Raw genomic sequence first — 57671 nt, 5'->3', positions numbered from 1 at the left:
AAGCAACTCGACGGCTTCTACAAGACGGATTTTGATGCCTTAAAACAAACCTTTCCCATTTGGTTATCTAGCCTTGCCAGCTTACATAAAGTGCTGCCCATGGAGCAGCAAATGTTTGATTTAGTCATTATTGATGAAGCCACTCAAGCCAATATTGCCGCATGTTTACCGGCCTTGCAGCGAGCAAAAGCGGCACTGGTGGTGGGAGATAGCAAACAACTGCGCCATTTCTCTTTTTTATCCCGCGCAAAACAAACCCAAATCCAGACTCAACTCGGACTCGCCCCGGATTGCCGCGGCCTAATGAGCTACCGTGATGCCAGTATGCTCGACTTAGCGTCACAGTCCCTTGCGAGCCAATCCCAAGTGGTATTTTTAAATGAGCATTTTCGGAGTAAACCTGAGCTGATCCAATTTAGTAATCAGCAGTTTTATCAAGGCATGCTGAAGATTATGCAGCACAGACCTTGCACAAGTTCAGGGCACTTACACAGAGTCCACGTGACTGGCAGCCGTGATAGTAAGGGAATTAACGCCATAGAAGCGGAAGTATTAATTCAAAAACTGTCTCAACTGATTGATGAACAAGATAATGCATTAGTGCCCGCCAGCATTGGTGTACTCTCCTGTTTTCGCAATCAGACGGAGTATTTATCCCAGCAAATCCTCACGCGCTTTAGCGCACAACAACTCGAGCGTCACCAATTACGGATTGCCACACCCTTTGGATTTCAAGGTGAGGAACGCGATATTATGCTGCTGTCGTTTAGCATTACGGCCAACGACAGCCGCGCCGCCGTGTATTTAAATCGCGAAGATATGTTCAATGTCGCCATCACCCGCGCTAAACAAATGCAGTGGCTATTTTTATCGGTACAAGCGCATGAACTCCCCAACAATAATTTACTGGCAACTTACTTAGCATCGGCGGGTCAATTTCAAGCGGCACACAATTATGTCGATGCCCTCGATAGCTTCGGCCAGTCAGTGACACAGGCGATTGAAGCAAAAGGCATAACAGTCTGGCGCGCCTATCATATGGCAGGGCTAGAACTGGATATTTTATGTCGCTATGGTAACCAATATTTAGCAATAGATTTAATCGGTTACCCAGGACCTTGGGCGGACTTTTTCGATATTGAACTGTATAAACTCTTACAGCGCGCGGGGATTAAACTTATCCCCGTCAGCTACGGGCTATGGTGCCAACAACGAGAACTTTGTATCCAACATATTTGTCAGCAATTGGGTATTACCCAAACAAGTTAATGCAGTAAATAACAGCCTTAATCATGCTGTTGATAAATCGCTTTTATCTTGCTTCGCAACCAAGTGATTTTGGGGTTGTGGCTGTTTCTCTTATGCCAAATCAAGGTAAAAGGGATCGCGAGTTTATCAAGATATTCGCCACTTATCGGAATAGGGCGACTGACTAAGTCAGGGTGTAATTGGCGAGCATATTGTTCGCAATATTGTGGCGCAATTGCCATCATGTTGTGGTGAGGCTCTGCCGCGACAAACAGTGACTGCTCAAAACTGGCCAAGGTCAGCACAATATTACGGCTTAACCCAAGCTCAATAAGCACATCATCTAAGGCCCAAGTTTCGCTCTTTTCCCACAAGATATTGATATGCGAATATTTAAGAAAGGTGTCTATATTCCACTCTTCCTGCAAGGCGGGATGATCGCGGCGCAAATACACCTGAGGAAGATCGGTAAATAAAACCTCAAAATCGATAAAATAGGGTAATAAATCAAGGGATTCCTTGGAACGTGGATGACTTTCTCGGCCGGTAAAACCCATATCAGCTTCACCACGCACAATCGCTTCGAGTGAATCGTAATCCCAATTTCGTACCTTCACCTTTGCATCAGGGTATTGAGTATAAATGGCCTGAGTCAGCTCATTAAGCATGATAAGCAACAAAGGCGACTCAAGCATCAACTCGAAGGTGAGCCCTTTGGTCATCTCGTCACCGCGCTTAGCCATCAGTTGCTTACCCATTTGCAACCATTCCGATAACTCCTGCTCCATACCGTGAGCCAATGGCGTTAACTGAAATCCCTGCGGCGTTTTGACAAATAAGGGATCGTCAAACCAATCCCGTAATTTGGCCAGCGACTTACTCACAGTGGATGGCGTGACATTGAGCTTTTTGGCAGTCTTAGAGACACTCCGCTCCTGTAATAAAAGCTGCAAAATAAACAATAAGTTAAGATCAAGCCGACTCAGGGATTTGGTCATTAAGTACAATTTCCGGCAATTTAGGAACCGCTAAGATCAGTGTAATGCTCACCAGCGCACCGACAGCGAGGATCACTAATAATATATTAATCGCACTCACTTCGAGCAGACCCATCACCCAAATATATAAAGCTGAAGTACACACTTGGGCAATTCCCAGTAATGAGCTGGCAACTCCAGCACGAGTAACAAATGGACTCAGCGCCTGACTCATGGTGACCCCAAATCCAATCGAAAAGCCGGAACAAACAAAAGCAAAACCTAACAGGTTGAATGACTGACTAACCCCGCCCAATTGAGTCAAGATAAACACCAATGCCGCTGCGGCAAATGATGTCTGAGAGAACAAGATTAACGATTTTTCTTTAAACAGGTTAAGCAAAAAGGGCGTCGAAAATGAGGCTAACATACTCACCAATGCCATCATTGCCATGGTATTGGAATATTGCCCACGGTCAAACCCCATCTGCCCCATGATCAACATGGGAGAGACATTTACATAGCTTAAAATCGTGGTCACGCCTAAAGTCGTTATCACCACGCGACTGAGAAAAAACCGCTGTTTAAAGGATTCTTTATATCCACCCGACTCAACTGTGGTGTGAAATTGCGGTTTAGGATAGGTTTCGTGCAATACAAAAATACACAGGGTTAATACCATTAATCCCATCCCCGCCATAGTGTTAAATAGGCTAGGCCATGGAAATTTAAGCATAATTAAATGGCCTATCACAGGCGCGATCACAGGGATAATGCAAGTCACGCCATTGACCATAGAGAGCACTTTTGCTCGGCGCTTATCGTCTAATACATCACGCAAAATCGCAAAAGCCACAACATAGCAAGAACCCGCACCAATGCCTTGTGCAAAGCGTGCCATTAAAAAGAGATCACTGGTTTGCGCACTACCGGCAAAGTAAGAGGCAATAGCAAACAAAAATGCGCCAAACAAGGTAATGGGTTTACGCCCAATCCTATCGGCTAAGCTCCCCGCAAACAGCATAGTGGTTGCCATTCCCGCAAGATACACAGAAAAAGCAATATGCAGCTGCACCTCACTCGCCCCTAAATCCTGCGCAATTTGCGGCAAACCGACCAAGTACATATCTATCCCTGTCGGGTACAAAAGCACTAGACAAAAACTGCACAATAGATATCGAAACATATACCTCACCCCATTAGCCATCTCACACATAAGTTGCGCCTAGCCTAGTTTCACTCGCGCAGATCTGTGAGTGGCATTTTCGACAACAGGTATTTCCATTGACGACTTATGGGAGGACATAACACCACGAACGTGAAATAAAAGTTGGTAAAAGAAGATAGAGGAGGACAGGGGTAGAAAAATATCCCCAGCGGTTTGCGACCACAGGGGATATGTCGGTGAATGATCAGTCTACTATTCTATGAGACCAACACTCATTGCTGAGGTTCTGGCGGTGCAGGCAGAACTTGGATCATTAAACTGCTATCGTCTTGCAGATATTGCTGCGCCAATTTATTAAGTTCTGCAACTGTCATCTGCTGCGCTAACGCTTGCCTTTGTTTAAAGGCAGCAAAACGACCGGGATGACTCTGGGCGGTTGAGGTGAGATCTAACCAAAAACCATTGGTTTGCGGCGCCGCTTGCATCCACTCAAGCACTGGTTGGCGGGCTCGATTAAGTAAGTCCTCACTGATCCCCGAAGGCGCTTTAACTTGCTTAACTGCGGCGGTGAAATACTCGGCAACCGTTGGCAACATGGCTTGAGTCGTCACGCTAAACAAACCTAAGTAACCATAACCGCTGGCATTGAAATCGTTGTAAGAAAAGGCCGATGGCGAATAACTCGCACCCGCTTTCTCCCTCACGTTTTCCGTTAATAGAATGCTTAGCACTTGCTCCAGCAGACCCAATCCCGCGTGTTGACTCAAGTGAGTCATGTCCGTTGTAGGCCACACCATGGCAAGTGCCGCCATATCCAGTTGACCATAATGCGTTAATGTTTTCTGAACAGGCACTTTCGGAAACACAGGTACTATCGACTGAGCATTAGCAATAGGGCTACGCTTAATGGCGCCAAGCGTTTCAGCCACAGCAGCAATGGCACTCGCTTCGTCAAAATCGCCCACAATAGCGAGTTCAATCGCCCCTTGCTCGACGGCCGAATGGAAACTCGGCGCTAATTCTCCAAAGTGACGTTTGAGAATTTCTTCAGGCTCACCATAACCATAGCGTTTATCACCATTATGGGAGATACGGGCAAACTGATTAGAAAACTCAGATTGTGGGTTGCTATGAATACTTTGTTGCTCGGCAATCACTTGTTCACGAAACAATTGCTCAGCCTGCTTATCCATACCAGGCTCAATTAAATAAGCCGTCATTAAGCCAAGCTGCGTGCGAAGCTCTGCGGCATTAGTGCTAATCTCGCCGCCAAAACTTTGCTCACGCAGGCCTAAGTTGATGGAAATATCTTGCCCAGCAAAAATATCCTGCAGACTGTCATAATCATGGGCCTTGAGCCCACCCTGCACAAACGCACTGTTAAACAGATAAGACAAACCATCCAACTCAGGGAATGGCACTTCACCAAAGCCAATGTTTAGGCTGACCAATGTGGTGCCTTTGTTAAAGTTGGTAGGCTTAAGATTAAGCCGCACGCCATTGGCAAATTGCAGTTGGCGAATCCCCGTTTCCTTATCGCGACTGTCGGCCACTAACTTGCCTTGCTCACCAAACTGAGTATAAGCAAACTCATCAATCGCCTTGATTGCTGGTGCGCTCACCGCTTGTTTACGGCTTTTCTCGTAGCTGGCGATAAGCTGTTTTTCAGCATTTTCAATGGGCTTATTGCTCGTCAGATACAAATACGGCGTAGCGTTCCATGTTTGATTAAACACTTGGCTTAGCTTTTGCGGTGTCACTGTTGGCATTATTTTTTCAAAAAATGCGAGCTGCCAATCAGGTTCGACAGGGACGCGATTGCCCGCCACCGAATACACTAGACTCTCGGCAATATTCACACTGTGAATGGTACTGCTACCCGCGACACTTAGCTGATATCCCTTATGCATACGTTTGATTTGCTGGTCAATTTCCTGCTGGCTAAAACCAAACTCTTTTGCTTGACGCAGGGTTTTCTCCAAGAGTGCGATTCCCTCTTGCCAGTTATTTTCCTGCGTACCTAGGCTCATTTGTGTGCCATAGGCAATATCAAACTGCGGCCCAACCTGCAGGTTTACACCATATAAACCTTGGCTATGCAGTAATTGCGACTCCATACGGCGATACAAGATGCCGTGGGCAAGCTCGAGCAACATTTCCTGCTCCCGCACAGCAGGGCTATCGGTAATCGCTGAGATGGGTTTTAGCATGCCAAGGGAAACTGACGTTGACAGACTTTGATCAAAAAATGCCGCCGCATCGACACTTTGGCGCTCTGCGACAGTACCAATAGCTTGTTCCTTGGTTTTAGCGGCCAAAGGCTCGGCTTTCCAACTGGCAAACTGTTGTTTTATCTTTTGTTCTACCGCGGCGACCTCGATATCACCCACCACAATTAAAGTAGTACGTGAGGGCATATAAAAACGCTGATATAAAGACAGCAACGCCTCGCGATTGGCATTACTGATACTGTTCGCCTCACCCACGGGGAAGCGCTTTGACAGCAATGTGTTTGGCATTAAAAACTGTAATTGGTTACGGTAATTCTCAAGATCCGCACCGCTACGTTCACGCAGCTCAGACAACACTACCGCTTTTTCACGTTCAATTAGCGCTGGATCGAGTAATAGATTACTGCCAATTTCTCTCATTAAAAACAAAGCAGTATCGATTTTATCTTGGCTATTACTTGGCAGGTTAAATTGATAGACCGTCTGCTGAAACTCAGTCACAGCATTGGTATCGGCGCCAAAACTCAGGCCAAGGCGCTGCAATGTCGGCATCATCTCCCCCGCCGCCAATCCGGTCGAGCCATTAAAGGCCATATGCTCAAGAAAGTGCACTAATCCTTGCTCGGTATCAGACTCGACCAAAGAGCCTACATCCACCCGCATCCGCACTATGACCGCCTGCTCCGGCGTCTTATTGCTCACCAATAAATAACGCATACCATTGGCAAGTTCACCGGTATGGATCCGCTCACTCATAGGCAAGCCTGTCGTTCCCATCCACAGCGGATCTTCACTCGCCTGCAGTGGCAACGCCATACTCAAAAGCGCCAGCAGTAACCACTGACGCACAAAACTAATTACCTTGAAATTGTTCATTAAAATTCGCACTTTGCCCCCAAAATCAAACAAGAAACCTAGGAAGCGCTCACCTATGTTTCAGATAAAATAAGCTTTCACTATAGTACCTAAAGCACTTTAAGTCACAAAATCAATACCTTATGCCGTACTAAAAATAGTTTATCGCCTTGATATATAGTCAGAATATGCCGAAAAATAATGAGCGAGGAAGGAAGCTGAAACAGCTGTGGATTTAATGGTTACTGTGGAATGGTATGCATATATTTGCGAGATATTGAGTGCTTAATTGGCGAAGCCTTTTCGCCAATCTAGTAATAGAGCAATATCTTGATTGAAAATCTGAGTTGAACCCTCACAATTTTGGCTTTAAAAATCACACCAAAGTTTAGATATTTCGGCTCATGGCCTCGTGAAAAAACCACTTCACAGGTAAGCCATTAATGCAAAAGCCCTACGAATATTCGCAGGGCTTTTGTTTTATCACGCAGTTGAATCTTAAAACTGTTGAAACCAACGTTGGATCTGTTGTGGATCTTTGCTTTGCGTTAAGGACAGCATCAGTAAAATGCGGGCTTTTTGCGGGTTAAGATTACCTGCTGCGATAAAGCCATATTTAGCATCGTCTATCTCGGCATCAAGCGTGGTTGCGCCTGTGGGCACTCGGCTAGAGCGAACGACTAAGGTGCCTTTTTGACTCGCTTTAGCTAAAACATCGAATATAGAGTGGTAGATATTACCGTTACCCACACCGGCACTGACTATGCCATCAAAACCCGCTTCAACCATGGCTTTGACAGGTAAATCGCTGGCATTAGCATAGTTGTAGACAATCCCTACCTGTGGCAACTTGTCGAGTTTGCTGACATCAAAAGGCGTTTGCGTAGTATGTTGACGCTCAGTATTACCCATGTACTCAATCTTGCTGTTATGGATAACGCCAAGCGGGCCAAAGTTAGGCGCGGCAAAAGTGTGTACACCTGTAGTGTTAGTCTTAGTCACATCGCGGGCATTCAATACGGTATCGTTCATCACCACTAACACGCCTCGACCTTTAGATTCGAGGTTAGCGGCGGTCGCGACTGCGTTATACAGATTCATCGGGCCATCGGCACTCATGGCGGTTGATGGACGCATTGCCCCAACCAGTACTACAGGCTTATCGCTCTTGATGGTGAGATTTAAAAAATACGCTGTTTCCTCTAAGGTATCAGTACCATGGGTGATGACAATACCGTCGACATCTTTATCAGCCAATAACAGATTGATGCGCTTGGCTAAGGCTAGCCAAACTTTATCGTTCATATCCTGCGAACCGATTTTAACCAGTTGCTCACCTTGAATATCGGCAAGTTGTTTCATTTCAGGCACGGCCGCAATTAAGCTACTAATGCCCACTTCACCAGCCTGATAGTTAGACTCAGTAGCCGATTGTCCGACTCCCGCAATAGTGCCACCCGTGGCAATAATACGTACCTGTGGAAGCGCCTGCGCCGCGGAGGAGAGAAATAACCCTAAAGTGACCGAGAGCAAAAGCTTACGCATTGGAAAATTCATGCTTACATCCTTTGATTAATAATAAACGCCCACAGTGTGCACTATTGTCTAAGCCTCACTGTGATAGCTCTCACTAAAATGAAATAACAGATTTAGCGTTATCTAATTGATTATTTAAACTTTAAGGAAAACACCATGCATTTATTATTGAGTAGATTTAACTAATCAATGATTATTCGCTATTAACGCAGTGACAATTAAATATCGTATGGTTTATTTAAATTTAAAAACACTTGAATAAATATGTCGCCGATTGGTTAACGAATAACAAATCTATAGCTAATTTGCATCAAAAAGTAATGGCTCACACTAGTGATCCGAGTTGAGAGACTTATCTAAGAAACAAAAGAAATACACTATTTCAAACAGTTAAGTGATCACCATCCTAATCCTGTTATTGCCAAAGCGTTAAGATCTACTTCGATAGTCAAGGAGACGATTCTCCTTCATGTTTTCGATGAGTTATTCTTGATGTGTTACGTATACTTATTGTACATATCCACAACTCAATACTCGGAGATATATCTTACTATTAATTGGATTTAATAGGATCGAAATGAAAGATACTAATAGCGTACGGATCGAAGAAGATTTATTGGGCACAAAAGAAGTTTCCAATGAATTTTATTATGGCATACATACATTGCGTGCCATCGAAAACTTTAAGCTGAGTAATCAAAAAATTTCCGATGTACCTGAATTAGTCCGTGGCATGATGCTAACAAAAAAAGCCGCTGCCATGGCTAACAGTGAATTAGGCGCTGTAAGTCCTGAAATCGCTGACAAAATTATTGAAGCGTGCGATCTGATACTCACAACGGGTCGATTTGTTGATCAATTTCCGGTCGATGTTTATCAAGGAGGAGCAGGTACTTCGGTCAACATGAATACCAATGAGGTATTAGCCAACGTTGCACTGGAAATCATGGGGCTTGAAAAAGGCCGTTACGATGTCATCAATCCTAATGACCATGTCAATAAATGCCAATCGACTAACGATGCCTATCCAACAGGTTTCCGTATTGCGGTCATCAACAGTACCGATATTCTGTTAGATGCATTAACCGACCTTATCAGCGCTTTCGACACTAAAGCCACAGAGTTTAAAACCGTCTTAAAAATGGGCCGCACTCAATTGCAAGATGCCGTGCCTATGACCTTAGGCCAAGAGTTTCATGCCTTTGCTGTTACATTGCGAGAAGAAATTAAGTCCATCAAGCGTTGCCAAGAGCTGTTGTTAGAAGTGAACTTAGGCGCAACCGCCATTGGTACAGGGCTCAATACGCCTGTCGGTTATTCTGCATTAGCCATTAAGTATCTGGCAGACATTACTGGCCGCGCCTATGTGCCAGCGGAAGATTTAATCGAAGCGACATCCGATTGTGGTGCCTACGTTATGCTGCACAGTGCAATTAAGCGTATGGCGATTAAAATGTCCAAGATTTGTAACGACCTACGCTTACTTTCATCGGGTCCACGTACAGGTCTGAAGGAGATTAATCTTCCTGAGCTGCAAGCGGGTTCCTCCATCATGCCAGCCAAGGTTAACCCTGTGATCCCTGAGGTCGTCAATCAGGTTGCCTTTAAGATTGTCGGCAATGATATCACTATCACTATGGCCGCCGAAGCAGGCCAATTACAGCTTAACGTAATGGAACCTGTGATTGGACAGGCGATGTTTGAGTCGCTCAGTTTGATGGGCAATGCCTGTATCTCTCTACGTGAAAAATGCGTTGAAGGTATCACAGCAAATCCAGAGATCTGCATGGCCCATGTGATGAACTCTATCGGGATAGTGACCTACCTTAACCCAATCATCGGCCACCATGAAGGTGACATCATAGGCAAGATTTGCGCCCAAACGGGTAAAAATGTCCGTGAAGTGGTACTCGAACGCGGTTTGTTAACGGTTGAAGAACTCGATGACATTCTCTCGGTTGAAAACCTGATGAATCCTAAATATCAGGCTAAACGCAACACCAGCAAAGCCAAAGTGTAACTCAGTGGGGCTGGGGAGCCTTCCCCAGCCCACAACTCGATGATTCAAGAATAAGCCTGCGCAGAGTGAATATGCGCAGGCTATTGAAATTAAAAATAAAATAGAGTTAACACTATGATTATATTAGAGATAATTATCGTCCTCGGGGCTATTTACCTTGGTGCAAGGATGGGTAGCATGGGAGTCGGCTTCGCTGGCGGTGTCGGGGTACTGATACTGACCGCGGGGATGGGACTCAAACCGGGCAATATCCCGATTGACGTGATCCTCATCATTATGTCAGTTATCACCGCAATCGCGGCCATGCAAGTGTCTGGAGGGATGGATTATTTAGTCTCACTGGCAGAAAAATTATTACGTAAGCATCCAAAACAAATCACCTTTCTGGCCCCTGTCGTCACCTATTTCATGACACTTTTTGCGGGTACAGGCCACACAGCATTCTCCACCTTACCTGTTATTGCCGAAGTCGCAAAAGAGCAAGGCATTCGCCCCTCTCGTCCCTTATCTATTGCCGTTGTCGCATCTCAAGTCGCCATTACCGCCTCACCGATTTCAGCGGCTGTCGTGTTCTTCTCAGGCATCTTAGAGCCGTTTGGCGTAGATTATTTAGTACTGTTAGCCGTTTGTATTCCCTCAACTTTCCTCGCCTGCATGGTCGGCGCCGTTGTTGCCAACTTAATGGGTAAAGAACTGGCCGATGATCCTGTCTATCAAGAACGCTTAGCCAAAGGTTTAGTCAAAACACGCGGTACAACTCAAATCGAGATTAAAGCCGGCGCGAAACGATCTGTGATGATTTTCTTACTGGCGATTGCGGCTGTCATGGCCTATGCCACTGCGATATCTGACAAAGTCGGTTTGATTGTTGACCCTGTATTGCCACGCGACGCCGCCATTATGGTGCTGATGCTCACGGCAGCTGCCGCCATTACGATTTTCTGTAAGTTAGACGCGAGCGAAATATCCAATGCGGCCACCTTCAAGTCAGGCATGTCAGCCTGTGTCTGTGTATTAGGTGTGGCTTGGTTAGGCGATACCTTAGTGTCGAATCATATCGAGGAAATCAAAGATCTTGCCGGCACCTTACTGCAAAGTCAGCCTTGGTTATTATCGGTAACCTTATTCTTTGCCTCCATGCTGCTCTACTCCCAAGGCGCGACAACGAAGGCGCTGATGCCCGCAGCCTTAGCGATTGGCGTAAGTCCATTGACAGCCGTAGCCTCTTTCGCCGCCGTCAGCGCGCTGTTTGTATTACCGACTTACCCCACGCTACTGGCTGCGGTCGAGATGGATGATACCGGCTCGACTCGGATTGGTAAGGCGGTATTTAACCATCCGTTCCTGGTCCCTGGCGTTGTGACGATTGCCACCAGTGTGGCATTGGCCTTCCTGTTTGGCGGCATGATGCTGTAGCTCAATTTTACCCTAAGTGCTCTCAGGGCTAATGCCTACAAATGGATTAACCCTCTTCTTTTAATCTGTATCTATAGACTTTGTTTTGGCGTGATGCAGGTACATTCACGCCATAGCAAATCGAGTAAGAGGTGAATTAATGTCAGCAAAAACGCGTGTTCCTACCGCCATTAACGGCGGACCATTTGGCCAAGCTTGGTCGGCTAAAGCAGACTGCTTACAAAGTGTGACAGGACTTATATTAGGTATTTTCCTCTTATTTCATATGCATTTCGAGGCGAGCATTTTATTTGGTAAAGAAACCTTCTTTCACATGGTGCAATTCTTAGAAGGCAGTATGTTTAGCTCGACGGGTCATGGCTTCCCCATAGTGACCCAGATCATTTCAGTCATTATGCTCGTGATTGTTGCAATACATGCCGCCACCGCATTACGTCGTTTTCCAGTGCAATTAGGCCAATGGCGAGCGATGCGTGGCTTCATGTCGACTATCAAGCATAGAGATACCCAAGCATGGTTCTGGCAGATGATCACTGGTTTCTTACTGTTTTTCTTAGTGTCAGCCCATCTTGCCACTATGATTTTAAACCCTGATATTGGCCCTCACCTTTCGGCCGAACGGGTTTACCATGATAACGCTTGGCTCTTATACGTGGTGTTTTTACCTATCGTGTTATTCCACGGCATCGTTGGTTTATACCGAGTGATATTAAAGTGGGGTGTGAGTAGTAACCGTCCACTTATCCGCACTATAGCGCAAATATTGATCGTCTATTTATTGTGTTTAGGCACATTAAGCCTAGTGACCTATATCAATATTGGTATCGAATTAGTTTTGCCAGTACAACCGTTTATTCCTCAGTAATGGGCATGACGCTATCGGCGCACCTGGCCTGTATAGCAAGACAAACAACATACGGATCCTCCTCTGATACATAGTTGCAGCGCATCTATGCCCGAGGAGCGCAATGATAAATCCATGAAATGTTATCTAAATTATTAGATAAGGATCTGATTTGAAAATCATTTATACAGACTCATTAGTCATTGGCGCAGGATTGGCAGGCCTTAGAGTCGCGATTGCCACCAAAGAGCGAGGCCTAGATACCTTAGTGCTATCGTTAATTCCCGCAAAACGTTCACATTCGGCCGCCGCACAGGGCGGAATGCAAGCCAGCCTAGGCAATACCGTTAAAGGCATGGGCGATAACGAAGACATTCACTTTCAAGACACAGTCAAAGGTTCTGACTGGGGCTGCGATCAAGACGTCGCACGCATGTTTGCCCACGTTGCACCAAAAGCGATCCGCGAACTCACCAACTGGGGCGTACCTTGGTCGAGAATATCCGCCGGCCCACGTGAAGTCATCATGAACGCGCAAAGGGTAACGCTCAATGAGGCTGAAGAAGCTCACGGCCTGATCAATGCCCGCGATTTTGGTGGCACAAAAAAATGGCGTACTTGTTACACCGCAGACGGCACTGGCCACTCTTTACTGTACGCGGTCGATAACCAAGCTATCTCCATGGGCATTCCAGTACATGAACGGATTGAAGCCCTGTCGCTGATCCATGACGGTAAGCGTTGCCATGGAGTCATTGCCCGCTGTTTAGTCACAGGTGAATTGCGCGCTTATGTGGCCAAATCCACCACCATCGCCACTGGCGGTTATGGCAAGATTTATGAAATATCGACCAATGCCACCATCTGCGAAGGCATAGGCCAAGCGTTAGCACTCGATACTGGTGTCGCCACCTTAGGCAATATGGAAGCGGTGCAGTTTCACCCTACCGCCATAGTGCCCGCGGGGATCCTTACCACTGAAGGGTGTCGTGGTGATGGCGGTATCCTGCGCGATAAAGACGGCCACCGCTTTATGCCAGATTACGAACCAGAGAAAAAAGAACTCGCTTCGCGCGATGTGGTTTCCCGCCGCATGACAGAGCACATGCGCAAAGGCAATGGCGTCGAAAGCCCTTATGGCCCACATCTGTGGCTGGATATTACGCAGCTGGGCCGTGAGCATATCGAAACCAACCTGCGCGAAGTGAAAGAGATTTGTGATTACTTCCTCGGTATCGATCCTTGCAAAGATTGGATCCCCGTCAGGCCAACTCAGCATTACTCTATGGGCGGCGTGCGCACCAATGCCACTGGCGAGAGTCCACAACTCAAAGGACTGTTCAGTGTCGGAGAAGCGGCCTGTTGGGACATGCATGGTTTTAACCGTTTAGGCGGTAATTCGGTGGCAGAAACTGTGGTTGGCGGCATGATCATCGGTAAATATGTGGCTGATTTTTGTGAGAATAACAACTTAGAAATTGATACTGCGCTGACTCAAAAATTCATTGATAAATTGCAGCAAGAAATTGATGGACTGGTCGAAGGCAACGGTACAGAAAATCCCTTCCAAATAAAGAAAGAAATGCAACGCATCATGATGAACTACGTCGGGATCTTCCGTAATGGACCCGAATTAGATAAAGCCATCAAAGGCTTGAAAGACTTACTGCTGCGGGCAAAAAATCTTGGCCTTAAATGTAAAAAACGTCACGCTAATCCTGAGTTAGTCGAAGCGCTGCGCGTCACCCGTATGTTAAAAGTAGCCCTAACCGTCGCCTGTGGCGCAGAGGCTCGCACTGAAAGCCGCGGCGCCCATTCACGGGAAGATTACCCACAACGCAACGATAAAGATTGGCTCAACCGCACACTGGCAACTTGGCCTGATGCCGAATCACTGGAACCAGTACTGCGTTATGAAGCGCTAGATGTGATGAAAATGGAGCTACCACCGGGATACCGTGGCTACGGTAACGATAATACTATCGCCCATCCAGATACCGAAAAACGCGTACAAGAAATCAATCAAGTGCTCGCGAGCTTAGGTGATGATCCCGATAGAAACACACTGCAGCGAGCCCTGATGCCATACGAGCTGCCAAGCCACCTGCAGGCTCCTAATGAACGCCTCAGCGATACCTTAGCGATCACTCCAGCCCAACCGGTAGGAAACAAACCACTATGAGCCGTCAAATCAGCTTTAATATCTTTCGCTACGATCCGCAAGATGGCCAAGACAAGCCAAAGATGGAACGTTATCAGTTGACTGAAACACCGGGCATGACAGTGTTTATCGCCTTAAATCAACTACGTGAGCTACAAGACCCGTCACTGCAGTTTGACTTTGTCTGCCGCGCGGGCATCTGTGGCAGTTGCGCCATGGTGATCAATGGTTTCCCCACGCTTGCCTGTCGCACGTTAACGGCAAATTATCCCAATGGCGAAATCACCCTCATGCCGCTACCTGGCTTCGAGCTGATTGGCGACTTATCGGTGAACACGGGTAAATTTATGCGCGAATTAGCCGAACGCTTAAAACTGTGGCTGCATCCTAGACCCGATGATCAGGACATTCATCGCCTCGAAAATCCAATGGCACCTGAAGAAGCCGCGCGGATCTATGAGCTAGAACGCTGCGTCGAATGTGGCGTTTGCGTGTCGGCCTGCGCCACCAAACAAATGCGTGACACCTTTGTTGGTGCGGTTGGCATGATGAAAATCGCCCGCTTTGAAATGGATAGCAGAGACAGCCGCAGCGCGGATGATTTCTACCATGTGATTGGCAATCAAGATGGCGTATTTGGCTGTATGACGCTACTCGGCTGCCAAGATAACTGCCCCAAAGATTTGCCACACATGCAGCAAATCGCTTACCTGCGCCGCAAAATGGCCGCGACCATACTCTAATCCTCCCTCTAACATCCCGCTGTTTTGGCGGGATGGATAGGATTGCACCTTTCCAAAACCAGCTGACACGTTTTATCTGTCAGCTGCTGAGTTACGAAGCCTAATTTTCTTAGTTAGGCGCCTCCCCAGCACTATCACAAGTGCAGCTCCTTACTACTAGCGATACAGCTCAATCGGCAACAAAATCCATTAGCGTAACGCGAGTAGTTGTTATGTAAGGAAACATAAATGAAACCGTCTAAACTTACATCAGCCATACTTGTGCTGAGCTTTGCCACACCTATCTTTGCCGTTCAAGCCAATAATACAGCAGAAACCAATGACGAATTACGCACTGAGTTACAACAAATTCAGCAGAGACTCGCCATGCTCGAAGCTCAAGAAAATGAGCCATCAGTGCCATCGGATACCCAGTTTAATTTTTATGGTTCTTTACGCCCAACCTTCGGCCTGACCCACACTAACTCGGACGATGTGTGGGATGTAGGCGATGCAAACTCGCGGATTGGTTTTGCTGCAGAGCACCAACTCGGTAATGGCTTAGTCGGTTTTGCGAAAGGGGAATTTAAGGTCGATATCAAAGATGACGGTGACTTTGGCGATGCGCGCAAAGCCTATGTCGGATTAAAGGGATTTTTTGGTAGCGTTGCCATAGGTAAACAAGCCGTCACGCAGGAAATGATTTCCGATCCCGTTGATATATTTAACCGCTCAGGAACGCCTCTAGCTTATGACAGTGCGAGCCCATTCAGGCTCAATAATCTCGTGACCTATCGTAAAGAGTTTGGCGACCTGTTATTTTCGGCCGATGCGCAATTCGACGGCAATAAAGGCAGTGGCGGCAGTGACTTCGTTAACACGGGTATCCGTTATAAAACCGACTTCATCTACATTGCCGCGGCTTTTTATAATAAAGAGTTAGAGGACAACAAGGATGAAAATACATTCGGTGTAACCCTAGCGAAAAATTTCAATTCTTTGTTCCTCGCCGCAGCCTATCAAAACATTGAAAAAGACAGCGTCGATGGCACTACATTGGATGGTTCAACACTGGATGTAGTTGCAAGCTATCCCATCACTGACAGCTATAAAATCAAGCTAGGCGTGTCCAGATATGACGATGGCGACAATGACATCACCTCTGCGAAATACAATGCCTATAACACTACACTGGAATGGCATAAAACACCGAAATTCAGCACCTTCATCGAATATCAAAAAACAGATTTTGAATACCGCGAAACCAATGACCAGATCATGCTAGGCATGCGTTATAACTTCGATTATACGTTCTAAGTTTCTATCTCAAACGTATCGTTGTGTGAGCAAGCGAGGTGAAAGATTTAGCAACCTCGCCCACGGCCTCAAAGCACAAAACTTAAAAGCATAAAGACAAGAAACAACAAAGCCACGACTCGCGTGGCTTAAATGGATTCATTCTAATTTTGTCTTTACACTTTTAGAAAGTTCCGGGCTAGAACGGAATATCGTCATCCCAGCCATCATCCAAATCTGGAGTGAAGTTTTGCTGTGGTTGTGGCGCAGGGCGCTGTGCCGGTGCTGCAGGCGCTTGATAAGCTGGCGCTGGAGCGGCTTGCGGCTTAGGCGCATAACCACCTTGTTGTGGTTGTTGAGCCTGCGGCTGACCATAACCTTGCTGCTGGGCAGGTGCTGGCGGAGCATATTGTTGCTGAGCTGGCGCTTGGTAAGCAGGTGCAGCTTGAGGCGCTGGCGCATATTGATTTTGCGCAGGCGCGGCTTGTTGTGGTGCAGATTGATAACCTGCGTTTTGTGGCATGCCGCCGCCCATTGGCGCGCCTTGTGCTTGTCCACCTTGACCACGGCTACCTAACATTTGCATGCTACCGCTTTGGTCGATAACCACTTCAGTGCTGTAACGGTCTTGACCACTTTGGTCTTTCCACTTACGAGTTTGCAGTTTACCTTCAAGGTAAACCTGTGAACCTTTACGCAGGTATTCACCTGTAATTTCAGCTAATTTGCCGAACAGAACCACACGGTGCCATTCAGTACGCTCTTGCTGTTGACCCTGTTGGTCTTTCCACGATTCGCTAGTCGCTACTGTGATGTTTGCGACTGCATTACCGTTTGGCATATAACGCACTTCTGGATCTTGTCCCAAATTGCCAACCAAAATTACCTTGTTAACACCACGACTGGCCATTGAAATCTCCTGCGATTCTTTAAATAATCTATTAATTCAGTATGTTGTTTATCTTTATTGCCATAGAGGAAAATCAGCTTCCCCAAATACCACACGGCAGACCAGATATTATTGAGCAGAGCCTAACACAGCTCGTGCTTCTCTTAAATCGAAATGCTCATCTACCTTTAAGTAAGCCACTTTCTCGTCCAGCACGACTATGGCTTCAACAACGCCCATTAATTGGGATAACTGGGTTGCCATATCGCGCGCTTGCGCCTTGTCTTTCACTTCGGCTTCTAAGGTGTAACTCTTTAACAGCACAGGATTTTGCATGCCTAATGTCAGGAATAACCAAATAGACATTAAGATCACGGCAACAATAAATACCCCGACTGCGCCCACGAGCTGGAAAGCACCACCACCGAGCATACCACCACAAAAAGCCCCTAAAAATTGGCTAGTAGAATACACGCCCATGGCCGAACCTTTTTCGCCGACGGGGCAAAATTTGGCAATCAAACTTGGCAGTGAGGCTTCTAAATAGTTAAACCCTGTAAAGAAGAGCACCACGGCAAAACTCAATACCCAAAGATTGCTCGCAAATGCGGCCATCGACAGCAATGCCACTATCATGATCACGAGAGCAATTTGGAACATCGCCTTAGTATTTTTGCGTTTAACCCCTATGATGATTAACGGCACCATCAAAATAAATGCGCCCACAAAAGCGGGGAAATACAGCATCCAATGTTTTTCTTTCACTAGACCCGCATCCACCAGATCCAGCGGTAGTGCCACAAATACTGCGGTGAGCACTAAATGCAGGATAAAAATCCCAGCGTTAAGCCTAAATAATTGCGGCTCGAGGAACATACGTTTGAGCTTAGCGGGCGTTGCGAGAGTGTCTCCCTTCGGCGCCTGAGTGATGGGATTAGGCACTAAAAACTGGATCAACAGCATACCGACAATAGCAAATACCGCCGTTAACCAAAACAATCCAGTCAACCCAAGATGTTGCGCAACGATAGGTCCCATTAGCAAAGACAGGGCAAAAGATAACCCGATACACATACCAATAATCGCCATCACCTTAGTGCGCTGCTCGTCGCGGGTTAAATCCGCGGCAAGCGCCAGCACGGCAGCGGCAATCGCGCCCATACCCTGTACTGCTCGACCAAAGACAACGCCATAAATCGTATCTGCGTTAGCAGCGATAACACTGCCAATAGCAAACAACACTAAGCCACCAAGAATAATCGGCTTGCGACCATATTTGTCAGATAAAATCCCCATAGGGATTTGCAGCACGGCTTGAGTCAGGCCATAGGCGCCGATAGCAATACCCACCCACAGAGGCGAAAAGCCTTCGAGATGCTGACCATAAAGTGCAAAGACGGGCATGATCATAAACAAGCCCATCATGCGCAAACCAAATACACTGGCTAAAGAAAACGCGACTTTTTTCTCAGTACCCGAAAGTCCGTTGTTACCCATGATTTTGCCCTGGATTGAAGTCTTTTAAGGGGCGCATGTTACCACACCCAAAAGGATTTGCTCAAAAGGAAATAGTGGCCTAAACCACTGACTATACACTTAGCTTTTATCCCGTTTATCACGGACCTATATTGACTGTGTCTGAGTTAACATCTTTATTTTTAACGCTCATGCACAGGGGAATGAGTCTAACATAGTGTTCACAATTGTCCTGTGAGTCAGTACGCAACAACAGTATTAATCTTAGTTAATCCATTCCATCCACAACATCCCGCAAAGCAGGTCGACTTAAAGCCAGTGCCAGCCCTAGGATTGGTGCAGATCACAGAATCAACTAAACTCAGCGGCGGAACTGTGCGATACTTGTGCTCATTTTTTTAAGCATATGGCATTAGAGCGATAGATGGATAAGATTGAAATACGCGGCGCACGCACCCACAATCTCAAGAATATCAACCTGACTATCCCAAGGGATAAACTGATTGTCATCACGGGCTTATCGGGATCTGGCAAATCCTCCCTCGCTTTCGATACTTTATATGCCGAGGGCCAGCGACGTTATGTCGAGTCCCTATCTGCCTATGCTCGCCAATTTTTGAGTTTAATGGAAAAGCCCGATGTGGACCATATCGAAGGCTTAAGCCCGGCGATATCCATAGAGCAAAAATCCACCTCCCATAACCCACGTTCAACCGTGGGCACGATTACCGAAATTTACGATTACCTGCGCTTGATGTTTGCCCGCGTGGGTGAGCCGCGTTGTCCGACACACAATCAACCCTTGGCGGCACAAACCGTCAGCCAGATGGTCGATAAAGTGTTGGAAATGCCCCAAGACAGCCGCTTGATGCTGCTTGCACCTGTGGTCAACGCCCGTAAGGGTGAACACGTTAAATTGCTCGAAGGTCTATCGGCGCAGGGTTATATCCGCGCGCGTATCGACGGTGAAGTGTGTGACTTAACCGATCCGCCAACCTTAGACTTACACGTTAAACACACGATTGAAGTGGTCGTCGACCGTTTTAAAGTGCGTGACGATATCAAGCAACGCTTAGCGGAATCCTTCGAAACTGCGCTAGAACTCTCCGGCGGTATCGCGACCGTTGCCAGCATGGAAGACGACACGGGTACTGGTAAATCCAAAGGCGAAGAACTGATCTTCTCGGCCAACTTCGCCTGCCCGCACTGCGGTTATTCGATGGCGGAATTAGAGCCAAGGATCTTCTCCTTTAACAATCCAGCCGGCGCGTGCCAAACCTGTGATGGTTTAGGGGTACAACAATTTTTCGATCCTGAGCGCGTGATCACCAATACCGAGCTTTCACTGGCGGGCGGTGCGATTCGCGGCTGGGATAGACGCAACTTCTACTATTTCCAAATGCTTAGCTCACTCGCCGAACACTATAAGTTCGATGTCGAAGTGCCCTACGAGCAGCTTAGCGAAAAAGTCCGCAAAATCGTACTTTACGGCTCAGGTAAAGAAAGTATTGCCTTTAAATACATTAATGACCGCGGTGATGTGGTGGTGCGTAATCACCCCTTCGAAGGCATTCTAAACAACATGGACAGGCGCTATCGCGAAACCGAAAGTAACTCGGTACGTGACGAATTAGCCAAGTTTATCAATACCCAAGCTTGTCAAAGCTGTGGTGGCTCGCGCTTACGCGAAGAAGCACGTAACGTGTTTTTAGGTGATATCAACCTGCCACAACTCACCACTTGGTCGATTGGCGAAGCCTTGGACTACTTCGAGAAAGTCGAATTTAGCGGCCAAAAGGCGCAGATTGCCGAGAAGATTTTAAAGGAAATCCGCGATCGCTTAGGCTTCCTCGTCAACGTGGGTCTCAATTATTTGAGCCTATCGCGCTCGGCAGAAACCCTCTCCGGCGGTGAAGCCCAACGTATTCGACTCGCCAGCCAAATCGGTGCAGGGCTCGTCGGCGTGATGTATGTGCTCGACGAACCCTCAATTGGTCTGCATCAAAGGGATAACGAACGTCTGCTGCAGACGCTTATCCACCTGCGGGATTTGGGCAACACTGTGATTGTGGTTGAGCATGACGAAGATGCGATCCGTATGGCGGATCACGTGATCGATATCGGCCCTGGCGCTGGCGTACACGGCGGCGAAGTGATTTGTGACGGTCCAATTGAGAAAATCATCGCCTGTGAAGAGTCAGTTACCGGACAATATATTTCCGGTAAGCGCAGCATTCATATCGATACGCCGCGCATTCCCTTCGACAAAAACCAAGTCATTCAATTGTTTGGCGCCCGCGGCAACAACTTGCGTAATGTAGATTTAACCATTCCCATTGGCCTATTCACTTGTGTGACGGGCGTATCGGGTTCGGGTAAATCGACCTTAATCAACGATACCTTCTTCAAAATCGCCCATAGAATGCTCAACGGGGCGACGGTGGATGAGCCATCACCCTATGACCGTATCGAAGGGATGGAACTGTGCGACAAAGTGGTCGATATCGACCAAAGTCCGATTGGTCGCACACCGCGTTCGAATCCGGCCACTTATACCGGCATCTTCACCCCAATTCGCGAAATTTTTGCCGGAACCCAAGAGTCACGCACTCGCGGTTATCAAGTCGGCCGCTTCTCCTTTAACGTTAAAGGTGGACGCTGTGAGGCCTGCCAAGGCGATGGCTTGATCAAGGTCGAAATGCACTTCCTCCCCGATGTGTATGTGCCCTGCGATTCCTGTAAAGGTAAGCGCTACAACCGCGAAACCTTAGAAGTACGCTATAAAGGCAAGAATATTCACGAAGTACTGCAGATGACAGTGGAAGATGCGCGTCAATTCTTCGATGCCGTACCTGCCATTGCCCGTAAGCTACAAACCTTGATGGATGTGGGTTTGTCCTATGTGCGTCTCGGCCAAAGTGCGACAACACTTTCGGGTGGCGAAGCCCAAAGGGTGAAACTTGCCAAAGAGTTGTCTAAGCGTGACACGGGCCAAACCTTGTATATCTTGGATGAACCGACCACGGGCTTACATTTTGCCGATATTCAATTGCTGCTCGACGTGTTGCATCGTCTCAAATCCCACGGCAACACGATTGTGGTGATTGAGCATAATCTGGATGTGATCAAAACCGCAGACTGGATTATCGACTTAGGCCCAGAAGGTGGCGGTGGTGGTGGTATGATTTTAGCCACAGGCACGCCGGAAGAAGTCGCCGAGCATCCAACCTCCCACACGGCACGCTTCTTAAAGCCACTGCTAAAACGGGATATCGAGCTGGCAAAGGCCAATAAAGCTAAGGCTTAACATTCGGCTCACGTCGCCGTTGGTCTGAATAATAAAAGCGCAGTCGCCCTAAGCACTGCGCTTTTTTTCGCTCAGCAATCCAATATGCTTAAGCTATCGCATACATATAGATCTCATTGAATTAGAATCGGATTTAGGCAAAGATGATATTCATCTTCTGGCGAAGGCTTCAGCGATAAGGAATGTCCATGCGTGATAGCACTCAGTCCCCAGTGACTCACCTTATATTACCGAGGCAATATCAATCACTTTTAAGTAAAAACCTAAGCGACATAAACCTCAGTGACGTAAACCTAAGTGCATCGACTCTATTCAACCACAGTCGTATCGGTCAGCTGCTCGCCAAGTTCAAGATCACGCACCTTATAAGACATCAATCCCAAAGACTTGGCTTATTAGCACTGGCCTGCGTTGTTGCGACTACCCTCACTGGCTGCGCTAACTCAGCCGAAACCTGTGCACGCACTGAGCTAAAACTCACTTGGGCCGAGCCCACAGAGTTACAAGCGACAGTCACAAGATTAAGCTCAGATGAATTCGAAGGCCGCAAAACCCAAACCCAAGGTGCGGCAAAAAGTCGTGACTATATAAAGCAGCAATTTCAGGGGCTAGGTTTACAGCCTTGGGGTGCGGACTTTATCGTGCCCTTTGAATATCAAACCTTCTTCACCCAAGAAACTGGTGCCAACGTGGTCGCCACCGCGATGGCGGCAGAACCGACGAATCGATGGCGCATTATTGTCGCCCACTATGATCACTTAGGCATGAGCGGCAGTAAGATTTACCACGGCGCCGATGATAACGCCTCGGGCGTCGCTGCTATGCTCGCCATTGCCAAACATTGGCAACAGCAATTTGCCCTACAACCCAATACCTTGCCTAAGGTGAACCTGATGTTTGTGGCAACCGATGCCGAAGAACCTGGGCTCTATGGCAGTATCGCCTTGGTTGAACAACTCAAAACCCGCTTGCCAGAGGCGACATTTGAATTAATGATTAACCTCGACATGGTGAGTCACCCCGGCAGGCCCTATGCGATTTACCTCGAAGGCAGTCGAAACTTCACTCAGTTCAATCAATTTAAACCCCTACTGAATCAACAGAACCGACTTTGCATTAAACTCACGCACCCTAAACCCGTTGGTCGAAGCATACAAAGTACCGATTGGCTGCGGGCGTCGGATCATTACCCCTTCCACAAAGCGAATATCCCTTGGCTGTATTTTGGTGTGCCGACCCATCCCCAATATCACACACCAGAGGATACCGTCGCGACAATCGACATCACTTTTCTTGCGGCAGTGACAGAGTCAGCATTCGAGTTACTTCAATTAAATGTTGAATATTTAAAGAATTAATGGGAAGTGGCGCGTTTCTTGCTCAGTTTTAGCGAAAAAAATGCAGAAAACAGGTTAAATAGCGTGACTCTGATTGGTAAAGTGGCCGCCATGCTGCTATAATCCGTCGTTCGCGGGAAATCGACACGGGGTTGATTTTCTGTCTGTGAAACTTTAGCGCCATTTCGCGCGCGCATCCACAAGGCTACAACCCAATGTCATCCGATGAAAGAACTTTCCGTGAACTCGGCCTATCCGAGAATTTGTTGCGTGCTCTTGACGAGCTAGGTTATGAAAAACCAACGCCAATCCAATCAGCCAGTATCGATCCACTTATGGCTGGCAAAGATATTTTAGGTCAAGCGCAAACAGGTACAGGTAAAACTGGCGCCTTCGCGTTACCACTATTAAACAAAGTTACCAGCCAAACTACACCGCAAATTTTAGTATTAGCACCAACACGTGAATTAGCCGTGCAGGTTGCCGAAGCGTTCAGTAGCTATGCCAAATTTATGAAGAATTTCCACGTTCTTCCTATTTATGGCGGCCAAAGCATGCAACAACAGTTGAATGCCCTGAAACGTGGCCCACAAGTTATCGTTGGTACGCCTGGTCGTGTTATGGACCATATGCGTCGCGGCACCTTGAAACTCGATTCATTACAAGCCTTAGTGCTCGATGAAGCCGATGAAATGTTAAAAATGGGCTTCATCGATGATATCGAATGGATCCTTGAGCACACGCCAAGCGAACGCCAACTGGCGTTATTCTCTGCCACTATGCCAGAGCAAATTAAGCGTGTTGCTAACCAGCACTTACGTAATCCTGTACATGTTCGTATCGAATCAAGCCAAACGACGGTTGAGTCAATCGAACAGCGTTTCGTACAAGTATCACAACACAACAAACTTGAAGCCTTAGTACGTGTATTAGAAGTTGAAAACACTGAAGGTGTGATCATATTCGTACGTACTCGTAACTCATGTGTTGAGTTAGCTGAGAAGTTAGAAGCCCGCGGTTATGCTTCATCACCACTACACGGTGACATGAACCAGCAAGCCCGTGAGCGTGCAGTTGACCAACTGAAACGTGGCAAGTTAGACATTCTGATCGCGACTGACGTTGCGGCCCGTGGTCTTGACGTTGAGCGTATCGGTCACGTTGTGAACTACGATATTCCGTATGATGCCGAAGCTTATGTACACCGTATTGGCCGTACAGGCCGTGCTGGCCGTACTGGTATGGCGATCCTGTTTGTAACGAGCCGTGAAATGCGCATGCTGCGCACTATCGAACGCTCAACTAACAGCCGCATTTCACCAATGAAAATCCCAAGCCCAGAGACTGTTGCAGAACGTCGTCTGTCTCGCTTAGGTGAGCAATTGGCTGAAACAATCAACGGCGATTTAGATTTCATGAAAGAAGCTGTTGCTCAATTATGCCAACAGTTAGAAGTCGATACCGATCTGCTAGCCGCTGCATTATTACAGCAAGTTCAGCAAGAACGTCCTTTGCAATTGCCAGCCATTCAAGAACGTGTTCGTGATGAACGCAGTGAGCGCACTGAACGTAGCGACCGCGGAAGTGATCGTAATGACCGTGGTGGTGAGCGTGGTGAACGCAGAAGTCGCGAACCGCGTCCAATGCCAGCCAGCTTAGGCTCAGCTGAAGCGTTGAAAGACAACCCAGATTTAAAAATGTGCCGTTACGTGATCGACGTAGGTCGTGAGAATGGTGTAGGTGTGGGTAACATCGTTGGCGCTATCGCGAACGAAGCTAACATCGACAGCCGTTACATTGGCGCAATCCAACTTTACGATGCAGTGACCACTGTTGACCTGCCAGACGGCATGCCAAAAGACGTGTTACTGCACCTACGTAAAGTACGTGTTTGTGGCAAGCCATTGAACATCCGCGAAGCTGGCGATCAAGTATTTGTTGATTCAGGCCGTAGTGCTCGTTCAGACCGTCCTGCTGGTGACCGTAAACCACGTGGCGATCGTCCAACAGGTGACCGCCCAGCGGGTGATCGTAAGCCTCGCGCTGCGTCTACTGGTGACAAGCCATTTGCTGACCGCAAACCTCGTGCAGACAAACCTGCCGGTGAGCGTAAGCCACGTAAACCACGTGAAGACTAATCTAGCTTAAGCTAGAGACTAAAAAAGGAGCCTAGGCTCCTTTTTTGTTGTCTTAACATCGCACTAGCTCAAAGCACACTGGCCAGTTGATATTTCAAGCTGATATAGTCAGTGCAAGAACGCCTAGTTTAAGGATATAAAATGGATTTTTTAGCACTGATAACTTCCCCATTTACCTCGGCACTGCCTGAACTCGCTAAGTCATACCACAAAGATAAAACATTATTAATCATGGTACTTGTCGGTTGCACTCTGTTTGCGGGCTTTATTGGAATGTTAGTCGCAATGGCAAATTAACTTGCAGTTAAGCCAACATGTCTATTAGTGTCGACTTAGTCTTTAGCAACGCATCTAGTGTATTTCGATGAAAAAAGCCTTTAACGCCGGCCTGTTATCCGCCTTTGTCGCCCCCGGCAGCGGCCATTTTTACCTAAAACATAAACGCTCGGCACTGGTATTTTTTAGCTTAGCGGTCGTGAGTCTTGTGCTGTTGCTCATGCAAATCTATCAAGTGGCACAAGTGATCGCATTAGATATTCAAAACGGCACCTTACCGCTTGATATCGGCGTGATTTCTGCCGAAATCACCCAACAAACCCAGACCACAATTGCCAATGCCAATGAGCTGCTCTATGGCTTTTTGCTCTGCTGGTTAGTGGCATTACTCGACAGTATTCGGCTTGGGCTTAAACAAGATAAGCTGGATACACAAAGTAACCGCTAAATATCTTTTGACTCTTAGCGAGGCCGTAGCGACAAAAGCAATTTTGATATTGACCGAATATTTTTAATCAATTGAAATATTTGATATTAGTTTTTAACTGCTGCGGTAATAACACCATAAACAGTCAAGATGAGTAACGATATGTTAGACAATGAAGAACGCGATTTTATTCTAAACAAAGTGTCACAATCCGTGATTACCATTGCCCGCGAGGTCAATTTTGCCGAACGCTACGCCTCCATGTTGGCGCGCTTTCCTAAACTTCCTGGCGATTTTAATCCTAAGGTGCCGTCCGAGCGTCAACAAGCACTGGTTGCCCAGTTCCCATATCCGATTCGTTTTTATACAAGCGAGGGGGGATATTACAAGCTAAATGTGAAAAAGTTCGCCTACCCGCATATGACGCTTATGATGGAGATGCAGCAGTGGGTAGTTTTTAACTTTAACTTGTGGCGTGAAGATAAGCGCATCGGTGGCGGCTCCTATCAACAGATTGCCGTTGCAGAGAGGTTAGCGCGAGATGAAGAAATTGACTGGGATAACGACTGGCGTACACAACATCAGCCATGGTGCTATAACGAAGATCAATTACAAACGGTGCTAACAGAAAGTTTTGCACTATTTGATGACCTTTGTAAGCAATTACCTAAGTAGTCACAGGAGTTAATTGAGATATATGCGGCTAAACAGGTTAACCGTATAGGCATAAATTATTTAGGCCATGCTTTAATCAGGCTGTGGTAGCAAGAGACTAATAAATCCGCAGCTTGGGCATAGTCGGGAATAGTTTCAGGGCAATAGAGGGCACAGTGACTACCCGCATTGCGCGCAGTTTGCAGATCAAACAGATAATCACCCACATACAAGATATCTGCGGGCGCGAGTTGCCACTGCTGGCAAATAAGATGAATACCTTCGGGATGCGGCTTAGGCTCAGCATCATAGCGTGTTAATACCAGTGCGATATCTATGCCGAGTTTATCGATAGTGATTTGCGCCGCTTCTGGCATATTACGAGTCAAAATAGCCAAGGGCAGTGACTTGGCCCGTAGGCATTCGATAAGCTCCCTCGCGCCATCAATCCAACTGGCCTTGAGTGAACTTTGTCTCTCGTACTCATGGACAATGTCTAACGCTTGAGCACGTGCTTCATCCGTACTAAGACTCTCGACATGGGCCAAGATATCCGTACCAGAATGAATCCCCAACTCCCGCCGCAGCCCTGCAAAATCAGGATTAGAATGCGCTAAGGTGCCGTCGAGATCGAAGATGACGCCACGGATATCCTGAAGTTTTAACTCGCTGAGTCTAGTGATCACTGGCCTTTCCCATGGATAAAATGTATGCGTTAGACAGCCTGCAAACGCTTCGCCTGACGATTACGGTACATAGGCAGTAATTGCACCACCATCACAGAGACAATAATCACGCCAATCCCCAGCAGAGATAAACCATCTAATTCATCAGCGCGGAATACTTCTGGCCACCAGCCAAGACTCACCACTAACGCCGTGGCACTAAAGCTAAATACTGGCGTTAGGGCCAACATGGCACTGACCTGCGCCGTCGGCCAATACTTCATCGACTGGCCAAAACAGCCATAGGCGATCAAGGTATTGGCGGCGCAAAACAGTGCTATCTGCCAATCGAAGCTGTCCATACTGACAAACTGACTAAAGTCGCTAAAGGGAGCCATTACGAAAATACCTAAGCCATAGATCACTAAGAGCACGTTCGCGGGCGACAAACGATTCAGTAAGGATTTTTGCAATAAGGCATAGCTAGTCCACGACAGTGCCGAGAACTGGATGATCATCACCCCAATCCAAACCTGATGATTATTAGCCCCTGAAAAATTTAAATTAGGATGGAAAAACATCAACATACCTAAAGCTAAGGTTGCAAAACAGCTGAGTTGCACCGCATTAAGCCGTTCCTTAAAAAACAACACACCACCAAACGCGAGGAAAAAGGGCGAAGTCTGGAAATTCAGTTGGGCGGCGCCCGGGGCGAGGTAATCGAGTGAATAAACAAAAGACACATAATTGAGCATCAAGAAGATGCCAGCAAGCACTAACCTTAACCAAACTTTGGCATCGAGTGCTGCAAATTGCTTAAGACTACCTGCGCTCCATTGGATCACTATACTGACTAAAAGCGCGACCAGAAAACGAAACCAAGTAAGAGTCACAGGATCGATAAAGGCCGCCGAGAGCTTTAATGCTATAGGTAACATGCCCCAAAATAAAACCGCAACTGAGATGAACAGGAGCCCGAGTTGAGCATGATTATTTGCCTGAGGGGCGTTATGGCTAAGATTCACGGAAGAGTCCAGTAGAAACCGCAAAATGGACAGCCATTCTGGCACTGAGCCAACACAATATCTAGCGGATCATCATGGAAACATTCGCGTTAGATTGGATACTTTAGCTGACACTTATGTGAGGCAAGTTTCAACATCTTACGATAATTGGAATATTGGCCGCACTCTTGATTCAACTGCAGCAGATTTACCCCGAAAGCCAACATTGGCATTTCCCGCGTTGCCAATAACCGAGTATATTTGGCCCATAAAAATGGCTTCTGCCACACACTCTTTAGGCCACTTCTTTTTAAGCTAACGCTTTAAATAGGAAAGTTAATGTTATCTACCGCCACGATCGAACAAGTTAAAACGCATATTAATACCGCAGCCAAAGAATTAGCCGAGCGCCGCGCAGCAGGCACGAGCGGCGATGTACTGATCCCAGAACTAAGGCCAACCAGCTTCGAACAGGCCTTCGCTATTCAACAAGCCGTTGCAGAAATATTTAAAGCAAGCGATAACAATCCTATCGCGGCGTGGAAATGCCTATTACCCACGGCGGAAAAAACCGTCGTAGCGCCTATTTATCAAGCTGATGTATATCAACAATCGACCACTTGCCCGCTCTATCCATCGACTAAAGGCCTGGCCCGAGTAGAACCCGAACTCGCCTTCGAGATTGCTCGCGATTTACCGCCAAGAAGCACGCCTTACACAGAGGCTGAAATCGACGAGGCCTTAGGCTACACACGCTTAGCCTTGGAATTGATCAAAAGCCGCTACCACACACCCAGTGAAGCGACGCATTTTGATGCCCTCGCCGATGGCTTAGTCAATCAAGGACTGTGGTTAGGGCCAGTGCTTAATCCGCAAGAAGGTTTAGAAATGAGCTGTTTTGAACTCAGCGTTGATATTGCCAATGACGAGCACCAGCAAAGCGACACACTGCAAAAATCCGCCATTCATCCTAACGGTTTCCCTAAGGCGGGACTCTACTGGTTAGTTAACTTTTTATCCGCCCAAGGCATTGGCTTAACTCAAGGGCAATATGTGATCACAGGCTCTTACGCTGGCGTCCTTGATCTGCCATTGGCACAGGTCTGCAAATTTGAATACGGCGCGCTTGGACAGTTCGCCGTGACTTTCACAGCTAAGTGATTGCGACTTATAAAGCGACAAGGCACTGATAAATAAGCGAACTCAGTTTCAGCTGGGCTCGCTTATTTTCAATCTCAGTTCTCAGTGCTCAGTTATCTGCATTCACCACAAGCATCATTAACAAAAGCCAAACTAACTTGCCTCAAAATGTACACCTATGTATCATCTAAATTCATCAATAATAAGGATATATAGAATGTCACACGGAAAAATGCTGCCAATTGCCTGTCTTCTTGCCCTCACTTTAGGCACTTCTCTTAGCGTGCATGCCTCAGAAAATAGCTTTGCCAAAGCCTATAGTGACTATCAAGCCGCCGTAGAAAAAGGCGATGCTGCAAATATTGAAGCAAGCGCAAAAACCGCTTATCTACTCGGCGAAGCCCAATATGCCAAAGACAGTGTCGACTTAGCGAATCTCGCCATGAACTGGGCCAGCGCGATAGAAAAGCAAGTTGCACCTTACCCATTTACAGAAAATAATCTGCCAAAAACGGCTAAGGCGAATGAATTGTATCAACTCGCTCTGGCTAACTATAAAGTTCATTATGGCAAAGAAGCGCTTGAGCTTATCGACCCCTTACTGGGGGCTGCACAAACCGCCGTTGAAGCCAAAGATGCGAAAAATGATTTGCTTACTGCTATCGCAATTGCTGAAAAATCCGATAAAAAGAAACTGCTCGCCGATGTAAAAATGGCCGCCTTCAACCGCTTATCAAATACAGATCTATACACCAAAAGTGTAAGACGCTATGCCTTCGATGCCTATGATATTTATAAAGAGATTTTACCAGAGAACGCCATAGACAGAGTCAAGGCAACCTATGTGGTGGGTGCCCTTGAGTATGCAGAAAAGCATGATGACAAGGCGATGCCATTACTTTTAGAAGTCGTTAAGCAGTTTGAAGCCCTTAACTTTAGCCATCCCTATGCCTTAAGTGCCCACGCTTATTTAGTCGAACTCTATGAGCGCCAAGGAAAGCGTGACGAGTCCACCGCCCACTGTATTGCTATCGGCAAAATGCGTCCTTGGGCCGACGCACAGGAACAACAACCTATTTTCCGTATCGTACCTGACTATCCAATGTCCTATGTTAAGCAACGTAAAAGTGGCTGGGTTCAGCTTAAATTTACTGTCGATGAACATGGGTTCGTGAAAAACCCTGAAATTTTAGCCTCTAAGGGTGGTGCTTTATTTGAAAAAGAGAGTATTGAAACCTTAAATAAATGGCGTTACGCACCCAAGTTTGAAAATGGTATAGCCGTGGAGGCACAAACTAGCGTGCAAATGGATTACACCATAAATCGATAGCTCATTACTTCAGCCCGCTATTTCACCTCATAACCTAGCCCGTCGCTCACACTCGATGGGCTTTTTTCATCCTGCTCTGCAAGCTGCCCCAGACTTAACCCCTGCTTAAGTTGGATAAAACAAGCTTGGCAAATACACGAATCAGCAGACGGTAAAATATGGTTGATTGCCCCTAGCGGCAAATCTGATGCTTGCGCTTGCAAGGCGGCCAAAGGTGGAAATGTTTGCAGAGCGCACCAACAGTCCTCAATACCCTTACCTAAAATCACAGCACATTGATTCGCGCCTTGGCACAGAGGGCAAATTTGCGCAGTTTCTAACTTAGGTTCTTCCAATGGCTGAGACACGGTAATCCTTATAGCAAGATAAGTTGTTATAGCGCGGAGATCATAATGTTTTTTTGCAACTCAGGCTGAGTTGTTTCCCACCAAAGCAAAGCTGCTGAGTTATGCAGCATTAATTGCCATTGTTTTCCCAGTGACACGCCTGCTTATGATTTAAAAAGAAGTGTTAATAATGTCCTAGGCATTATAGTGATATTCTCTATGCCACTATCGGTCAGATACAATAAAGTATCCTTTCTGATTTGCTAAAAGATTAAGTACTTGTATTCCAGTGACACGCCATAAACTCATCCCTGAGGGCTCGACGGCGGCATCCTTGCCGCCAACGGTCACTTCCATGCAAGTACTTAATCTCGTTAATTCCCGAGTATACCTGTCGCTAAATTTAACTATGGATGTTTCAATAAAGTTCAATTGGTTGTATTCATCAAGTTATCTAACTTAAATGATATTTGGGTGTATTCATTTGGCTCAGTGAACCGCATTCCTGTGTTATAGCAAGTGTGTTCACAGATGCATACATGGTGACTTGCTTTATGTTGATACTAAGGCTGTGTAAATAAGCCCTATCCCTATCCTATATAGCATTGATGAAGTGAATGGAATGAAGCGTCAATCCTTATTAAGGTGTGAGCAACGCAATAGTGAACCGCCACGTAGCACTTTAAACACTAAACGCAAAGCATAGTAAAAGGCCACTTGTTACGTATCCCCCTTAAACAGTCTGTTCTGTTTGTTTTCCATGGTATGTACAAACCCAAGACACATATGACAACAGAGTCAAACATTTACAACTATTTATGTATGTCCCATAGTCCAAATGAGTTTCAACTCCGTGCAAAATACCGTTTCTATTCGGCCCCCTAACTTTATCATCAATTTCATAGCTCTTTGAGTTAGCCGAAAATTGGTTTTTCACTATTGACTGTTTGAGGAACACTTTAAAAAAAGCACCGGATTTTTGTTCAACGATTCGGTAAATCTTAGATTTTTCGCTATCTTTCCGGCTAAAAATTGAGCTTTCAAATGTTGAATAAAAAATACCGTCCACTTGTGAAAGAAAAAGTGGGATTGATGCAACATAATTTTCTTCTTCATGCAGCTTCAAAGCAGCAGATACGATATGTCTCCTAGACTCTAAATTGTCCAAAAGATCTGTCACAATAGATTCATAAGCATTATTTAAACGCTCGATCATCAGACTATCTAATAGATCGAGATCGTGAAAATACTTCTTATGAAGCATGACTGGTGTATGTTGAGTTGGATACCAACCACTTTCAACTGCTGTTACCCAAAGTGCTTCAATACGAGTGGGAGCATAAAGCAGAGTTTTTTCAATTAATAAATTTATGTCCAAAAATGCCTCATCATCTGCATAAACATAACGCTCGCCTAAGGGCTGGCAACGATGCACGTTGACAGTCCCTCGTTACATGCCTAACGCAAGAACTTACGAATTCTCTTATCAAACGAGCTTTTAAATTTGATTAAGTTGTTGATATGCCATACTTTAATTTCATGAAGTTCACTTTCTTCAGAAATCGAGCCTATACGATAGATTGCAACTCTTGTTGCTCTTTTTCCGTCCAGAGGCTCCCACGAAAGCTCACGACCAAATTCATTTTCAATTTCAGCTTTGCTTTCCAATAAATGGTTCAGACAAGACTCATTTTGTTCAGCGCTACCAAAGTCAATATAGAGCTCTGTACGAACTTTATTACCTTGGCAAAAATTTGCACCGTAGTTAATACCTGAGATACCCGAAGCAAAAGCGTACCAATTTTGAGGCTGACCAGCTTTTGCAGACGTAAACTTATGCTCAACTCTTAACTTATCAATTAGACCTTGGAAATAAGTACGGTACTTCTCTGATTTTTCACTTGTTTTTTCAACAGGCTTACTCTTTTGCCATTCGTTTGGGAAAACAACCGGTTTCAGATTAAACGCAGGTTTAGAATTATCGATTTGTATAACTTCAACAACAACGGCAAAAAATTGAGTTTTACTGTCTGTTCTGTGGTTTAGCCAATCTAAGGCTTGACGGTGCTCTTCACGAATTGTTTCAGCGACCCAAATAACAAACGAAGCATCAAAGCCAGCCGCATATGTCAGCAATTTGCCTAGATGATCGTGATCCGTCTGAGAGAACTGGTTTTCAATAATAACGTACTCAGCGGAACCAAGGTCTTTAGCTAAAATATCGAGGGAAAAATTCCCAACACTTGCTTCTTCTTTGACTAACTCAAGCTCCAAACCGACAGCCTTACCTAACTCATGAATATTTTCCGCTAACCACGGTGTAAAATCCTGAGCCTCATGTGCCCAAATATCTCGTAATGGGACTTTTTTCAATTCACCAAACATATGATTACCTATTACTGACAGGAATATAACTGTGCATTATCTGCATATCGAATAAAACCCAAGCTGTATTGAGCAGGGGATTAGAATGATATGAGTAAATAATTAAAATATACCAATAAGTTAGCATCATCCTCTGAATGTCATCAACATATTTCATCAGGAAAAATAGAGACCTTATTTATCTTGAATTATTTGGCGTGGTTAGATAAAGGATTCAGCTGCTTGCATAAAAGCAAGCATAAATCGATAACTTTTAGATTCGATTTGTAGCAACTTTATAAGTTTTCTATTAAGCCCATATAAAAACGGCTAAGGCTGTGAGTAGAAAAATGTTTTTTTCGTATAAGGGGTGTAATGAGTCAGTGGTATTCGTGTTGAGTGCTCACAGGCTCTTTGCTGATGATATGGATATCACTTGATCTTTCCATTCAATATTGAGATACAGTAAGATGTAACAATTCTTTGTTTATTTTACTAAAACCAGCTTTAAATCAGCTTCTTAGGAAACGTAGAGGGGGTTCGACTCCCTCAATACGTTTTGCACATTCGAGATAGTGAATAAGCCACTTATAGCGAAAATCTCCGTATGCTTTTAAAGCGACAGTTAACACTGATGTCCGAAAGGTGAGTCATGGTGATTTGCGAGACGACCGTCCGCCCCATGGACGGGGCGGTCGAGCATCCACGGATGGACTAGCTGCGTGTCGGTGAGAAAATGCCATGACAAGCCTAAACTCTTGGGCTAATTAATAAAAAAGCCAGCAAAGCTAAATGCTTGCTGGCTTTTCTGTCTAACTTATTCATTCGCTTTATAACATCACACGAGCACTTAATCTCAGCGGCTCAACTATGACTTCTTAGGGAAAATCGGATAGGACTCAGTGCCTAACACTTTGCCATCAACAGTGAGACCATAGTAATCGCTGTCATTGTGGTATTTTTCCTGCGCTTGCTTTACATCACCTTTGCTACGTGGGTCCTGCGGACGCTCGTGGGAGTTGATGTAAGCGGCAACATCCCAAGCCTGTTGGTTCGTCAACTGCATACTCTTACCAAAGGGCATGTTTTCATAAATGAAAAATGCGGCAGTATTGACCCTGTGCATTCCCGCACCCCAGTTATAACTTTGAGGTCCCCACAGCGGCGGCAGTGCATACACACCCGCAATGGCTTGACCTTGCCCATCAACACCATGACAAGTTTGGCAATGGGCGACATACACGGCTTTACCTCGTTCAGGTGAATAGGCTTGTTCGGGTTTTGGGATCTCAGGATAAGCTCGCCCCGGCAAGTTAGCACGTTGCTCAACTGTCATAGCCTTAGCTAATGCCTCTGGTAGTGGGAAGTCATCCCGCTTGGCACCTTTGACTAACTCAGCATCACTGATCTCAGGAACAGGGCCACTGATATTAGCCTCATCCATCAAGCCGCCCATGCCTAACCAATAAGCGTAAGCAGAAAGCGCCACTAACTCAGGGCTACCTGATGCTGGGGCTTTACCATTCATCGAATAGTTAAAACAGCCTTGGATGCGTTCTTCAAAGCTACTAACTTTATTGTCTTTTTTACGATACGCCGGATAAGCAAAATACGCGCCCCAAAGGGGTGATGCATTGGCTTTACGGCCTGCATCCATATGGCAATTGGTACAGTTAAGCTCATTACCCACATACTTATCACGCAGCTGTTGGGTATTCACAAACAGTTGATAACCTAAACGCACTTTGTCACCAAAGGCGCCTTCGGGAATCGCACTCAAAGGTCTAGGGGTAAGATAGGTTTGATCTGCGACCTTAGGGAAAGAAGGCAGCGGAGCTTGCTTATCTGGCCGTTCTTGTACTGGCTCAGTTTCAGCTTGCGCCTGAACGGTTAACGACCCCATCGCGGCCAGTAATAACATTGCGGAATATTTCATGGCCGGCTCCTTATTTTAAATTCGCAAAGTAGTTGGCTAACGCATCAATCTCGGCGACAGTGAGCTTATTCGCGACGCTCCCCATCATGCCATCGACGTCACCTTTACGTGTTCCCGACTGCCATGCCAATAATTGCGTTTTGATATAACTCGCCTGTTGACCTGCTAAGCGAGGAAATAAGCCGCCACCTAATGCAGAAGGACCATGGCAGGTCACGCAGGCTGGTAAACCACGGGACCAATCACCTTGATAGGCTAAACGGGCGGTGTCGTCATTAAAAACAACTTGTTCACCGCGGATAACAGGCTTGACGTCATTGGCAGGCTTAGCTGAAAAATAGCTCGATACTTGCTCAATACCGTCACCTTGGAGCGTCATTGCCATCGGCATCATAGTCGCGTTTTGGCGAACGCCCGCTTGGAAATGCTGCAATTGTGTCGAGATATATTCTTTAGATAATCCCGCTAATCGAGGGCCGAGTGGTTCAATACCCTCACCCGCTGCCCCATGGCAAGACACACATAACTGTGCAGCTTGTGGCATAACGTTCATCAATTGTTTGTCAGAAGGCTCGGCGGCAGCGGCATAGCCGCTACATAGCGTTAAGCCTATGACTAATGTTTTAATCTTCATGTTCTATCCTTGAAGAGAATTAAGCTCTAAAGCATAGGGGTTATTGTTATTTATGTTTGTGCTCACACACTAAACCCATTTTAAAATCAGCCGCTCATTTTTAAAACAGCCAATAAATGAGCCTTAACATTCATTAAGAGTCACTTATTGTTCAATTCAAACGGGATAAATTTACCTTACTCTGTACAAGGTTAAGCTGCAAGCCTTCAAGACTTAATGGCCTGTTCAATAACCAAATCGCGTCGATTCGAAATGATTCAATAACTTATGTATCAAATAGCATAAAAGCAACGTGCCAACGATAGCGATTAAAATACTGCTCACTCGGTATAAAGCACTGAAGATTAAGTCGTTACCTGGGGTCAAATACTGCCCAAACAAAATCCCTAACGTGGTCATAGCACCAAAACCCACGCCAGAGCCATTCGCCTCGCGCACATGGGCTTGGCTAAAAATCATCAGTCCAATCCACAGCAAGGGGACAACTAACATCAATAACCCAGACCAATCATAGAGCAGCAACTGCACGAGTATCCCAAACGACACCCCCAACAGGGTGCCTATGGCGCGCTTACGGGCGTAGTCGAGTGCACCATTCCAATGCATAGGAAACAATAGCAAAAGAGTGGTCGCTTGAGCCGACATCGAATCCCGCAGATCAAATATTTGGAACACCAGAAACGATGCCGTCGCTATGGTCGCGCCGAGCAAGGCTTCGTGGCGCATTCTATGCGGCGCCTTAGGCCCAGGTTTGTAAGCCGCTCTCGGTTCAACATCGGGCCAGAGTGCCGTCATAGCGTAGGCGATAACAACTGAAAGTGCGGTCGCCCAAAAGTTACTGAAAACTAAGTCGTTTAAGTCAACGCCGGGATAGCTTGCAAAGTGCAGCATGATACTGAGACTCAGCACACCGTTGGCACCAAAGAGAAACAAACTGCCGCGGGACATGGCCGCAAAGCGATATAAAAATAATAGGAAAACGATAGGAGTCATCATGCCGGGATGGCTGCCAAAGAAACCGCCGAGTAACCCAACCTCTAACCCAGCCATGGCAGATGAAGCTAATAATTGGCGCATAGCATGGCCATTCATCACTGGCACTAATCCGAGTAGTAGCATAGGTGTCACAGTGAAGAAGACTCCATTGCTCCAACCAAAAATTTTACACAGGGTAAAACCTAAGGTCGCGCCAGTCGCAATCCGTAAACACTGGCGTAAATCGTTGGCCGTCAATGGGCTATGGCGTAGTAACATGCTCGTCGCCTTGTTCTATCGATACATTAAATGAGGATGTTTAGCTGGCTTATGCTGCGTTCACACTTATGTTGCTTTGAAGCGTTCACTCAAGCCACTCGCGGCAAATACAAACCACCGCGAGTCACTCGTGCTCGTCAACACAGATAAGTACTGATGGATATGCCGATAAATATGCTGGTAAATACGCTAGTAAACATTCTAGTAAATAGGCTAGTAAATATAGTGCAGCAGGCTGATTGCTTTAATCTGCACCTTAGCGAGCAAGCGAAAAAGGCTATTCTCGGGCAGCAATTGCACGGTCGCGCGCGCACCGGCTGGTAAGCTGTTCATTGCCATACCATCTAACACTAGATGTAATCTCAATCTTTGGGCATCACGTACCCAACGGTCCGATTCCTGTGGCGCGGCTAAACGGCCATTGGCATCGAATTGCCCTGCACTCACGCCCGCATCAACACTGCTCACCGTCGCCCGATATAAACGCCCAGGTTCGCCATCGAACGCAATCAAAGCGGTCGAAGTAGCATTCACGCCACGCAGGCTCTTCTCGCGAAAATCGGCAATAATATCCACTTTATCCGATACCACGGCCAACAGAGGTTGCCCCACGGTCGCAAAACTACCGACTTCTAATTGCAGGTTAGTCACTATCCCATCTTGATCAGCACGTATTTGGGTGTAAGACAGATTAAGCTCGGCTTGGGCTAAATGGTTTTGCGCCTGACGCACTTTAAGATTCTCTTCGCCATAACTGCCACGACTCACTTTGAGTTTTTCTAAACGGGCATTGGCGGCAAGCACATTAGCTTCAGCAGCTGCGGCATCGCTATCGGCTAGCTCCTTTTGCTGCTGCGATACGCCATGGGTGGCATACAGGGCATCGAGACGTTTAGCCTCACTGCGCTTTTGTTGTGAGGTGGTTTTATTGGCATTGACCTCGGCCTTAGCGGCCAGTAGCGAAGCATCTAACTCAGCATTATCTTGACGGGCTTGCTCTAAGGCCAATTTAGCTTGCGATACCGCTAACTCATAGGACGCGGGATCGACTTGAAACAACAAATCACCCTTGGCAACCGCTTGGTTATTGGTTACAGCTATGGTCTGGATTTTACCGCTGATCTGCGGCGTCACTTTCGTCACTACACGGGTCGCCATGGCTTGAGGCGTCAATGGCATCATAGTGTCGGCCAGCATGAAATAGCCAAAAACCATCACAAAGCCAAACATGGCAAATTTTACTAAACGGGCAAACTGTTGATCCGGTGTCATCTTCTTTCTCACAAAAGGGTGTCTGTAACCTTGGTTAATTTGGCGCTGGCGTTGTCGCTGATCAGGCTAATAATGCGTTCAAATTCGCTCAACTCTTCGGCACTGATCCCGCCTAATAACTCACGGCGCACTTGAATAATCCGCGCTTCCATTTGCTTTAAAACATCTAATCCCGCTGGCGTCAGGCTCACAATCCTTGCTCGCTTATCTTTGTCACAACAATGACGCTCGACTAAACCTTGCTCTTCTAATTGCCCTAAGGTACGCATTAGCGAAGCCAATTCAATTTCTAAGGCATCGGCCAACACTTTTTGGCTAACACTGTCGCCTAAACGCAGTAATTTCCACAATGCCGTCCAACGGGGATGAGTTAATCCTAAAGGTGCCAGCTCAACATCGGCCACGGTACGCCACAGTCGATGCAGACGGCCTAAATGCTCCGCCAGTGATAACTCTTTTAGTCGCTCTAATTCTTTTTGCATCTTGCCCACCCACTTAGTTAGCGTGCTAAGCATTATACTTAGTTAGCATGCTAAGTAAATATTTAGGCCCAAAATAGATCTGTGTCCAAGGGCACGAAACGAGCGTAAGAGGGAATAAATAACTTAAAAAGGTTCGCGCCCTCTCAAATCTTATCAAGTTGTATCTCTATAATATCAAACGGATAAATTGAGTTGATTTGCACATGAATTGGAGGCTGTTTTGATAAATCTAAAAATTAGTACGAGGATCGTTATTGGGATCTGTCTATTACTGTTAACAGTAATGAGCTTTATCATGCCGCTCGTTCTCTCTGAATTCAGTCGCCAAGTTGCAGAATCCGAGCAAAGAGAACTCCATAAGATCTATGAAACCGCTGTTGCCGAGATAGCCTCATCGGGCAAATTAGCCGAAGCAATGGCAACCATCATCTCACTCACGCCAGAAGTTCAAAGCACCTTTGCAACAGGCGAGCGTGATGAACTCACCGCCCGTACCTTACCTATATTTACCCAACTTAAGCGCGATTTTGCGGTTCAGCAATTCCAATTTCATAGGCCACCAGCCACTTCTTTTCTACGCTTGCATCGTCCCGAAAAATTTGGCGATGATCTCACCAGCATACGCAAGACCATAGTTGAAACAAATAGCCAAAAGCGCCCTCTTTATGGCTTGGAATATGGAGTGGAAGGATTAGGTATTCGTGGTTTAGTTCCAATGAGTTACAACGGGCAACACACAGGATCAGTTGAGTTTGGCATGTCCTTCGGTCAACCCTTTTTTGATAATTTTAAACAAGCCTATCAAGCAGAAATTGCCCTCATCTTGCCAGATGATTCTGGATATAAGTTATTTGGCGCTACATTCACGCCTGATACCCAAGCGACAGATGAACTCAATAACGTCATGCAAGGCCATGAAGTCATACGCACTATTTCCTTAAATAACAAAACCTACGCCCTGTATCGCAACGCCATAAAAGATTATTCAGGAAACGTATTTGGGGTACTCGATATTGCGATGGATAGAACCCATTCAGAACAAGCGATAGCGGATATTCGCCTTAAGTTGATCCTTATCGGTTTAGTGGCTCTGGTCATTGGAACCGCCATTGCTTGGTTTATTGCCAAAGGGATTACTCGCCCTATCGCTGAAACCACCCAAGCCATGAATGATATCGCTGAAGGTGAAGGCGATTTAACCCGCAGAATCGCGGTAAAAGGTAAGGATGAAATTGCTGAATTATCGATGGCATTCAACCGGTTTGTAGAAAAAATCCACAACACAGTTTCCCACGTCGCCGACTCAACAAGCCTGCTCGCCACCTCTGCTGAAGAAATGTCGAGCATTACGCGGGAAACCCAGAAGATGGCAAGTCGTCAGCACCTCGAAACCGAGCAAGTTGCCACCGCAATGAATGAAATGGCCGCAACGGTTCAAGAAGTTGCCCATAACGCGACCGATGCGGCCGATGCCGCCAATCATGCCAATGACTCAACCGAACAAGGCAAATTGGTTGTACAAAAAGTGGTAACCACTATAGCCATATTAGCCGAGGAAATAGCCACAGCAGCGAGTGCAATCAATGAATTAGAGCGTAATACCGCTGAAATTGATTCTGTGCTTGTGGTTATCCGTAATATTGCCGACCAAACTAATTTACTCGCACTCAATGCGGCAATTGAAGCCGCAAGGGCGGGAGAACAAGGCCGAGGATTTGCGGTCGTTGCCGATGAAGTACGCACTCTGGCGAGCCGCACTCAAGCATCTACGACGGAAATTCAGCAGATGATCGAAGCGCTTCAGCATAAAGCTAAGTCTACAGTCAATGCGATGGAAACCAGCACCCGCACCACCCAAAGCTGTGTATCCCAAGTTCACCAAGCGGGTGAAGCACTCGAAGCCATTACCCATGCGGTTTCCACCATTAGCCAGATGAATATCCAGATCGCCAGCGCTGCAAATGAGCAATGTGCGGTTTCGGCAGAAATTAATAAAAATGTTAATAACATCAATGATATTGCGACCAATGCGACAGATAGTGCGGTACAAACTGCACGCGCCGGCGATGAGCTTGCCCAACTCGCAGCCCGTTTAACAACTTTATTAGCTCAATTTAGAATTTAAACAAAACAAAACGCCGCATTCTCTGCGGCGTTTTTATTAGTTTATTTTATAAGGTTTTATTTAGGACGCACGCCTAAAGTGTGGCAAATCGCGTAGGTCAATTCGGCGCGATTTAAGGTGTAAAAATGGAAATCCTTCACGCCTTCGCGGGACAGCACTTTCACCATGTCGATGGCCACGTTTGCCCCCACCAATTGGCGTGTACCCGCATCGTTTTCTAGGCCGTCGAATTGCTTATGTAACCAATTCGGTAACGACACATTGGTCATGCCCGCGAAACGTTTTAGCTGGGTAAAGTTAGTCACAGGTAAAATGCCCGGTACAATTTCAACGTCGATACCGGCGGCAACGCAGCGGTCACGAAAACGCAGGTAAGATTCCACATCGAAGAAAAATTGGGTAATGGCACGGCTAGCGCCCGCATCAATCTTACGCTTAAGGTTGATCAAATCCGCCTGTGCATTACTCGCATCGGGATGCACTTCTGGATAAGCCGCAACGGAAATATCAAAGTCAGCCACAGAGCGCAGCAAACGCACTAAATCCGCTGCAAAACGGGTTGGCTTGGGGCTGCCTGCGGGCAAATCACCCCGCAGTGCCACTATGTCACGAATGCCCGATTTCCAGTAATGCTTAGCCAGTTCTAACAGCTCTTCATCGCTGGCATCCACTAAGGTTAAGTGCGGCGCGGCAACGAGGTCAGTTTCCTGTTGGATACGTTCAATCACGCCGTGTGTGCGGTCGCGCACGCCTGAGTTAGCACCGTAAGTCACAGACACAAACTTAGGATTCAGCGGCTCTAAACGACGGATAGAATTCCACAGTATCTGTTCCATTTCGGGGGTCGATGGCGGGAAAAACTCAAAAGAAACATTAATATCGCCATTAAGCTCAGACAAGCTCTGGTTCAGCGATTGTGAATGTTGTGCGTGATGAAAAGCCATGTGTATTTCCTCAACCGCCCTTGGCGCTACTCTTTGCTAGTATGAATTAGTTCAAATGGACGTTTGGACGTCTATATGTCCATATACTAGAGAAACTGAGATGTAAGTCAAGCCAAAAAATACCCATAAACCGCATTTAATCTCGGTTAATTCGATAGATTTATTCTAGCCAATAAAAAAGGACTCGAATGAGTCCTTTTAGAGGCTTGATAGCGCATTATTCCTGCAGCAGATCGCGACAGATCTGGGTCAGATCCGACTGCACCGCCGCCGCTGTCACTTCGCGTCCTGCGCCTGGTCCACGGATGATCAGCGGATTACCTTGGTAGAAGACACTGCGGATCACAAACACATTATCACCAGGGGTTAAGTTGGCGTAAGGGTGATGGGTGTCAATCCACTGCAAACCCACTTCGGCCTTGAGCTCTGGACCGCTGTTGTCTAAGGATGCCACATATCTGAGCACCTTATTTTGCTCCGCCGCCGCACCATACTGTTGCAGCAGATCGGCATCTAACTCGGCAATGCGGGTGAGAAATTGATCTAAGGGAATATCCGCCAAAGCGGCTGGCACGAGTGAACGCAGTTCAATATCTTCAAGCTCGATTTCAAGGCCAATTTCACGGGCCAAAATAAGCAGTTTACGCTGCATATCACGGCCGGAGAGATCGTCGCGGGGATCGGGTTCAGTAATACCTAAGCCTCTAGCTTCAATCACTAATTCTGAAAATGGCTTGCTGGTATCGTATTTCTCAAACAACCAACACAGCGTGCCAGAGAAAATCCCGCCCACCGCTTCAACGCTATCACCGCTGTTACGCAGATCATTTAGCGCATGTTGGATGGGTAAACCTGCGCCACAGCTGGCGTTATAGCGCCAAAACAAACGACGATTACCCAGTTGCTGCTTTAACTCTCGATAGAAAGGCAGTGGACCCGAGCCCGCAAGTTTATTCGCGCTCACCACATGGATGCCACGCTCGAACAGTTCTGGATATTGCAGCGTCAAACTGGCGCTGGCACTGATATCTAAGGCCACCAGCTCATCGCAGTTAACTTGCTCTAATTGCTCGAATAAATGTTCATACTGCCAAGGCGTTGCTTCAGTATTAAACTCTGTTTGCCACGCGGCAAGATTAATCCCAGTGGATTTAATCAAGGCTTTACTCGAACTGACTAAACCGACTAACTCAACACTGGCTTCGAGTTCATGGTCCAGTGATGGTGAAACCGACTTAAACAGATCGATCCAAGCCTCACCGATATTACCCACACCGAGCAGCAGGACGCCAATGCGTTTACGCGGACCAGCGCAGCGACGGTGGACTTTTTGGGTTAACAGATTCACCTGTGACTGAGGCACTAACGTCACTAAACTTAAATCGCCACTGAACAAAGGTTTAGCATCACGGCTCAGCAAACGCGCGAAGCTGCGGCGATAATGTTCGGCGTCGGCACTCACTAATGCGACTAAACCAAAATCTGTGTTGATCTGCTGATCGCTGATCCCTAATGCTTCTGCCTCGGCATCGAGTAATCTTTGAACTTGTTTTTGATTCTCAGCGGTATAGGCAAGTTCAACTCTTTGATGGGCAGAGGTCCAATGGGCCAATGGCGTTAAACCCGCGGCAATCAATAAATCTAATAAACGAGTTAACTCCCCCGTGAGTTTAAAGCCAAACAGGACGACAGCATTGAGATTAGTCACCACAGGCGCGCTCGCCGACGAACTGTGGGGTGCGATTAAGGTGAAGTCGGTGTGCGATGCATAACTTGAACGCACCGCTAAGCTCACTTCGGTATTGAATAACGGCTGCAGAGTGCGCGAATGCAATACTGGCGAGCCCAAACGCGCTAGGCGATCGGCTTCGGCAAGTGACATGCTTTTCAGTAACTTGGCATCGTTGATTTTATTAGGATCGGCGTTGAATACCCCTTCCACATCGGTCCAAATGGTCACGCGCTCGATATCGGCGAGACTAGCAATCAGGCTGGCGCTAAAATCTGAACCATTACGGCCAAGTAATAGGGTATCGCCACGCTCGTTAGCGCAGATAAAACCTGTGATCACTAAGCGTTCATTGGGATGCGCGGCTAATAGGGCTTGTACTTTAGCGCGGGATTCTTGTACCCGAATTTGTGGCACAGCGGCTTCATCGGCCACTAAAATTGAACAGGCATCCACATGGCTTGCCGCCACGCCAGATTCGCGCAGTAGCGCCGCCATTAAACGTGCCGACCAACGTTCGCCAAAGCTCACCACATGGTTGATTTGGTATTCGTTGCGCTCGTCTAAGGACAACAAGCTGATGAGTTGCGCTTTATCCGTGGCCAAACGCTCACGCAGATCGCGGGCTTGTTCATTCGACAACAACTGCTCAATCAACCCCTGTTGGTAGCTGATCAGCACTTGTAACTCTTCTTGCCATAGCTGACCCGCATCACGCAGCGCTAATAATTTATACAGGAAATTCGTGCTTTTACCCGCCGCAGAGACCACCACAAGATCATCACTATGACCGTGGGTTAACAGGATATGGGCGACTCGACGATAACAATCGGCATCCGCTAAACTGGAGCCACCAAATTTATGTAAGTGACAACGTGCCATCTATTATTCCTCTACTGACAAGCCGCAACGGCGGCTAATCCTGCTTGAATATCTGCAACTAAATCGGCGGCATCTTCAATACCCACCGATAGACGCAATAGGGTGTCCTTAATACCAGCCTCGAAGCGCGCCTGCGGCTCCATGGCTCTGTGGGTCATAGTGGCGGGCACTGCCACTAAACTTTCGACGCCACCTAAACTTTCCGCCACGCTAAATAAGCTGAGTGCACCTAAAAAGGCCACCACTTCGGCCTCGCCGCCTTTGAGTTCAAAACTCAGCATAGCGCCAAAGCCCTGTTGTTGCTTGGCCGCAATGGCGTGGCCTGGGTGATCCGCAAGCCCTGGGTAATAGACTTTACTCACCACAGGGCTTTGGGTTAATACCTCAATAATACGCTGGGCATTGGTTTGATGCTCGCGAATACGCACCGCTAAGGTACGCAGGCCGCGCAGGGTCAGATAACTGTCGAAGGCTGACCCCGTTAAGCCTAGAGTGTTCGACCACCAATGTAAGCTTTCGCCGATTTGCGCGTCTTTGGCGACCACTGCGCCGCCGACCACATCGCTGTGACCATTGATATATTTAGTGGTGGAGTGGATAACGATATCCGCGCCTAACAATAGGGGTTGTTGCAATATCGGCGATAAAAAGGTGTTATCAACCACCACCAGCGCGCCGACCTCATGGCTCACCTTAGCAATGGCTTCGATATCCACCACACGCAATAACGGGTTCGATGGGGTTTCGAGCCACACCATCTTAGGATTCTGGGCAATGGCGGCGGCTAACGCTTGGCTGTCGGTTTGGTCGACCACAATGAGCTTAAACTGGCCTTTCTTCGCCAAGTTGGTAAATAAACGGTAGGAACCGCCATAGCAATCATGGGGCACAACCAATAGGTCATCGGGGCCGAGCAAAGTCGTCACTAAGGTGATGGCCGCCATGCCAGTGCACGTCACTATGCCAGTGGCGCCCTTTTCTAATTGGGCTAATGCTTCGCCTAAAATGCAGCGCGTTGGGTTGCCTGAACGACTGTAATCGAATTCGCGGGGATTTTTATGACCATCGAAGGCGTAATTAGTCGACAAATAAATCGGTGGCACAACTGCGCCATATTGAGTATCGCTTTCGATACCCTGACGCACTGCCAGTGTGGCTAATTGACGCTCTGCCATGGGTGGACTCCTAAATTCGATAGACTGATAGAGATGTCTGGACGTCTAAATGTACCTAAGCCCAACGCCATCGTCAATAGGCGTGAAGACGTTTAGACGTCTGAACATAAAGAAATCTGTTTGCAATCACAAAGAAATAGTAGCAATAATTTGACTGTTCTTTGTAAGGGTTTAAAATCTGCCCCGAATTTAGCGTTATAACAGGTGAGTCAATGACTGAATGGAATGGGGAATACATCAGCCCCTATGCTGAACATGGCAAGAAGAATGAACAAGTAAAAAAAATTACTGTGTCTATTCCGCTCAAAGTGCTTAAGGTCCTCACGGACGAACGTACTCGTCGTCAGGTCAATAATTTGCGTCACGCCACCAACAGCGAGCTGTTGTGTGAGGCATTTTTGCACGCCTACACTGGCCAGCCATTGCCCAACGATGAAGATCTGTCAAAAGATAACCCAGACAGCATTCCCGCCGAAGCCAAGTTGTTGATGGATCAAATGGGAATAGAGTGGGAAGACATGGAATAGCGACTCGTCGCTTTCAAAGTCATATCACAGTGCTCATCAATAGGGATCGTTAACGATCCCTTTTTGTTTATACCCAAGCGACTTCAAACTTTAAATTTCACCATCTTGAGTTGGTTTGGGATATAGGAAATCCTATGTTTTCTATGATAGATCCACAGACACTCGCCTTAGCCTCGCTGGTCGTGTTTCTGGGCGCCTTAACCCAAAGTCTTATTGGGTTTGGGCTTGCGGTTGTCGCCAGTCCTTTGCTGTATATCGTCGATCCACAACTTGTACCTGCGCCTGTTATTGCTATGGGTTTCTCCATCGCCCTGCTGACCTTAGTGCGTGAACGCGGTCACTTAGAATTCAATGGCTTGCAATATGCGCTCATAGGCCGCGTGCCCGGTGGTTTTATCGGCGCGAGTTTATTGCTGTTTGCGCCTCAACCCATACTGGGTTTATCCATCGCCGCCATTGTAACTGTCGCAGTGATCCTCAGCCTGAATAAATTCAGCCTGCCAGTGAATAAGAAAACCCTCTTCAGTGCGGGTGTGGTTTCAGGGATCTTCGGCAATATCGCCGCGATTGGTGGCCCGCCGATGGCGATTTTGTTGGCAGGCAAAGATGCCTCGCAGTTTCGTGCTGCCCTGTCGGCCTTCTTCATTTTTAGCTCCATGATTGCATTGGTCATTTTAGCGATCACTGGCTTATTAGAATTAAAACATCTGTGGCTGTCGTTGATGCTGCTCCCCTCAGTGATTTTAGGTTACTTAGTCGCAGGACGATTAGTGGGCCGTGTCGATAAAGAGAAGACAAAGATGGCGACGTTAGTCCTGTGCAGTATCAGCGCCTTAGTGCTAACGGTGAAGTCGGTTATCGAGTTATTACCCCAATAAGCGTCCCGCTTGTACTGGCAAACCTTCTCAAAATTCAAACAATAAAAAAGCACTGACATTGCCAGTGCTTTTTCTTTATCTATCAATATGTAAAGCTAGATTACACTCAGCTTAAATAGCTTTGCCCTGCGTACACAATAAAGTGTCTTAAGGCGAGTACGCCCGTTAAGCTCGCACAAGCCACCATGATCATCGCGCCCTTAGTGTGGCGAGTCGCGGCGGGTAGCAGCATAAACAGCAATGGAATACCAAAGCCGATACCGACAACGCCTATCCAGAACACGCTTGCCCATAGCCCAGAAGTTAACGATGCTAAGGCCGCAGCCGCCGCGCCGCCCTTGAAGTACAAGGCGCAGAACAACATGAACAGGAACAGGATTTCAATCGCCATCACAGGCAATTCTAAACCGTGCATCTTCACTAAAGTTTTGTCGTGGCTGTCCGTCTTAAACATCAGCAACGCCAGTACCGCATTTGCCGCAGCGCCCGCCGACAAACCCGACACTAAAAACAGCGCAGGCAGTACCGCAGTGTTGAGCATAGGATAGGCATTCATCGCCGAAATTAAGAAGCCAGTGTAAGCCCCTACGCCAATGGCGAGGACAAACAACAATACTTCAATCAGCTTTCGAAATGGCATAAGTAACTTAGCGATAGGTGTTAGGAAACCCAAACCCCATTTTGGTAAGTCATCCCGCAGCACAATAATGGCGTATGCAAAGGCCAAGGGAGAATACGCCAGCAGCGCCAGCACCCCGATTGCCATCACAGACTGGAAGTTATAGTGAATTAAGATCAACCAAAAGTGGAATGGTTTGGTTAAGTCAAACACTAAACAAGCTAGACCTAAGCTAATTGCTACAGGCCCAATAATGGCTGCCGCCTTAAGAATGCTGCTTTCAGCTCCCGCGCTGAGTTCCTTATTCGCCCAGCGTAAACCAATGCCAATCAATAAACTGCCCGCGGATAACCCCGCCATAAACAGGTAAACGGCGATGACCCAGTGCCAAGTGACAGGATCATATTGCGCCATGTCGCCCCAAGTATTGTTCATAATCAAATCCCCCCTCTTTTGGTAGGAACGCGATATACCCTAGGTTTTGTGCCCAAATGGGTTTTATCTTGGTAAGTGATTTTAGTGTTGAGCATGATGGCCACTTCACTGCGTGGATCATTGGCATCACCAAACACTAAGGCATCGGTTGGACACACAGTCACACACGCTGGCTCTTCGCCCCGTGCTAAACGCGTATCCTTACAGAAGTTACACTTATCCGCCGCCTTGGTTTCTGGGTTCATAAAGCGCACTTTATAAGGGCACGCTGCCACACAGTACATACAGCCGACACACTTCTCGGTATGGATAGAGATAATGCCGTCTTCACCCACATAGGCCGCGCCTGTTGGGCACACCTTAACGCAGGGTGCATCTTCACATTGCTGGCAAGATACCCTGTGATATTTGAAATGCAGATTGGGCATCTCACCAAAGGGGCCTTCCACACGCACTTGCAGACGAGTTACGCCTTCGGGTACGCCATTTTCACTGCGACACGCCACGTTACAGGCTTGGCAGCCGATGCACTTATTCTCGTCGTGCACCATTACATATCGTTTATTCATTTAAGCCTCCGATTAGCGCTTTGCCAGCGTGACGCCCGTGGTGTGCACTGTCATGCCACACACAGGAGCAGTAACGTGCGGCAGTAAGTTACCGCAGTGGATACCTTTGCCCGTTGCTCTGACCAACTCTTTGTTTTTAGAACCAAAGCCCATGTAAGCAAACACAGTATCTTGGCGAATACCCGGCGTGACTAAGGCATGGCCTTCTTCTGTGCCAACACTGCTGGTGAGGCGGATTGGGTCGCCATTGCTGATCCCTAATTTGCCCGCAGTAACAGGGTGAATCCACACAGCGTTATCCGACATCAGGTTAGCGAGCATAGGTACATTGTGGGTTGCACCATTGGTGTGCACCGCCACTTTGCCTTGGATAAAGTACAACTCATCTGCTTTTTTAAGATTCACTTCGCGGAACTTGATCACCCCACGGCCCGGTGCCATGGCTTCGACTTTCGCGGAAGTGAGTTCAATCTTGCCACTCGGGGTTTTAAAGGTAAGTGCACTGGCGTAAGTGCCGTCTTCATCGGCAGGTCGCGCATTGGGGTATGCCTTAATAAACTCGGCAACCATCTTAGGCTCGCACAACATAATTGGCTTACCAAAGCTCACAAAACCTTCGTCTTTGATCCGGCGCAGCAGGTCAGTGTCGCGGTTCACCTGCAGCATTTGCAGGGTTTCCATGTTTTCCCATGGATAGAACTCGCCAAGGCCCATAGCCACACCCACATCCTTAAAGATCTGCCAAGAAGGCTTAGTATCACCTAAGGTTTCAACGACCCGTTGGCGCACATAATAGGCCGGATTTTTACCTGACTTATCAGCAATTTCTTCATCACGTTCAAGATAAGTCGATTCAGGTAAAATCACGTCCGCATAGGCGGCGGTTTCGCTGATATACACATCACACACGGCGATAAAGTCGAGCTTTTTCATCGCTTCAACAACGCGCGCTCTGTCTGTCATGGTTTGCATTGGGTTAGTGCGTGACATCACCCAGCCGTGTAACTGGTAAGGAACAGCGCTTAACGTGGCATCGAGAATAGTTTGGTAAACGCCGCCCGATGTCCACATCATGGCGTACTGTTCTTCCACCTGATCGATACGTTTCGCTGCTGGTTTTGGCATGTCTTTCACGCCAGGTTTTGCCAATACGGGCGCAACCGCTTCACCGGCAAGCTTGTTGTAATCACCGGGTTTCTGGCCGATATAAATCCCGCCTTTACGCTCAATATTACCAATCAAGACGTTGGCGGCGTAAAGGGCGCGGCGCATCTCAAACTCTTCGGTGGTAAAGGTGGCTCTGTGACCAAAATCGACCACAGCATGGGGCGCTTTAGCAGCATATTCGTGGGCGATACGACGAATGTCTTTGGCAGGCACATCGGAGATGGTTTCAGCCCATTCAGGGGTATAAGCTTTCACTTCGGCGGCAAAGGCTTCGAAGCCTTCCACATAACGCGCGACAAATGCCTTGTCGTAAAGATTATCTTCAATCAATACATGGCATAACGCCAAGGCGACGGCCACGTCGGTACCGGGGCGAATGGCATACCATTCATCGGCCTTGTCGGCCACAATGGAGAATCTTGGCTCGAACACCACCAGCTTGGCACCTTTGTCCATTTGCGCCGCCATCATGCCGCGGGTTTCGGACATATTGATGCCTTCGTACAGGTTATGCCCGAAGTTAATGATGTATTTAGAGTTACTTAAATCACGTTTAACCTTAGTGCCAAAAATAGCCTTAGCGGCAATTTCATAACCACCTGGGCAAGTCGACGCGTGGGTAAAAGTATTTGGACTACCAAAGGCGGTCGCAAGGTGAAACAAATGCTTTTCTTGTGAGCCAGATTTTGACGAGAATGCCACGGCTTCTGGGCCATGTTCTTTTTTGATTTTATTGAGGTTTTCAGCGATTAATTTATAAGCCTCATCCCAACTGATCTCAGCCCATTTGCCTTCGCCGCGCTCACCGACCCGCTTTAACGGTTTAACGATACGCTGTGGATCGTACAATAAACTATGGCCTGCGCCGCCACGGGCACACACTTTACCGCCAAAGGATTTAGCGGCCTTGTTGCCACTAATGAAGACGTTTTTGCCCTCAATCACCCGCGCCGAAATCGGGCAGCGAGTCGAACACATTTCACAAATACTGGCAATGTCTTTGCCCATGCCCTTTAGCTGCTTATTCTCTAATGCCGCTAAGCTGCCCGGCAGCAGACTGGCCAACGCACACGTGGCGCTGCTCGCTCCTGCTCCCTTTAAAAAGGTTCGCCTATTAAGCTCAATCATGGTTACCTCCATCACGCTCATCCCACCCGCCAGTCGCCACATTGGACGCCATCGAGCAGAGGTTTGCTCACTGATTTGATTACTTTTTTAGTTATAAAGCGTTAAAACAGCGCCACCATATCTTCAAAATACACGGCATACGCTGAATACACTGCTCATCCACAGAGATTGTTATCCCGAAAGAGGTAGGTGGGTATTGTGGTAAACCACATGGGGAAGCTCGGTGTGATCTACCGCAACTAAAACCTAAGACTGACCTTGAAATACGTGAATAAGATCAATAGGTCTTAAAAAACGGACAGAAAAAGCCGCCAGATGGGACAAATGGCGGCTTCAAAAACAAACAGATATTTCAGTAAATTGCGATAACACTCGTGGGATGAGCATCACTATGCTGAGTGAAAAGCTGAGTAAAAACCTACCACAATCCTTAATCCATTAATTCTATATCGAGGCAGTTGAGCAGCCGAATCGCTTCGTCGCGGCTAAACTTAGCGCCTTTGATTTTATTGTTAAAAATGTCGATATCGTAATTTGAGGCCTCGCTGAAATCCGCCTCCAATAATTGAGTTCGGCCAAACAGACTATGACTAAAATCCGTGTAGGTGAAATTGGCTTGATTAAAACTGCCCTCGCGAAAATCCACATCGTGGGCCTTGCACTCTTCGATGATAATTTCATCGAGGGACAAGCCTAAAAATGAGCAGTCGTTTAGAATGCATTGCTTAAAGGAAAAAGGCGCGGCAAAGGATAAACGCGACCACGCGGCGCGGGTCCAATCGATACCGACTAACTTACACTCTTCAAACTCGACCCCGCTGAACTGGCACTGGGGCACTTTCACTAAGCTCAAGTTGCAGCGTACAAAGCGACAATCGATAAACTTACATTTACGAAAAACGCTCTCGCTAAAATGGCAGTCTTGAAAGCAGCAATCCTCGAACTCGATGCCCTGTAGCTCTTGGGCTAATTCCGACAAGCCATTAAACTGTTTTGATAAAAAACTATTGCCCTGCAAAACCGCGCTTTGCGCGAGTTGGGATGGCGCAAGCACTGATTGTTTAAGTACAGGCACTTCTTTCTGTGACGACATAACACCTCTAATCCTGCCCAATCCCCAACCATATGATAATGCAGGGCAATTGGGCTAGGTACTGCTTATTGTTTACTCTCAGATACGAGGCTTGAGACTCACCGGCTAAATGCTCGCGACGAGTTCCTCAAGCTGATCGGTCGCCTTAGACCACCCCTGATAAAACCCCATATCCTCATGATTCTGCCTATCTTCGCTATTCCAATGCAGCACCCGCGCAGTGTACTTGGTCTTACCATCTATAGGTTCAAACATGATGGTTGCCGTCATAAAGGCTTTATCGGACGGCACCCAAGCCTCAGTAAAGGCATCGGTAAATACGATGCGCTCATTCTCAACCACCTCGAGATACACGCCACGATTCGGGAAATCCTGCCCCTCAGGGCTGCGCATCACGATCACATTTGAACCACCGGCACGCACATCTAAGCTCGCGCTAGCCACAGTCCACGGCCTTGGCGTAAACCAAATTTTGAGGAGTTCTGGCTCGGTCCACGCGCGGAACAGCTTTTCTGGCGGCGCATCGATAATCCGCTCTAATACTAGCTCTCGTTGATTATCATTATGTACATGCTGACTTGTGCTCATATTCCCTCCATTGGATATTTGGCTTGATGGTCTTGTCGGCTGCAGCTACGTCATAAGCTCGCACATCAGCGTGCTAAAATACAGCCCTTCAACATTAGCTCGTCCGCAGAACATCACCCTCCATCATGCTCAGCACTGAGTGTTAGCGCGTGATTCCCTTGCAAATCCTTATGCCCGCTAGATTCAAGCCACAGAACTATATAAAGAGCAGTGTAAAGAGCTATGTAAAGATCTGTGCAAAGAGCGATGCAAATAGCCGTGGCAAATTTTGTCAAAAAAGGTAGAATGTCGCCACTTTTTCGCGGCAGTCTAGAACAAGGTTCTCTCGGATTAATGGTTAGCATTTTCGAGCAAAATGGCACGGGCCCAGCCCGCTTTCGCAGACCACTTTCACTGTGGTGCCAACCTTGCCCTGCGTTTGTTCCATCCCTTGCATTATCTCCACCCAATACAATTCAAACACCGCCCGAAAATACAATTTTTGCTGTTCAAGATTTAACATCAAATCCCGCAAACTGGCTGAACGCTTTACGCCCTAAGCCAAGCGCGAATAATAAAGCGGTTGCAATGAATCTGGCTGTTGCTAACGCCATAGTACATCTGCAAACCGACACTTATAAAAACCTTATCCCTACACTCTCTATCCTAAGGAATACTCGTCATGAGTCTTGCTGATTCCGTATTAGCCGTGAATAACGATTTGCCAATCCGCACCGACAGCCCAGTCCACAGCGGCAAGGTTCGCAGCGTTTACTGGCTAACCGATGCCGACAGCCGCCGTTTAATCAAAACCAAGGGTTATAACGTCCCCGAAGATACCCCGCTCGCCATCATGGTGATCAGCGACCGTATCTCAGCCTTCGACTGTATCTTCCACGGTGAAGGTGGCCTCAAAGGCATTCCCGGTAAAGGAGCGGCATTAAACGCGATTTCTAACCACTGGTTTAAACTGTTCGCCGAAAACGGCCTAGCCGACAGCCATATTTTGGATATCCCGCACCCGTTCGTATGGATAGTCCAAAAAGCTCGCCCTATTAAGGTCGAAGCTATTTGCCGCCAGTACATCACAGGCTCAATGTGGCGCGCTTACTCAAAAGGCGAGCGAGTATTCTGTGGCATCACACTGCCAGAAGGCTTAGAAAAAGATCAAAAGCTACCTGAGCTGTTAATCACCCCATCGACTAAGGGCATTTTAACCGGCATCCCAGGCGTGCCAGCCCAAGATGACGTGAACATCAGCCGCAGCGATATCGAAGCCAACTACCAAGCCTTTGGTTTTGAAAAGCTTTCAGATATTGACCTGTACGAAAAGCTGTTAAAGGATGGCTTTAAAGTGATATCAAAAGCACTGGCCGACATTGACCAAGTGTTTGTCGATACCAAGTTCGAGTTTGGCTATGTGACCGATAAAGATGGCAATTCAAAACTGATTTACATGGATGAAGTCGGCACTCCAGACTCATCACGTATTTGGGACGGCGCAGCCTACCGCGATGGCAAGATTTTGGAAAACTCCAAAGAGGGTTTCCGCCAATTCCTGCTCAATCATTTTCCCGATCCTGATGTGCTGCTCAACAAAGACAGAATGCCAGAGCGTGAAGCCCTCGCCCGCGACAATGACCTCCCACTTGAGGCCATGATGCAAGTGTCACGCACTTACACCGGCGTTGCCGAGAAGGTGACTGGCGCTCCAATCCCGCTGCCAGCGAATCCAAAGGCAGATATTATTAAGATACTACGGGAAGAGTATGATCTGATTGTGTAATCAGATTTTGGTTTTTATCAAAAACTTAAATAGAAAAGGCGCTTAGGCGCCTTTTTGTTTGCTTTGCAAAAGCAGATTTTCCAAACTTCGTTTGGATCAAAGTCGTGGGGCTTCACCCCACACCCGACCAAGAGGGGATCAACAGCAATTCCCTCTTGGATCTCCCTTGCCGCCCCTAGCGAAGTTACATGCGTTAGGTACTAGCTTCGTGCTTATTCGAAAATAGCTAACGCTTCCGATGGGGCGTCCCTTCCCCACGAAAGCTACGCAGACGTCCTGTCTGCGTCACGCTATTTCCTTCAACGCCCTTCAGCAACTTCGCAGGGTAAGGTGTTCTTCTGGGGCTTTGGTGTTACTTGAGAGTAATTCAAAGCAAACAGAGTGATACCTACCATCTACTTTAGAGAATTTAACAATGGGTGGCTCGTTAAATTCTGGGATGGTGAATTCTTTAAGCTTCAGTGTTATTTGTGATTATGAAAATAAAGTATTGGATGCAGGTAATTTCTATAGCTTTATGAATGTAGATCACTGAGAATAAAAATAGAATAGCCGTAAATTTGATAGCGAATTATTTATAGAAGGTGTTAAATGGAACCGATAGAAACAGATATTCAAGATAATAACTTTATTAAATGGTCGTCTTGGCTAAAGTATGCAGCAATTATAGGTATAGCTATTTTTATTGTAGTAATGGTGTGGTACTTTTTTCAATTTAGTCCATTGATGAGTGATAGAAATATCATATCTGAAGTGCCGGATGACTGGGGAGCATTTGGTTCACTGCTAGGAGGGGCATCCTCATTTCTAGCTGCAATTGGCACAGTTGGTGTAATGTTATTAGGTATTCAACAATTTATTATCCAACAAAAACAAATTGAAAAACAAAACAACCAAATTGAAAAGCAAACAAAATTAATAGAGAAACAAGAAAATAGACAAGAAGCTTTAGAAAAAAAACAATCTGAAATATGGGATGTTCAGAGAAAATTACTAATTCAAGAGGAAAGCAAACTTATTCTAGATTATTTTACTAAATCTTTAGATTCTGTAGAGGCTGAAAATAAAAATCATAGCTTTAATAACAAATTCTTACTACACAAAAAAATAAACACTGCTTTAAACATCACTGAATTTACATCTAAACTAGTACAGCACATCAACAATTTCAACTCAAAGCTAGAAAAGGTTAGTGAAACAGAGCCACTGGTTATTGGCTTACATGATTTAAAAAGTAAATTAATTATAATAACCTCACATTTGGGAATAGTTTTTTGTGGTAACAAAAAGTCTGGAGATCTCTGCTATTTAAAGGATAGAATAGGATTTAACATCTATATGATTGAATCATCAATTAACAGCTTAAATAGTGTTATTGAATCGCTAAGTGCACATCTTTTGCTTAGTGATGTAAATATCCCACCAATAAATAGTCAATTTAAATTGAGACATAACGATTGTGTCAATCTAATTGTAAAAAATAAAAATTATTCAGATCTGAGCATGATTAGCACTTTTGAGGGGAGTGATTTTCTATTTGAATTTTACACTTACGCCAAGTTCGTCCCCTCTCTTTTTAATGGTTTAAAAAAATACTTGTACGACCTAGAGGTTAGTATGTTTGGAGTTGAAGACTTCAACAACGAAGAATATCGAAAAAAATTCATAAAAGATGCAACTTGCATAATTAAAGCCGTCGAGAATAACCAAATGAGAAGTGAAATAAAAAGTAAATTTGATAGTGCAGTACAATCTTTTAATCAATTTAAAGCGTGTAAATAAATCAGGCCAACACCGCGGTGACAGAAGTTCACCTCCCCTCGGAGTTGCCGCAGGGCATTAGCGTTCGTTGCGTGATCGAGGCATGGATGCCGAGATAGCGTCAGTCGAATCAGGGACGAGCGTCTGACGCGATAGCATAAGAGCACTAATTGCCCAAGGGGCTTTCAACTCCGTTGGGGGCGTCATGGAGCATCCAAGGAGGATAGGACGAGCAGTCCTCCTTGGTCGGGTGTGGGGTGAAACCCCACGACTTTGATTCACCTCGGCCGTAAGGCCGCAATGACAGACAAAGATAGGACATGCATAACTCTCTTGGGATTGCGGCCAACACAGCGGCAATAGAAGGTCACCTACCCTCGGAGTTGCCGCAGGGCATTAGCGCTCGTTGCGTAATCGAGGCATGGTCATTCTCGTGCATCAGACCCATAGGGAAATGGGAAATGTCAGAATGATGTATGGAACATCATTGACCATGCACTTCACGACATTCAGGCATCCGGCCTATCAGATGCCGAGATAGCGTCAGTCAAATCAGGGACGAGCGTCTGACGCGATAGCATAAGAACGCTTAATGCCCAAGAGGCTTTCAACTCCGTTAGGGAACGGCAAGGCAGATCCAAGAGGGAATTGCTGTTGATCCCCTCTTGGTCGGGTGTGGGGTGAAGCCCCACGACGTTGACGTTGATTTTGATTTTGATTTTGATTTTGATTTTGATTTTGACTTTGATTTAAAAAATAAAAACTCGGAGGGGCTTATTAGTAATATAAAAAAGGTGTGATACTGTGCGTGTCACACCTAAATAATTAATATTTAAATTATAAATATAAATAACGAATAATTAGAAGCGATATTGAACAATAATTTTTGATTGATTAAAGT

Annotated in this window: 45 protein-coding genes (1 of these 45 running past the window's edge); 21 read left to right on the top strand and 24 right to left on the bottom strand. The window is 46.7% G+C overall.

Features of this window, described 5'->3' with window-relative positions; all coding sequences use genetic code 11:
- On the top strand, window positions 1–1269 hold the final stretch of the coding sequence (locus KFE26_RS08060) for a DEAD/DEAH box helicase (RefSeq protein WP_212600107.1). Its footprint begins 1449 nt before the window's first position; 1269 of the gene's 2718 nt are visible here — the last part of the coding sequence; its start codon lies off the left edge, out of view; the stop codon is at window positions 1267–1269.
- Between the two features lie 17 nt (window positions 1270–1286).
- Here KFE26_RS08060 and yidZ read toward each other — a convergent pair whose 3' ends face one another.
- The 4 genes from yidZ to ansB form a co-directional block, all read right to left on the bottom strand.
- Window positions 1287–2246, bottom strand: coding sequence for an HTH-type transcriptional regulator YidZ (yidZ, locus tag KFE26_RS08055; protein ID WP_168825585.1), 960 nt, complete (start codon window positions 2244–2246; stop codon window positions 1287–1289).
- On the bottom strand, window positions 2221–3411 hold the full coding sequence (locus KFE26_RS08050) for an MFS transporter (RefSeq protein WP_212600106.1): 1191 nt from the start codon (window positions 3409–3411) through the stop codon (window positions 2221–2223). The genes yidZ and KFE26_RS08050 overlap by 26 nt, the downstream gene beginning before the upstream one ends.
- Before the next feature lie 254 nt (window positions 3412–3665).
- A complete protein-coding gene (locus tag KFE26_RS08045; protein ID WP_249195620.1) occupies window positions 3666–6500 on the bottom strand; it encodes a pitrilysin family protein in 2835 nt (944 codons plus the stop codon).
- 477 nt (window positions 6501–6977) lie between these two features.
- Complete coding sequence (gene ansB / locus KFE26_RS08040; RefSeq protein WP_212600105.1) at window positions 6978–8036, bottom strand: L-asparaginase 2; 1059 nt, start codon at window positions 8034–8036, stop codon at window positions 6978–6980.
- 556 nt (window positions 8037–8592) lie between these two features.
- Between ansB and aspA the strand changes: the two genes are divergently transcribed.
- From aspA to KFE26_RS08010, 6 genes are all read left to right on the top strand, one after another.
- The gene (aspA, locus tag KFE26_RS08035) at window positions 8593–10035 is read left to right on the top strand and encodes an aspartate ammonia-lyase (RefSeq protein ID WP_212600104.1); all 1443 of its coding nucleotides are present in this window, start codon (window positions 8593–8595) and stop codon (window positions 10033–10035) included.
- Between the two features lie 114 nt (window positions 10036–10149).
- A complete protein-coding gene (locus tag KFE26_RS08030; RefSeq protein ID WP_113940028.1) occupies window positions 10150–11451 on the top strand; it encodes an anaerobic C4-dicarboxylate transporter in 1302 nt (433 codons plus the stop codon).
- 139 nt (window positions 11452–11590) lie between these two features.
- Window positions 11591–12316 carry a fumarate reductase cytochrome b subunit gene (locus tag KFE26_RS08025; protein ID WP_212600103.1) on the top strand — a complete coding sequence of 242 codons (726 nt, stop codon included), beginning with the start codon at window positions 11591–11593 and terminating at the stop codon, window positions 12314–12316.
- Between the two features lie 151 nt (window positions 12317–12467).
- The gene (locus KFE26_RS08020) at window positions 12468–14477 is read left to right on the top strand and encodes a fumarate reductase flavoprotein subunit (RefSeq protein ID WP_212600102.1); all 2010 of its coding nucleotides are present in this window, start codon (window positions 12468–12470) and stop codon (window positions 14475–14477) included.
- The gene (locus KFE26_RS08015) at window positions 14474–15199 is read left to right on the top strand and encodes a fumarate reductase iron-sulfur subunit (RefSeq protein WP_105251338.1); all 726 of its coding nucleotides are present in this window, start codon (window positions 14474–14476) and stop codon (window positions 15197–15199) included. The genes KFE26_RS08020 and KFE26_RS08015 overlap by 4 nt, the downstream gene beginning before the upstream one ends.
- 228 nt (window positions 15200–15427) lie before the next feature.
- Window positions 15428–16495 carry a porin gene (locus KFE26_RS08010; RefSeq protein WP_105251337.1) on the top strand — a complete coding sequence of 356 codons (1068 nt, stop codon included), beginning with the start codon at window positions 15428–15430 and terminating at the stop codon, window positions 16493–16495.
- A gap of 178 nt (window positions 16496–16673) precedes the next feature.
- Here the strand turns inward: KFE26_RS08010 and ssb are convergent, their stop codons facing one another.
- The gene (gene ssb / locus KFE26_RS08005) at window positions 16674–17384 is read right to left on the bottom strand and encodes a single-stranded DNA-binding protein (protein WP_011790777.1); all 711 of its coding nucleotides are present in this window, start codon (window positions 17382–17384) and stop codon (window positions 16674–16676) included.
- Window positions 17385–17492: 108 nt separating this feature from the next.
- Complete coding sequence (locus KFE26_RS08000) at window positions 17493–18860, bottom strand: MFS transporter (RefSeq protein WP_212600101.1); 1368 nt, start codon at window positions 18858–18860, stop codon at window positions 17493–17495.
- A gap of 403 nt (window positions 18861–19263) precedes the next feature.
- Here KFE26_RS08000 and uvrA point away from each other — a divergent pair, with 403 nt between their 5' ends.
- The 6 genes from uvrA (at window position 19264) to KFE26_RS07970 (ending at window position 26999) form a co-directional block, all read left to right on the top strand.
- Window positions 19264–22146 (top strand): excinuclease ABC subunit UvrA, encoded by a 2883-nt coding sequence (gene uvrA, locus KFE26_RS07995; protein ID WP_105251335.1) that lies wholly within the window; start codon window positions 19264–19266, stop codon window positions 22144–22146.
- A 188-nt stretch (window positions 22147–22334) separates the two neighbouring features.
- Entirely contained in the window at window positions 22335–23504 is a 1170-nt protein-coding gene (locus KFE26_RS07990) for a M20/M25/M40 family metallo-hydrolase (protein WP_212600100.1), read from the top strand.
- Between the two features lie 194 nt (window positions 23505–23698).
- Window positions 23699–25621, top strand: coding sequence for a DEAD/DEAH box helicase (locus KFE26_RS07985; RefSeq protein ID WP_212600099.1), 1923 nt, complete (start codon window positions 23699–23701; stop codon window positions 25619–25621).
- A gap of 141 nt (window positions 25622–25762) precedes the next feature.
- A complete protein-coding gene (locus tag KFE26_RS07980) occupies window positions 25763–25918 on the top strand; it encodes a hypothetical protein (protein ID WP_212600098.1) in 156 nt (51 codons plus the stop codon).
- A 67-nt stretch (window positions 25919–25985) separates the two neighbouring features.
- Window positions 25986–26345 (top strand): hypothetical protein, encoded by a 360-nt coding sequence (locus KFE26_RS07975; RefSeq protein WP_198573411.1) that lies wholly within the window; start codon window positions 25986–25988, stop codon window positions 26343–26345.
- A 141-nt stretch (window positions 26346–26486) separates the two neighbouring features.
- On the top strand, window positions 26487–26999 hold the full coding sequence (locus tag KFE26_RS07970; RefSeq protein ID WP_212600097.1) for a hypothetical protein: 513 nt from the start codon (window positions 26487–26489) through the stop codon (window positions 26997–26999).
- A gap of 56 nt (window positions 27000–27055) precedes the next feature.
- Here KFE26_RS07970 and KFE26_RS07965 read toward each other — a convergent pair whose 3' ends face one another.
- The gene (locus tag KFE26_RS07965) at window positions 27056–27664 is read right to left on the bottom strand and encodes an HAD family hydrolase (RefSeq protein WP_212600096.1); all 609 of its coding nucleotides are present in this window, start codon (window positions 27662–27664) and stop codon (window positions 27056–27058) included.
- Window positions 27665–27693: 29 nt separating this feature from the next.
- A complete protein-coding gene (locus KFE26_RS07960; protein WP_168825611.1) occupies window positions 27694–28668 on the bottom strand; it encodes a DMT family transporter in 975 nt (324 codons plus the stop codon).
- A 318-nt stretch (window positions 28669–28986) separates the two neighbouring features.
- On the opposite strand from KFE26_RS07960, the gene KFE26_RS07955 reads away from it, so the two are divergent.
- Together KFE26_RS07955 and KFE26_RS07950 are read left to right on the top strand one after the other, a co-directional pair.
- Entirely contained in the window at window positions 28987–29808 is an 822-nt protein-coding gene (locus KFE26_RS07955) for a hydratase (RefSeq protein WP_212600095.1), read from the top strand.
- Between the two features lie 196 nt (window positions 29809–30004).
- The gene (locus tag KFE26_RS07950) at window positions 30005–31117 is read left to right on the top strand and encodes an energy transducer TonB (protein ID WP_212600094.1); all 1113 of its coding nucleotides are present in this window, start codon (window positions 30005–30007) and stop codon (window positions 31115–31117) included.
- Window positions 31118–31134: 17 nt separating this feature from the next.
- Here KFE26_RS07950 and KFE26_RS07945 read toward each other — a convergent pair whose 3' ends face one another.
- The 8 genes from KFE26_RS07945 to slyA all read right to left on the bottom strand — a co-directional run bounded on the left by KFE26_RS07945 (window position 31135) and on the right by slyA (window position 39385).
- A complete protein-coding gene (locus KFE26_RS07945; protein ID WP_212600093.1) occupies window positions 31135–31464 on the bottom strand; it encodes a cysteine-rich CWC family protein in 330 nt (109 codons plus the stop codon).
- A gap of 712 nt (window positions 31465–32176) precedes the next feature.
- Window positions 32177–32878 carry a hypothetical protein gene (locus KFE26_RS07940; RefSeq protein ID WP_212600092.1) on the bottom strand — a complete coding sequence of 234 codons (702 nt, stop codon included), beginning with the start codon at window positions 32876–32878 and terminating at the stop codon, window positions 32177–32179.
- A gap of 23 nt (window positions 32879–32901) precedes the next feature.
- Window positions 32902–33828 carry a DUF4268 domain-containing protein gene (locus tag KFE26_RS07935; protein WP_212600091.1) on the bottom strand — a complete coding sequence of 309 codons (927 nt, stop codon included), beginning with the start codon at window positions 33826–33828 and terminating at the stop codon, window positions 32902–32904.
- An 847-nt stretch (window positions 33829–34675) separates the two neighbouring features.
- Window positions 34676–35743 (bottom strand): c-type cytochrome, encoded by a 1068-nt coding sequence (locus KFE26_RS07930; RefSeq protein WP_212600090.1) that lies wholly within the window; start codon window positions 35741–35743, stop codon window positions 34676–34678.
- A 10-nt stretch (window positions 35744–35753) separates the two neighbouring features.
- Entirely contained in the window at window positions 35754–36377 is a 624-nt protein-coding gene (locus KFE26_RS07925; RefSeq protein WP_212600089.1) for a c-type cytochrome, read from the bottom strand.
- A 225-nt stretch (window positions 36378–36602) separates the two neighbouring features.
- The gene (locus KFE26_RS07920) at window positions 36603–37631 is read right to left on the bottom strand and encodes a DUF2955 domain-containing protein (protein ID WP_212600088.1); all 1029 of its coding nucleotides are present in this window, start codon (window positions 37629–37631) and stop codon (window positions 36603–36605) included.
- Between the two features lie 213 nt (window positions 37632–37844).
- Entirely contained in the window at window positions 37845–38903 is a 1059-nt protein-coding gene (locus KFE26_RS07915; RefSeq protein WP_212600087.1) for an HlyD family secretion protein, read from the bottom strand.
- An 8-nt stretch (window positions 38904–38911) separates the two neighbouring features.
- On the bottom strand, window positions 38912–39385 hold the full coding sequence (gene slyA / locus KFE26_RS07910; RefSeq protein WP_105251323.1) for a transcriptional regulator SlyA: 474 nt from the start codon (window positions 39383–39385) through the stop codon (window positions 38912–38914).
- A gap of 223 nt (window positions 39386–39608) precedes the next feature.
- Between slyA and KFE26_RS07905 the strand changes: the two genes are divergently transcribed.
- Entirely contained in the window at window positions 39609–41510 is a 1902-nt protein-coding gene (locus KFE26_RS07905) for a methyl-accepting chemotaxis protein (RefSeq protein WP_212600157.1), read from the top strand.
- Between the two features lie 56 nt (window positions 41511–41566).
- On the opposite strand, the gene metF is transcribed toward KFE26_RS07905, so the two are convergent.
- The 3 genes from metF to metB form a co-directional block, all read right to left on the bottom strand.
- A complete protein-coding gene (metF, locus tag KFE26_RS07900) occupies window positions 41567–42454 on the bottom strand; it encodes a methylenetetrahydrofolate reductase (RefSeq protein ID WP_173247104.1) in 888 nt (295 codons plus the stop codon).
- A gap of 217 nt (window positions 42455–42671) precedes the next feature.
- A complete protein-coding gene (locus KFE26_RS07895) occupies window positions 42672–45065 on the bottom strand; it encodes a bifunctional aspartate kinase/homoserine dehydrogenase II (protein ID WP_113940049.1) in 2394 nt (797 codons plus the stop codon).
- 11 nt (window positions 45066–45076) lie between these two features.
- Window positions 45077–46240 carry a cystathionine gamma-synthase gene (metB, locus tag KFE26_RS07890; protein WP_212600086.1) on the bottom strand — a complete coding sequence of 388 codons (1164 nt, stop codon included), beginning with the start codon at window positions 46238–46240 and terminating at the stop codon, window positions 45077–45079.
- Between the two features lie 212 nt (window positions 46241–46452).
- Here metB and metJ point away from each other — a divergent pair, with 212 nt between their 5' ends.
- Both metJ and KFE26_RS07880 read left to right on the top strand, forming a co-directional pair.
- Window positions 46453–46767, top strand: coding sequence for a met regulon transcriptional regulator MetJ (gene metJ, locus KFE26_RS07885; RefSeq protein ID WP_105251319.1), 315 nt, complete (start codon window positions 46453–46455; stop codon window positions 46765–46767).
- Window positions 46768–46901: 134 nt separating this feature from the next.
- Window positions 46902–47645 carry a sulfite exporter TauE/SafE family protein gene (locus KFE26_RS07880; RefSeq protein ID WP_212600085.1) on the top strand — a complete coding sequence of 248 codons (744 nt, stop codon included), beginning with the start codon at window positions 46902–46904 and terminating at the stop codon, window positions 47643–47645.
- A 106-nt stretch (window positions 47646–47751) separates the two neighbouring features.
- Here the strand turns inward: KFE26_RS07880 and nrfD are convergent, their stop codons facing one another.
- The 5 genes from nrfD to KFE26_RS07855 all read right to left on the bottom strand — a co-directional run bounded on the left by nrfD (window position 47752) and on the right by KFE26_RS07855 (window position 53244).
- A complete protein-coding gene (gene nrfD, locus KFE26_RS07875; protein WP_105251317.1) occupies window positions 47752–48699 on the bottom strand; it encodes an NrfD/PsrC family molybdoenzyme membrane anchor subunit in 948 nt (315 codons plus the stop codon).
- Window positions 48700–48701: 2 nt separating this feature from the next.
- On the bottom strand, window positions 48702–49268 hold the full coding sequence (locus tag KFE26_RS07870) for a 4Fe-4S dicluster domain-containing protein (RefSeq protein ID WP_105251316.1): 567 nt from the start codon (window positions 49266–49268) through the stop codon (window positions 48702–48704).
- Between the two features lie 12 nt (window positions 49269–49280).
- Entirely contained in the window at window positions 49281–51563 is a 2283-nt protein-coding gene (gene phsA / locus KFE26_RS07865; protein ID WP_212600084.1) for a thiosulfate reductase PhsA, read from the bottom strand.
- Window positions 51564–51993: 430 nt separating this feature from the next.
- Window positions 51994–52656: a pentapeptide repeat-containing protein gene (locus KFE26_RS07860; protein ID WP_212600083.1), complete on the bottom strand. Its 663-nt coding sequence runs from the start codon at window positions 52654–52656 to the stop codon at window positions 51994–51996.
- 105 nt (window positions 52657–52761) lie between these two features.
- On the bottom strand, window positions 52762–53244 hold the full coding sequence (locus KFE26_RS07855) for an SRPBCC family protein (RefSeq protein WP_131524358.1): 483 nt from the start codon (window positions 53242–53244) through the stop codon (window positions 52762–52764).
- 246 nt (window positions 53245–53490) lie between these two features.
- Here KFE26_RS07855 and KFE26_RS07850 point away from each other — a divergent pair, with 246 nt between their 5' ends.
- The 3 genes from KFE26_RS07850 (at window position 53491) to KFE26_RS07840 (ending at window position 56791) form a co-directional block, all read left to right on the top strand.
- On the top strand, window positions 53491–53919 hold the full coding sequence (locus tag KFE26_RS07850; protein WP_113940056.1) for a hypothetical protein: 429 nt from the start codon (window positions 53491–53493) through the stop codon (window positions 53917–53919).
- Window positions 53906–55009 carry a phosphoribosylaminoimidazolesuccinocarboxamide synthase gene (locus KFE26_RS07845; RefSeq protein ID WP_212600082.1) on the top strand — a complete coding sequence of 368 codons (1104 nt, stop codon included), beginning with the start codon at window positions 53906–53908 and terminating at the stop codon, window positions 55007–55009. Before KFE26_RS07850 ends, KFE26_RS07845 begins: the two co-directional genes overlap by 14 nt.
- 591 nt (window positions 55010–55600) lie before the next feature.
- Complete coding sequence (locus tag KFE26_RS07840; RefSeq protein ID WP_212600081.1) at window positions 55601–56791, top strand: hypothetical protein; 1191 nt, start codon at window positions 55601–55603, stop codon at window positions 56789–56791.
- Window positions 56792–57671: the final 880 nt, after the last annotated feature.

Origin of the sequence: Shewanella sp. M16, assembly GCF_018224605.1 — a bacterium.
Lineage (GTDB): Bacteria > Pseudomonadota > Gammaproteobacteria > Enterobacterales > Shewanellaceae > Shewanella > Shewanella oncorhynchi.
The sequence above is the reverse complement of the archived record's forward strand: the minus strand, read 5'-3'. Positions and strand labels throughout refer to the sequence as shown.

Excerpts from the sequence above, each read along its gene's own strand:
- yidZ (WP_168825585.1), bottom strand. The coding sequence starts at position 2,246 with ATGACCAAATCCCTGAGTCGGCTTGATCTTAACTTATTGTTTATTTTG.
- KFE26_RS08050 (WP_212600106.1), bottom strand. The coding sequence starts at position 3,411 with ATGTTTCGATATCTATTGTGCAGTTTTTGTCTAGTGCTTTTGTACCCG.
- KFE26_RS08045 (WP_249195620.1), bottom strand. The coding sequence starts at position 6,500 with ATGAACAATTTCAAGGTAATTAGTTTTGTGCGTCAGTGGTTACTGCTG.
- ansB (WP_212600105.1), bottom strand. The coding sequence starts at position 8,036 with ATGAATTTTCCAATGCGTAAGCTTTTGCTCTCGGTCACTTTAGGGTTA.
- aspA (WP_212600104.1), top strand. The coding sequence starts at position 8,593 with ATGAAAGATACTAATAGCGTACGGATCGAAGAAGATTTATTGGGCACA.
- KFE26_RS08030 (WP_113940028.1), top strand. The coding sequence starts at position 10,150 with ATGATTATATTAGAGATAATTATCGTCCTCGGGGCTATTTACCTTGGT.
- KFE26_RS08025 (WP_212600103.1), top strand. The coding sequence starts at position 11,591 with ATGTCAGCAAAAACGCGTGTTCCTACCGCCATTAACGGCGGACCATTT.
- KFE26_RS08015 (WP_105251338.1), top strand. The coding sequence starts at position 14,474 with ATGAGCCGTCAAATCAGCTTTAATATCTTTCGCTACGATCCGCAAGAT.
- KFE26_RS08010 (WP_105251337.1), top strand. The coding sequence starts at position 15,428 with ATGAAACCGTCTAAACTTACATCAGCCATACTTGTGCTGAGCTTTGCC.
- ssb (WP_011790777.1), bottom strand. The coding sequence starts at position 17,384 with ATGGCCAGTCGTGGTGTTAACAAGGTAATTTTGGTTGGCAATTTGGGA.
- KFE26_RS08000 (WP_212600101.1), bottom strand. The coding sequence starts at position 18,860 with ATGGGTAACAACGGACTTTCGGGTACTGAGAAAAAAGTCGCGTTTTCT.
- uvrA (WP_105251335.1), top strand. The coding sequence starts at position 19,264 with ATGGATAAGATTGAAATACGCGGCGCACGCACCCACAATCTCAAGAAT.
- KFE26_RS07990 (WP_212600100.1), top strand. The coding sequence starts at position 22,335 with ATGCGTGATAGCACTCAGTCCCCAGTGACTCACCTTATATTACCGAGG.
- KFE26_RS07985 (WP_212600099.1), top strand. The coding sequence starts at position 23,699 with ATGTCATCCGATGAAAGAACTTTCCGTGAACTCGGCCTATCCGAGAAT.
- KFE26_RS07980 (WP_212600098.1), top strand. The coding sequence starts at position 25,763 with ATGGATTTTTTAGCACTGATAACTTCCCCATTTACCTCGGCACTGCCT.
- KFE26_RS07975 (WP_198573411.1), top strand. The coding sequence starts at position 25,986 with ATGAAAAAAGCCTTTAACGCCGGCCTGTTATCCGCCTTTGTCGCCCCC.
- KFE26_RS07970 (WP_212600097.1), top strand. The coding sequence starts at position 26,487 with ATGTTAGACAATGAAGAACGCGATTTTATTCTAAACAAAGTGTCACAA.
- KFE26_RS07955 (WP_212600095.1), top strand. The coding sequence starts at position 28,987 with ATGTTATCTACCGCCACGATCGAACAAGTTAAAACGCATATTAATACC.
- KFE26_RS07950 (WP_212600094.1), top strand. The coding sequence starts at position 30,005 with ATGTCACACGGAAAAATGCTGCCAATTGCCTGTCTTCTTGCCCTCACT.
- KFE26_RS07935 (WP_212600091.1), bottom strand. The coding sequence starts at position 33,828 with ATGTTTGGTGAATTGAAAAAAGTCCCATTACGAGATATTTGGGCACAT.
- KFE26_RS07930 (WP_212600090.1), bottom strand. The coding sequence starts at position 35,743 with ATGAAATATTCCGCAATGTTATTACTGGCCGCGATGGGGTCGTTAACC.
- KFE26_RS07925 (WP_212600089.1), bottom strand. The coding sequence starts at position 36,377 with ATGAAGATTAAAACATTAGTCATAGGCTTAACGCTATGTAGCGGCTAT.
- KFE26_RS07920 (WP_212600088.1), bottom strand. The coding sequence starts at position 37,631 with ATGTTACTACGCCATAGCCCATTGACGGCCAACGATTTACGCCAGTGT.
- KFE26_RS07915 (WP_212600087.1), bottom strand. The coding sequence starts at position 38,903 with ATGACACCGGATCAACAGTTTGCCCGTTTAGTAAAATTTGCCATGTTT.
- slyA (WP_105251323.1), bottom strand. The coding sequence starts at position 39,385 with ATGCAAAAAGAATTAGAGCGACTAAAAGAGTTATCACTGGCGGAGCAT.
- metF (WP_173247104.1), bottom strand. The coding sequence starts at position 42,454 with ATGGCTTTTCATCACGCACAACATTCACAATCGCTGAACCAGAGCTTG.
- KFE26_RS07895 (WP_113940049.1), bottom strand. The coding sequence starts at position 45,065 with ATGGCACGTTGTCACTTACATAAATTTGGTGGCTCCAGTTTAGCGGAT.
- metB (WP_212600086.1), bottom strand. The coding sequence starts at position 46,240 with ATGGCAGAGCGTCAATTAGCCACACTGGCAGTGCGTCAGGGTATCGAA.
- metJ (WP_105251319.1), top strand. The coding sequence starts at position 46,453 with ATGACTGAATGGAATGGGGAATACATCAGCCCCTATGCTGAACATGGC.
- KFE26_RS07880 (WP_212600085.1), top strand. The coding sequence starts at position 46,902 with ATGTTTTCTATGATAGATCCACAGACACTCGCCTTAGCCTCGCTGGTC.
- nrfD (WP_105251317.1), bottom strand. The coding sequence starts at position 48,699 with ATGAACAATACTTGGGGCGACATGGCGCAATATGATCCTGTCACTTGG.
- KFE26_RS07870 (WP_105251316.1), bottom strand. The coding sequence starts at position 49,268 with ATGAATAAACGATATGTAATGGTGCACGACGAGAATAAGTGCATCGGC.
- phsA (WP_212600084.1), bottom strand. The coding sequence starts at position 51,563 with ATGATTGAGCTTAATAGGCGAACCTTTTTAAAGGGAGCAGGAGCGAGC.
- KFE26_RS07860 (WP_212600083.1), bottom strand. The coding sequence starts at position 52,656 with ATGTCGTCACAGAAAGAAGTGCCTGTACTTAAACAATCAGTGCTTGCG.
- KFE26_RS07855 (WP_131524358.1), bottom strand. The coding sequence starts at position 53,244 with ATGAGCACAAGTCAGCATGTACATAATGATAATCAACGAGAGCTAGTA.
- KFE26_RS07850 (WP_113940056.1), top strand. The coding sequence starts at position 53,491 with ATGCAAATAGCCGTGGCAAATTTTGTCAAAAAAGGTAGAATGTCGCCA.
- KFE26_RS07845 (WP_212600082.1), top strand. The coding sequence starts at position 53,906 with ATGAGTCTTGCTGATTCCGTATTAGCCGTGAATAACGATTTGCCAATC.
- KFE26_RS07840 (WP_212600081.1), top strand. The coding sequence starts at position 55,601 with ATGGAACCGATAGAAACAGATATTCAAGATAATAACTTTATTAAATGG.